The following is a 51,867-nucleotide window of genomic DNA, read 5'->3' as shown; positions in this document are numbered from 1 at the left end:
AGGAGAGCTCGAACTCGTTCTGGAGCTGCTCCAGCAGGTTGATCACCTGGGCCTGGACCGAGACGTCGAGGGCCGAGACCGGTTCGTCGCAGATGATGATCTCGGGCTTGAGGGCCAGGCCGCGGGCGATGCCGATGCGCTGGCGCTGACCGCCGGAGAACTGGTGCGGGTACCGGTTGATGTACTCCGGGTTCAGGCCGACGACGTCGAGCAGGTCCTGGACCGCCTTGCGGCGGTCGCCCTTGGGCGCCACCTCGGGGTGGATCTCGAAGGGCTCGCCGATGATGTCGCCGACCGTCATGCGCGGGTTCAGCGAGGTGTACGGGTCCTGGAACACCATCTGGATGTTCCGGCGGACGGCCTTGAGGCCGGCGCCGGACAGCTTGGAGATGTCCTCGCCCTTGAACAGCACCTGGCCGGAGGTGGCCCGCTCCAGGTTCATCAGCACCTTGGCCAGCGTGGACTTGCCACAGCCGGACTCGCCGACGATACCGAGCGTCTCGCCCTTCGCCAGCTCGAAGGAGACGCCGTCGACGGCCTTGACGGCGCCGACCTGCTTCTTGAACAGGATGCCCTGGGTCAGCGGGTAGTGCTTGACCAGGTCCTTGACCTCCAGGATGGGCTCAGCCATGGAGGGTCTCCTTCCAGAGGTGGCACGCGCTGCGGCGGCCGGTGAGCTCCTTGCCGTCCTTGTCGGTCACCTGGTGCAGCTCGGGGATCTCCGTGCGGCACAGGTCGGTGGCGACGTCACAGCGGGGGTTGAACGCGCAGCCGGCCGGAACCTTGAGCAGGTTCGGGGGCAGGCCCTTGATCGCGTACAGCTCCTGGCCCTTCTGGTCCAGGCGCGGGATCGAGCGGAGCAGGCCCTTGGTGTACGGGTGCGCCGGGTTGGCGTACAGCTCGTGCACCGGGGCGGTCTCGACGATCCGGCCGGCGTACATCACGGCGATCTTGTCCGCGACGTCGGCGACCACGCCGAGGTCGTGGGTGATCAGGATCAGGCCCATGTTGTACTCGGCCTGCAGCTCCGCGAGGAGGTCCATCACCTGGGCCTGGACCGTGACGTCCAGGGCGGTGGTGGGCTCGTCCGCGATGATCAGGTCCGGCTCCATGGAGAGCGCCATGGCGATCATGATGCGCTGGCGCATACCGCCGGAGAACTGGTGCGGGTAGTCGCCGACGCGCTGCCTGGCGGCGGGGATGCGCACCCGCTCCATCAGCTCGATGGCCTTCTCCCGGGCCTCCTTCTTGGAGGCGCCGCGGTGCACCCGGAACATCTCGCCGAGCTGGGCGCCGACGGTCATCACCGGGTTCAGCGAGGACAGCGCGTCCTGGAAGATCATCGCGATCTTCTGGCCGCGGATCTGCCGACGGTCCTCCTCCTTCATCGCGAGCATGTCCTGCCCGCGGAAGAGGATCTGGCCCTGGCTGATCTTGCCCGGCGGCATGTCGAGGATGCCCATGATGGTCTGGGCGGTCACCGACTTGCCGGAGCCCGACTCGCCGAGCACCGCCAGCGTCTCACCGGCGGCCACGGAGTAGTTGACTCCGTTCACGGCCTTGGCGACGCCGTCCCGAGTGTGGAACTCCACGTGGAGGTCCTTGACCTCCAGCAGCGGGGTGCCAACCTCCAGGCGGCCGTTCTTCTGGTTCTTCTCGATCACGGTGGTCATCGGGTCGTCACCTCTTCTCTCAGCGGAGCTTCGGGTCGAGGGCGTCGCGGACCGCGTCGCCGAGCATGATGAAGGCCAGTACGGTGATGCTCAGTACGGCCGACGGGAAGAGCAGGACGTGCGGCGCGTCGAGGAAGCGGTCGGAGGCGCTGCTGATCATCAGGCCCCAGGAGATCTCCGGCGACTGGACGCCGATGCCCAGGTAGGACAGGGCGGCCTCGGCGCCGATGTAGACACCCAGCGAGATCGCCGACACGACGATCACCGGCGCGATGGCGTTCGGCACGATGTGCCGGAAGGTGATCCGGCCGGAGCCGGCGCCGAGGGCGCGGGCGGCCATCACGTAGTCGTTGTTCTTGTTGGCCAGCACCGAGGCGCGCATGATGCGGAAGATCTGCGGCCAGCCGAGCACGGTCATGACGACCGAGACGGTCCAGGCGTTGCCCTTGCCGAGCATCGACATGATCAGCATGCCGCCGAGCAGCAGCGGGATCGAGAAGAAGATCTCGGTGAAGCGGGACAGGATCGAGTCGACGATCCCGCCCTTCCAGCCGGCCAGCAGGCCGAGCAGGGCACCGATCACCGTGACCATCGAGGTGGTCAGCACGCCGACGATGATCGAGTTGCGGGCACCCCACACCGTACGGGTGTAGTTGTCGCAGCCCTGGACGTCGAAGCCGAACCAGTGCTCGGCGCTCGGGCGCTTCAGCGAGTTGGCCAGGTCGCAGGCGTCGTTGTCGAACGGGCTCCCGTCCGTGAACCAGCCCGGCACGATGGCCAGCAGGATCAGGAAGGACACCAGCGCGGCGCCGATGATGAAGATCGGGTTGCGGCGCAGGTCGCGCAGAGCGTCCGACCAGAGGCTGGCGACGCGCTCCGGCTTCTGCTTCTTCTCCGGCGAGGACTTGGGGGTGTTGTCCCCGGAAGGGGCCTCGGCGCCCTTGGTGATCGTCTCACTCATAGCGGATCCTCGGGTCGAGCACGGCGTACAGCATGTCCACGAGCAGGGTGGTGACCAGGTAGATCATCACCAGCAGCGTGACGACGCCGACGATGATGGTGCCCTGCTTCTGGTACACGGCCTGGGCGAGCAGACCGCCGATGCCGTGAATGTTGAAGATCTTCTCGGTGATGACCGCGCCGCCCATCAGACCGCCGAGGTCGGCACCGAGGAAGGTGACGATCGGGATCAGGGCGTTGCGCAGGGCGTGCCGACCGATGACCCGGCGCTTCTTCAGGCCCTTGGCCACCGCGGTGCGGACGTAGTCCGCGCGCATGGTCTCCATCAGGCTGGTGCGGGTCAGTCGGGCCACGTACGCGAGCGAGGTCGAGGCCAGGACGAAGGCCGGCAGCAGATAGCCGCGCAGCCCGTCCTCCTCATTGAACGAGACGGAGAAGATCTCGATGCCGTAGTCGTTCTTCAACTTGACGCCGAGGACGAGCTGGAGCACGAAGCCGGTGACGAAGACCGGGATCGAGATCACGAACAGCGTGCTGATGAGGACCAGCTGGTCCAGGAACTTGCCCTTGCGCAGGGCCGCCATGACGCCCGCCAGCACACCGATGATCGCCTCGATGACAAAAGCCACGAGGGCGAGGTTGACGGTGAACGGGAACGCCTCGCTGATCATCTCGCTGACCTGGCGACCCGTCAGGCTCTCACCCAGGTTCCCCTGGAAGACGCCCGTGATGTAGTTCCAGTACTGGAGCAGGAACGGGTCGTTCAGGTGGTACTTCTGGCGGATCATCTCCGCCACGATCGGGTCGGCCTTCTTCTCGCCGGCCAGCGCCTGCACCGGGTCACCGGGCAGGCTGAAGCACAGCCAGTAGATCAGGAACGTCGCACCGATCAGAACAGGGATCGCCTGTATCAGTCGGCGGATCACATAGCGGCCCATCAGACCTCCACACTTTCGGACAAGGAAGGGAGGCGGGAGGACCCGGACTGTAGTCCGGTCCGCCCGCCCCCGATCGTCTGATTAACCGGATCAGCCGGCGAGCTCGACCTCGTCCAGGTTCATGCGACCCTGGGCGTCGGTGTCGAAGTTCTTGATCTTCTTGCTGTACGCCGCGGACGACATGTAGGTGTAGACCGGGATGTACGGCAGGTCCTCGATGAGGACGTCATCGGCCTGCTGGTACAGCTTCAGACCCTCCTCCGGGCTCTTCGCCTGGTCGGCCTGGTCCAGCAGCGACTCGAACTTCTCGTTGACGTAGCCGCCGTAGTTCGAGCCGTTCTCGATCGCGACCTTCGAGAAGATCGGACGCTCGTAGTTCTCGATCGACGGGTAGTCCATCGACCACGCCATGCGGAAGGCACCGGAGTACTGCTTCTCGCCCAGCGCGTCCAGGATCTTGCCGAACTTCTCGAACGGCTTGGTGGTGACCTCGACGCCCAGGTTCTTCTTCAGCTGGTTGGCGACGGCCTCGATCCACTCCTTGTGGCCACCATCGGCGTTGTAACCCAGCTCGATGGTGTTGTTCGGGACGCCACCGGCGGTGTCCCACAGCGCCTTGGCCTTGGCCGGGTCGTACTTCGCCGCGTCGCCCATGGCGCCCTTGCGGTAGCCCGGGATCAGCGGGTTGACGAAGTCGTCGGCCGGGACGCGGGTGCCCGAGAAGATCGTCTTGGTGATCGCCTCGCGGTCGATCGCCATCGAGATCGCCTTGCGGATCTCCGGCTTGCCGTAGGTGGCCGGGTTGGTGGCGATCGGGAAGCCGATGTAGCCGACGCCGGACTCCGGCTTGTAGATGTAGCGGTCGCCGAACTCGCCCTTGACCGTGCCCATGGCCGAGATCGGGAGCTTGTCGGTCGCCTGGATGTTGTCGGCGCGCAGGTCGTTGTACGCCGTCTCCAGCTTGTCGTAGATCTTGAAGGTGACGCCCTGCAGCTTCGCCTTGCCGTCAGCGGCCGGGAAGTTGTCGTAGCGCTTGACCTTGATCTGCTGGTTGTGCTCCCACTTGCCGTCCATCTGGAACGGGCCGTTGCCGATGGGGGCCTCTTCGAAGGACTTCTTGTCCTGGAAGAAGGCCTTCGGCAGCGGGTAGAACGCGTTGTAGCCCAGCATGGTCTTGAACTGGGAGAACGGGGCGCTCAGCGCGACGGTGAAGGTCTTGTCGTCGACAACCGTCAGGCCCTTGAGCTTGTCGGTGGTCGGCTTCTTGTCCTTGCCCGGAGCCAGGTCCTCGGAGCCGTCGATCTTGGTGAAGAACGGCAGGCCCTCGGCCGCGTTGTCCTGGTTGGCACCCCAGTTCCAGGCGTCCACGAAGGACTGGGCGGTGACCTTCTCGCCGTTGTGGAAGGTGTAGCCGTCCTTCAGCTTGATCGTCCAGATCTTGCTGTCGGGGGACTCGATCGACTCGGCGACGCGCAGCTTCGGCTCGTTGGTCTTGTTGTCGTACTCGACCAGGCCGGCGAACAGCGCGTTCAGGACCTCGGCACCCTCGGACTCCGCGGTGTTCTGCGGGATCAGACCGTGCTGCGGCTCACCGAGCTGGACGGCGATGGTGCCGCCGCCGGAGGCAGCCTTGTCGCTGCTCTTCGAGCTGGTGCTGCAGGCGGTCGCCGCGAGAGCGATCGCGGTCGCTGCCACGAGCCACTTGGTCTGGGTTGCACCACGCATGGGGGGATGCCTCCTGAATTCGACTTTCCAACGAGGAGAGCACCGCGGTCGGTTGTCGCCGGTCCGCTGTGCCGTCCGCGCTCGTGGTTTCGGCGCGCACCCCTGCGCGTTAACCCTTGACCCGAGCCTGACTGCACCCACTATGTGTCACCCACGGACACGAAAGTGACCACTGCCGATCTCAATTAGGTCACATGAACGGTCGGTAAGTTTCGAAAATCGGACATAAGAGACATACTCAGACAGGCATCAAACGGACAGTCGTCATGAATGACGGACTGTCACGTTCGCTCAGCGGACACCTTGGCGTGGTAAGCGCTATTCCGTTTATGCCTGCGCCGACATCATCGAGTTGTTGAAAAGGTTCGCCCCCCTCTCCATCGGAAAGGGGGGCGACGGTTTCCGGCCGAAGCACGGCCGGAGAAGCTCAGAAGGCCGGAATCAGGCCTTCTTGGCGCGCGAAGCGGTACGCCCGCGCTCCTTCTGGTCCAGGACGACCTTACGGATACGCACGGTCTCCGGGGTCACCTCGATGCACTCGTCCTCGCGGCAGAACTCAAGCGACTGCTCCAGCGAGAGCTTGCGCGGCGGCACCAGGTTCTCGGTGGTGTCGGAGGAAGCGGCACGCATGTTGGTGAGCTTCTTCTCCTTGGTGATGTTGATGTCCATGTCGTCCTGGCGCGAGTTCTCGCCGACGATCATGCCCTCGTACACCTCGGTAGTGGGCTCGACGAAGAGCGTGCCGCGCTCCTGGATGCCCATCATCGCGAACGGCGTCACGACGCCCGCGCGGTCCGCCACCAGCGAACCGTTGTTGCGCATCCGCAGCTCGCCGAACCACGGCTCGTGGCCCTCGAAGATGCTGTGCGCGATGCCGGTGCCGCGGGTGTCGGTCAGGAACTGGGTCCGGAAGCCGATCAGGCCGCGCGACGGGACGATGAACTCCATCCGGACCCAGCCGGAGCCGTGGTTCGTCATGGTCTCCATACGGCCCTTGCGGGTCGCCATCAGCTGGGTGATGGCGCCGAGGTACTCCTCGGGGCTGTCGATGGTCATCCGCTCGACCGGCTCGTGGGTCTTGCCGTTGATGACCTTGGTGACGACCTGCGGCTTGCCGACGGTCAGCTCGAAGAGCTCCCGGCGCATGGTCTCGACCAGGATGGCCAGCGCCAGCTCGCCACGGCCCTGGACCTCCCAGGCGTCCGGACGCTCGGTCGGCAGCACGCGGAGCGAGACGTTACCGATCAGCTCGCGGTCCAGGCGGTCCTTCACCATGCGGGCGGTGACCTTGTGGCCCTTGCCGCCCTTGCCGACCAGCGGCGAGGTGTTGGTGCCGATGACCATCGAGATGGCCGGCTCGTCCACCGTGATGAGCGGCAGCGCGACCGGGTTCTCCAGGTCGGCCAGGGTCTCGCCGATCATGATCTCCGGGATGCCCGCGACGGCGCAGATGTCGCCGGGGCCGGCCACCTCGGCCGGCTTGCGGGTGAGCGCCTCGGTCATCAGCAGCTCGGTGATCTTGACCTGCTGGACCGAGCCGTCCCGCTTCATCCACGCGACCTGCTGGCCCTTGCGCAGCTCGCCCTGCTCGACCCGGCAGAGCGCGATACGGCCGAGGAAGTTGTCGGCGTCCAGGTTGGTGACGTGCGCCTGGAGCGGCGCGTCCTCGTCGTAGGTCGGGGCCGGGACGTGCGCCAGGATGGTGGAGAAGAACGGCTCCAGCGAGTCACTGTCGGCCGGCACGGTGCCGTTCTCCGGCTTGGTCATCGAGGCGACGCCGTCACGCGCACAGGCGTAGACAATCGGGAACTCGATCTGGTCCTCGGTGGCGTCGAGGTCCAGGAAGAGGTCGTAGGTCTCGTTGATGACCTCGTCGATCCGGGAGTCCGGGCGGTCGGTCTTGTTGATGCAGAGGATGACCGGCAGCTTGGCCGTCAGCGCCTTGCGGAGCACGAAGCGGGTCTGCGGCAGCGGGCCCTCGGAGGCGTCGACGAGCAGCACGACCGCGTCGACCATCGACAGGCCGCGCTCGACCTCACCACCGAAGTCGGCGTGGCCGGGGGTGTCGATGATGTTGATCGTGATCGGCGCGCCACCCTCCTTGGGGTGGTACTTGACGGCGGTGTTCTTCGCGAGAATGGTGATGCCCTTCTCACGCTCCAGATCGTTGGAGTCCATCATCCGGTCGTCGAGGTGCTGGTGGGCGGCGAAGGCGCCGGCCTGCTTCAGCATGGCGTCGACCAGGGTGGTCTTGCCGTGGTCGACGTGAGCGACGATGGCAACGTTGCGGATGTCATTGCGCGTGGGCATGCTGAGCGGATTCTCCCGGAATCGTGGGTTACGGCGCCCGGCTGCGTGACGCCGACCGGCGATCCCTGTTGATCGCCGCCGCCCGTTCCGCCTGCTACTACCGGTCCACCCGCCGGGCAGGACATGCCACGGCTTCCTCCTATCGTACGGGGAACCGCCCAGCTCGGCCGAAACGGGAGCTGTCCGGGGGAGCAAGATCACAGGGCGGTGGCCCTCCGGCCACCGGGTTCCGGGCCCCGGGTCAGCCCGCCGACCAGCCGATGTCCCGCAGCCGGGGGCGGGTGAAGCCCCAGACCCCGGCGCCGGCGAGACCCTCCCGGGCGGCCACCAGTTCGGGGCGCTGGAACAGCGGTACCGAGTGGCCGAGCTGCCAGATCCGCACATCCGTCTCCTGGAGCAGGGCCCGGCGGGCGGCCGGGTCCGGCTCGGCGGCGGCGCGGTCGAAGAGGCGGTCGATCTCCTCCGTACCGGCCCGGGCGTAGTTGCTGCCGGGCACCGGGGTGCCGTCCGGGCCGGGCCGGGGCTTGGCGTAGACGGGCCGCTGCTCGCCGGCCGGGCCGGGGCCGGCCGGCCAGGAGAACAGGGCGAGGTCGAAGTCCCCGGTGGCCAGGTGGTCACGGAGGAAGGCGTCCGGCGGGGCCTCGGCCACCCGGACGGCCGCCCCGGCCGTGCCGAGGTCGGCCGCCACCGCGTCGGCCGCCCGTCGGAGGGTCGCCGAGCCGGCCGGGACCAGCAGGGTGAGGGCCAGCGGGTGGCCGTCCCTGGCCCGGGTGCCGCCGGCGGCGGGCCGCCGCCAGCCCGCCGCGTCCAGCATCCGCCCGGGGTCGGCGGTGCCCAGCGCGTCGGCGTTGTCCCGGTAGCCGGCCTGGTCGCCGGTCAGCAGGTGGTGGCCGAGGGGTGCGGCGGGCAGGCCGAGCGGGGCGAGCGCGGCCTCGGCGGCGTGCCGCCGGTCGACGGCGCGGGCCAGGGCACGGCGCAGCGCCGGGTCGGTGAGCGGCTCACGGGCGGCGTTGAGGGTCAGCTGGGTGAGACCGGTGCCGGCGGCCCGGTGCAGGGTGGTGCCGGGCAGGGCGCCGGCGCGGCGGACCGCCTCGGCGGGGTCGCCGCCGGCGCGGTCGACGGCGCCGGTCAGCGGGGCGAGGTCCAGCCGGCCCTCGGCCAGCTCGGTGCCACGCCGTTCGGCGGGGGTGGCCAGGAAGTCGATCCGGTCGGCCTTGGCCCGCTCCCCCCACCAGTACGGGTTGCGGACCAGGGTGGCCCGGCCGGCGGCCGGGTCGTAGCCGGACACCAGGAAGGGGCCGGCCGTCGGGTGGGCGCCGCCGCCGGGCAGCGGGCGGCCGAAGGCGGCGGCGGTGGCGGTCTCGGCGGCGGGGTAGAGCGGGCCGAACAGGGCGCGCCACTCGCCGTAGGGCTGCCGGAAGGTGACCTTGACCTCGTGCGGGTCGGCGCCCTGGACGATCGAGTCGATGGCCGCGTACCCGGCGGGCCGGACGGCGCTGTAGGCGGGGTCCAGGCCGGAGAGCGCGGCCCGCTGGGCGATGAAGTCGGCGGCCGAGAGCGGGGTGCCGTCGCTCCAGACGGCCCGCGGGGCGAGGTGGTAGGTGACCACCTGGGGCAGCTGTCCTGGCGGGGTGGCCTCGGCGGCGGTCAGGTAGTCCTCGTCGGGGGTCCACTCGCCGTGCGCGTCCGGCCGGAACAGCGCGGGGTAGAGGGCGTTCGCCAACAGCGCGGAGTCGGCGGTGGCAGCGGGCTGGTAGACGTTCAGGGTTGCCGGTACGGCGTCGACGGCCCAGCGCAGGGCGCCGCCGTCGCGGACGGCGGCCCGGTCGGCCGGGCGGACGTCGCCGGTGACGGCGGCGGGCGCGGGCGGCGCGGGGTCGGGGGTCGGGGCGGTGCGGGCCGGGCCGGGGCCGCCGAGGCAGCCGGAGGTGGCACCGAGGGCGAGCAGCAGTGCGGCGGCTGCGACGGGGAGGCGGGCGCGCATGGCGGCCATGGAACGCCGCCGCCCGGCCCCCGGCGGCGGCGACACGGCGGCCGACCGGGTGCGGCACCCGATCGGCGGTACGGCCGACCGGTGCCGGGGAACCCGCCCCGGTCCCTACAGCCCCAGCTCGAACCAGACGATCTTGCCCTTGGGGGTGCGCCGGCTGCCCCACCGCTCGGCGAGCAGGCTGACCAGCTGCAGGCCGCGCCCGCCCTCGTCGGTCTCGTGGGCGCGCCGCTGCCGTGGCTGGGCGTAGCCGTCGTCCCAGACCTCGCACACCATGGTCCGGTCGCGCAGCAGCCGCAGCCGGATCTCGCCCCGGCCGTGCCGCAGCGCGTTGGTGACCAGTTCGCTGACCAGTAGCTCGGTGGTGTCGACCAGCTCGTCCAGGCCCCGGGCGAGCAGCCAGCTGCACGCGGCCTCGCGGGCCTTGGCGACCGAGGTGGGCTCGGGCGGCAGGAACCACTGGCCGACGGCGTCCGCGGGGAAGGCGTGCACCCTGGCCATCAGCAGGGCGATGTCGTCCTCGCCGTGGTGCGGGTTGAGCTCGCCGAGGACGTGGTCGCAGAGGTCCTCCAGGCCCTTGCCCTCGGCGGAGAGCGCGGTGCGGAAGGCCTTCAGGCCCTCGTCCAGCTGGTGCTTGCGGCTCTCCACCAGGCCGTCGGTGTAGAGGCCGAGCACGGCGCCGTCCGGCAGGGTCAGCTCGACCTCCTCGAAGGGCTCGCCGCCGACGCCGAGCGGCAGGCCCGGCGGCACGTCCAGCATCCGGGCGCTCTCGCCGGGGCTGAGCAGCACCGGCGGGAGGTGGCCGGCGTTGGCGAAGACGCAGCGCCGGGTGACGGCGTCGAAGACCGCGTAGACGCAGGTCGCCAGGTAGACCTCGCGGGCCTCCTCGTCGGCGGTGGAGGTGAGCCGTCCGTACGGGGCGGAACGGGCGGCCGGCGCGGTGTCGTCGCCGAGGTCGCGGGCGATCTCGTCCAGGGCGGTGAGCACCTCGACCGGGTCGAGGTCGAGCATGGCGAGGGTGCGGACGGCGGTGCGCAGCTGGCCCATGGCGACGGCGGCGCGCAGGCCGCGGCCCATCACGTCGCCGATGACCAGGGCGGTGCGGTTGCCGGGCAGCGGGATGACGTCGAACCAGTCGCCGCCGACCTCGGTGTTGTTGTTGCTGGGCAGGTAGCGGCAGGCGATCTCCAGGCCGCTGGCGGCCGGGTTGCCCGGGGGCAGCAGGCTGCGCTGGAGGATCAGCGCGCGCTCGTGCTCGCGGCGGTAGAGCCGGGCGTTGTCGATGCAGACGGCGGCGCGGGCGACGAGCTCCTCGGCGATGGCGACGTCACGGGCGTCGAAGGGTTCGCTGCCGATCGCCCGGGAGAGCTGGACCAGGCCGAGCACCTGGTCGCGGGCGACCAGCGGGACGATCAGGGTGGAGCGCAGCAGCGGGTCGGGGCCGGGCTCGGGGACCACGCTGCGGCCGGTGCGCAGGGCCCGGGCGTGCGGGGAGCGGCGGGGGTAGCAGAGGGTGCCGCCGGCCTCGGCGATGGGCAGGCCGGTGACCGAGCCGAGCACCGAGGAGGCGCCACCGACCACGCTGGAGACGGCGACCCGGCGCAGTTCGCCGCTGCCGTCGGTCAGCACGGTGTCGCCGAGCCGGCCGGCGCTGGGCACGGTCTCGCCGGAGAGCAGCGCGGTGTACAGGTCGACGGTGGCGAGGTCGCAGAACGGCGGGACGACGACGTCCAGCAGTTCCTTGGCGGTGGTCTCCAGGTCGAGGGTGGAGCCGATGTGGGCGCTGGCCTCGTTGAGCAGCGCGAGGTTGCGGCGGACGCCGTCGGCCTCGCGCTCGGCGACGTGCCGGCTGGTGACGTCGGAGACCTGTCCGGCGACACCCATCGGCTGGCCGGCGGCGCCGTTGAGGCGGTAGAGCGAGACGGCCCAGAGCCGGTTGCCCTCGCGGGTCGGGACGGCGGCGTGGAAGCGCAGGTCGAAGACGGGCTCACCGCTGGCGAGGACCTTGCGCAGGGCGGCGGTGAGCCGATCGGCCTCGGCGCCGGGGAAGATGTCGTGCGGGGTGAGGCCCTCCAGGTCGGTGGGCGCCAGGCCCATGCCGGAGGCGAAGGCGTCGTTGACCCGCTGGAGGCGGAGCCGGTCGTCGAAGAGGACGAAGCCGGTCGGAGTCTGGCCGAAAACCGCCTCCGATGCGGCCAGATCCGTCTCGATCCGGCGGAGCCGGCCGAGGTCGACCGCGAGACAGGTGGCGCCGGCGGTGGGCAGCGCGCTGTCCGGCATCAGGTAGAGCTCGGCGAGGCCCTCACCGCCGTCGGCGTGCCGGTACGGGGCGGTGCCGACCCATTCCTCGCCGGCCAGGGTCCGTTCCAGCCGGGTCCGGCCGCGCTGCCAGAGCTCGCGCGGCACGAAGGTGGTCACCGGGTCGGCGCCGACCGCCTCGACGGCGGTGACGCCGAAGAACTCGGCGGCCCGCTCGCTCCACTGGCTGATCCGGCCGTCCGGGCCGATGGCGAAGGTGGCGACCCGGATGTAGTCGTAGATCGAGCCCGGATCCCCGGCGCCCCAGCGCTGCTCCTCGGCGGCCGGCCGGGCGGCACGGACGGGGGCGGGCGACTGGTGGGCGGGGGCCGGCACGTGTTGGGCGCCGGCCTGCCCGGGTACAGCGGCATGACCGCTGCTGCTCGGCGCATTGCGCGCCGGGGTGCTGTTCAACGGACCGACCCCTCCAAACCCGCGACCGTCCGGATGTCGAGAAGACCGAGTATTCATCATCGAGGGGTACGTTCACACGCCCTCAACATCACAACATCAGATCGGGCGAAGGTTTTTGTCCTACCGCCCGCGCAACCACAATGCCACGCTCGCGCCCCCTACCGGGGCGCGCGCTCCCCCGAGGCCTTCCGGTGGCATATGCAGGGAGTTCTACTCCGCGCCGGGAGTGCCCGGCAGCGCCTGCTCGAACCAGACCACCTTGCCCATCCCCTCGGCCCTGGCACCCCAGTGCAGGGCCAGCCGGGCGACGAGCTCCAGCCCGCGACCGCCCTCGTCCGCCTCGGCCGCGTGCCGTTCCCGGGGCGGGTCCGGCAGCGGGTCGGAGATCTCCACCAGGAGCGTCTCGCCGAGCGTCAGCCGCACCCCGATCGGCGCGCTCGCGTACCGGACGGCGTTCGTGACCAGCTCGCTGACCAGCAGCTCGGCAGTGTCGGTGAGCTGCTCGACCCCCCACTCGGCCAGCGTCGCGCGGACCAGCCGACGGGCCCGGGAGACGGCGGTCGGCTCGGCGGGCAGGGTCCAGCCCGCCGTCGGGGTGCCGGCCTGCCCGTGGCCGAGCCGGGCCAGCAGCAGCGCCACGTCGTCCGGCTCCCGGCCCTGCTCCATGGTGCCCAGCACCGCCTCGCAGGCCGCCTGGATCGACGCGTACGGCTCCTGGAGCACGGTGACCAGTCGGCCGAGGCCCACGTCCAGGTCCTTGTCCCGGGACTCCACCAGGCCGTCGGTGCACAGCGCCAGCAGGCTGCCCTCGGGGATCTTCAGCTCGACCGACTCGAACGGGACCCCGCCGACCCCGAGCGGGGCGCCCGAGGGCAGCTCCAGGATCCGGCCGACACCGCCGAGCAGCGGGCCGCCGGTCCGGGTCGGTCCGTCCGACTCCTCCCCCGGGACCACCAGCACCGGCGGGATGTGGCCGGCCTTGGCGACGGTCAGGGTCGCGGTGGCCGGGTCGAACACCGCGTACACGCAGGTGGCGAGCAGGGCCTCGTCCGGCCCCTGGGCGAGGTCGTCGGCCAGCTCGTGGACGTGCCGCAGCAGAACGTCCGGCGGCAGGTCGAGGGCGGCCAGCACCCGGACGGCGGTGCGCAGCCGCCCCATGGTCGCGGCGGCCCGCAGACCGTGCCCCATCACGTCGCCGACCACCAGCGCGGTGCGGTCGCCGGGCAGCGGGATGACGTCGAACCAGTCGCCGCCGACCTCGGTGCCGCTGCTGCCGGGCACGTACCGGTAGGCGACCTCGACGCCGGTGGGCTGCGGCACCTGCTGCGGCAGCAGGGTGCGCTGGAGGGTGAGGGCGGCGGTGCGCTCCCGGGCGTAGAGCCGGGCGTTGTCCAGCGAGGAGCCCGCCCGGTCCGCCAGCTCGACGGTGAACGCCAGGTCGTCCCGGTCGAAGCCCTCGCGGTAGCCGGCCCGGCTGACCAGCAGCAGTCCGATCACGATGCCCCGCGCCCGCAGCGGCACCACCAGCATCGAGTGCACGCCCAGGTCGTACGCCGCCTGCATCTTCGGGTCGCCGGCGTAGGTGATGTCGCTCAGCTGGTCGGCGCCCGAGAGCAGCTCGGGGACGCCGGTGCGCAGCACCCGGCCGCAGGCGGAGTCCTCGGCGAAGGTGATCCGGGCGCCGCGCCGCAGCATCACCTCGACCTCGGGGCCGTCCTGCACGGAGGCCGTGCCGAGCTGGAGCAGCGAGGTGCGGCGGTCGTGGCCGTGCCGGGGCAGGTCGTCACCGTGCGCGACGGCCTGGAGCAGGATCACGGCGGCATGGTCGGTCAGCCTGGGCACCACCGCACTGGCCAGCTCCTGCGCGATCCGGGAGGCGTCCAGCAGGTCACCGACCCGGGAGCCGAACTCGTTGAGCAGCGACAGCCGACGGCGGGCGTGCTCGACCTTGGCCACCGCGCGATAACGCTCGGTCACGTCCATCACGGTGCCGGAGATGCCGAGGACCCGCCCGGAACGGTCGGTCATCCGGCTGTAGGAGATCGAGCGGTACCCGGAGCGGGCGGTGACCGGGGAGGCGAGCGTGACGTCGATGACCGGCTCGCCGGTGGCCAGCACCTGGCGCTGGATCGCGGTGATCTCGTCGGCGGCGCGCTCGGGCAGCGTCTCGCCGGTGGTGCGGCCGACGTGGTCCTCCGGGGCGGCGCCGTTCATCTCGGCGAGGGTCTGGTTGACGGCCGTGTAGCGCAGCTCGGTGTCGAGGATCGCGATGCCCAGCGGGGACTGCTCGAAGAGCGCGTCCCGCACCGCGAGGTCGCGTTCCACCTCCCGGACGGCCGCCGCCTCGGCCAGGTTGACCTGGAGGAACGGGTTGCCGTCGCCGTCGACGAGGAGCGAGATCCGGGCGTCCACCAGCACCGGGACGCCCTCCCGGTCGCGCAGCTCGGCCAGGCCGGACCAGCGGCCGTGCCGCAGGGTGTCCTGGATCGCGGCCCGGATCCGGAGCACCTGGTCCTCGTCGGGGATCAGCTCGTCGATCCGGCGGCCGACCAGCAGCTCGTTGGGCCAGCCGAGCAGTTCCTCGGCGGCCGGGCTCCAGAGCGCCACCCGGCCGGCCGTGTCGAGGATCGCGATGGCCACCTTGACCACGTCGAAGAGGCTGCCGCCGGCCGCCCCGCCGGGGCCGGGGGCGGAGCCGGCCCGGCCCGGGGTCTCCGGGAGGGCGCGCGGCCCGCCGGGGAACGGTCGGCCCGGGCGGCCCCGGGCGCCGGCCGGGGCGGCCGCCTCGGGCGCCGCCGGGGACTGCGCGGACCGGGCCGCGGGCGGGAGCGCACCCCCGGGGTCGGCCCGGGTGGCCGCCGCCGCGCGGTTCGCGCCGCGGCGCAGCCGGGCGCGGGCGGCGGCGCTCCCCCCGGTGCCCGCCCGGCGTGCTCCCCCACCGCCGTTCCCGCTCTTCGACACCGACGCGGCCTCCGGCTCTGCTCGGGATCGGCGTCGCCGGCTGGGGCGGCTCACCGATGGTGACGAATAGTGCCGAAAAGTGACATACCCAGCAGGACCAAGGCTATCCCGCCCGCCGCGTCGGCCTTTCCGATTGCCGGGGCACCGCGCCACGCGTCGCGCCGCGCGGCGGGGTGCACCGGGCTCGGGAAGCGGGGCTCCAGGAGGCGGGGCGACGGGGCGCGACGGCGTTCAGGAGGCGGCGAGGAGGCGGGCGACCTCGGGCAGGACCTCGCGGTCGTGGTCGAGCCAGTCGACCTCGGCCAGCTCGGCGGCGCCGAGCCAGCGCAGCTCGTCGTGCTCCTGGAGCGGGAGCGGCTCGCCGGAGAGCAGTTCGGCCGCCCAGAGCCGCAGCTCGAGACCGGGCCGCACCAGCCACGCACCGGGCAGCCGGGTGAGCGCCCGGGCCCGGACACCCAGTTCCTCCATCAGCTCGCGCTCCAGCGCCTCGGTCTCGGTCTCACCGGGTTCGGCCTTGCCGCCCGGGAACTCCCAGCGCCCCGCCACCTCGGCGGGCGTGCTGCGCCGCGCGGCGAGCACCCGCCCCCGGTGGATCAGCGCGCCGCCGACGACGATCCGGTTCTCCCCCGCGGGGTCCATGGCCTTGTCCATGGGCCCCGACCCTACGGCGTGCGGTTCAGCTGTGCGGCCCCCGCGCCTGGGAGTCCCCGGCGGGCTCGGCCTCGACCCAGTAGAGCTGCTTGTGGCCGCGCGCCTCGAACTCGGCGGCGAGCTGTTCGGCCGCCTCCCGTCCGATCCCCCCGACGACCCGGAAGCGCTGACCGTTGTCGTCCTGCCGCATCACCCGAAAGGTGTCCATGCGCCCAGGCTAGGACGCGCCCGCGCCGGTGTGGAGCGGCCCCGGCCCCGGCCCGCGTGGGGGTCGGGTCGGGGCGGGGCTGCACGGGACACTACGCCCCGTTCGCTACCGGCCGGTACGGGGGCTGTTAACAGCCGGTTAGGCGGTGGCCGGACCGGTGTCGGCTCCGGCTCCGGAAGCCGGGCTCAGGCCCGGATGTCCGCGGCCTGCTCGCCGGTCGACAGCCCCAGCGCGCGCCGGATGTCCAGGGCCAGCCTGCCGCTCTTGACGGACAGCGCGTCCGCCTTGCCGACCTCGCGCTCCAGGGCTGCGGGGTCCATGGTCCTGGCCGCGGTGTCCCAGGCGTTGGCGGCGTCCAGCTTGAGCGCGCCCAGCTCGACCAGCTTGGCCCTGGCGCCCTCCGGCCAGTCGATCCCGTTGACCGACAGCTCGGTGACCTCCTTGCGGCAGGCCGCGGCCATCGTCTTCGCCCACTCGCGGTACTTGGCGGGCGCCGCGTCGACGTCCAGGTCCGGCTCGGCGAACAGCGCCTTGTTGTAGGCGAGCACCGCGTCCAGGTAGGTGCGCTGGGCCTGGGTGAGCTTGGTCCGGTCGGTGCGGACGCTGCCGGCGTGCGGCTGCTGCTCGTCCTGGAAGGTGCAGGTCACCCGGCGGTCGCCGGTCATCCAGCTGCGGATGCTCGGGTAGTAGTAGTACCCGTCCACCCCCTCGGGGACGAGCCAGGAGTCCAGCGCGTACTCGTCCCGCACCGGGCCGCAGAGCTTCTCGGCGCCGTCGCCGATCTCCTTCCGGCTGGGGTACTGGTCGTCCCGGCCGCCGGGGAGGACGACGGTGCCGGCGACCTCGGCGTGGTGCGGCGCGGTGCAGGGCACCACCCGGACCCAGTAGACGCTGGTGGACGCGGGGTCCCCGCTGAGCGGCGGCTGGTCGAAGCAGTCGCCGACCCGCAGGTCGTTGACGGCCACCGAGCCCTTCGGCCCGTGCCGGGAGTCGCCGTACCGCTCCTCGTCGAGGCCGACCGCGGCCAGCCCGATGAACGCGATCAGGGAGACGATCAGCGACAGGACGCCGACGACCAGGCCGGAGACCGCCAGGCCGCGACCCTTCTCGTTGCGCCGGGATATCTGGACCAGCGCGACCACCGCGAAGCCGAGCGCCAGCGGCCACAGGCAGAACAGGGCGGTGACCAGCGAGGCGATCGCGAAGCCGTTGGTGCGGGTGGGGGCGGCCGGGTAGGGGAAGCCGGGCTGGAAGCCGCTCTGGGAGGCGGGGGTGACGGCGGCCCAGCCGGTCGGCGCCGGGGCGGCCTGGGCTGCCGGCGGCGGCACGTCGGCGGGGGCCGCCCAGGGGTCGGCGGCGGGCGGCGGCACCGGGCCAAAGGCGGGAGCGTCGGCCGGCACGGACGGAACCGACGGGACGGGCGTGGCCGGCGGGACGGGCGGAGCCGCCGGGGCGGGGGCCGTCCACGGGGCGGCCGCCGGCTCGAACGCGGCCGCGAGGGCCGGCTCGGGCGTGGGCCCGGAGGCCGGCCCCGGCTCGGGCGTGGGCGCCGGGACGACGGCAGCGTCGGACTCGGGCTTGGACACGTGCGATCTCCCCCGGCCCGCGGACGGCGGGCGGCAACTCGGCAGGACGACCCGAGGTGCCCGCGGACGGAGCCCGGTGGCCCGTCGGGTACGGGAACAGGCGCGCGACTCTACCGGATCCGGTGGAACGCCCTCCCACGTTTTCCCGCCGCACGAACGACCCCCGCACCGCACCGCCCGCGCCGGGTCCGGCCACGGCGTCAGCGCCGGGCCAGCACCTCCCCGTGCAGCATCGCGAACCACCCGTCCCCGGCCGCCGCCCACTCCCGCCACCCGGCCGCGATCCGGGCCAGTTCGGCCTCGTCCGCGAACCCCTCGGCCACCGCCGCCCCGGCGATGCCGGAGTCCGTGATCCGCTCGGCCCACAGCCCGCCCCACCACGCGCGCTGCTCGGGCGTCGCGTACGTCCAGGTGCTCGACGTGGCGGTGACCTCGGTGAATCCGGCCTCCCTGGCCCAGGACAGCAGCCGCCGTCCGGCGTTCGGCTCGCCGCCGTTGTGCCGGGCGATCCGCTCGTACAACTCCAGCCAGCGGTCCAGCTCGGGCACCTCCGGGTACCAGGTCATGCTGGCGTAGTCGACGTCCCGGACGGCGACCGCGCCTCCCTCGGCGGTGACCCGGCGCAGCTCCCGCAGCGCCCCCACCGGGTCGGCCACGTGCTGCAGCACCTGATGGGCGTGCACCACGTCGAACTCCCCGTCCGCGTACGACAGCCGGTGCACATCGGCGACCTCGAACACGACGTTGGACAGGCCGCGCCCGGCGACGTACCGGGCGGCCTCCTCCAGCACCTCGGCCGAGGCGTCCGCGGCCACCACCCGGCCGGTCGGGCCGACCAGTTCGGCCAGGTCGGCGGTGATGGTGCCCGGTCCGCAGCCGATGTCCAGCACGGCCTGCCCGGGCCGCAGGTGGTCGCGCAGATAGGCGGCGGAGTTCTCGACCGTCCGGGAGCGGTGCGAGCGCAGCACCGGCTCCTGGTGGCCATGGGTGTAGACGGCGTTCTTCGGTGCGGTCATGGTGATCTCCCCCTCGGGACCAGCGCTTCCTCGACACCTCCGACGCTACTCCTCGTCCCGCATTTCAAGAAGATTCGTCTCACATTGTGGTCGCACTGCCGGCCGCAGGACGTCCCGGCCCGTACCGTGGACGGCGCACCCGACCGAACCGCCCCACCGTGAAGGGCTCGCCACCATGCCCGGCCCCCGCCCCTTCGTCCTGCTGAGCGCCGCCATGTCCCTGGACGGCTTCCTCGACGACGCCTCGCCCGAGCGGCTGCTGCTCTCCGGCCCGGCCGACTTCGACCGGGTGGACGCCGAGCGGGCCGCCGCCGACGCGGTCCTGGTCGGCGGCAACACCCTGCGCGCGGACAACCCGCGCCTGCTGGTCAACGACCCCGCGCGACGGGCCGCCCGGACCGCGGCCGGCCGGCCCGCGTACCCGCTGAAGGTGACCCTCAGCGCGAGCGGCCGGCTGGACCGTGCGCTGCGGTTCTGGCACACCGGCGGCGAGCGGCTCGCCTACACCACGGACGCCGGCGCCGCCGTGCTGCGCCCCGAGCTGGCCGGACTGGCCGAGGTGGTCGCGCTCGGCCCGGCCGTGGAGCTGGGCGCGGTGCTGGACGACCTCGGTGCGCGCGGGGTGCGGCGGCTGATGGTCGAGGGCGGCAGCGGGGTGCACACCCAGTTCCTGGCCCAGGGGCTGGCGGACGAGCTCCAGCTGGTGGTCGCCCCACTGCTGGTCGGGCAGCCGGGCGCGCCCCGGTTCGTCGGCCCGGCGGACTTCCCCGGTGGCCCGGCCCGGCGGATGCGGCTGCTGGAGGCCCGTACGGTGGGCGATGTCGTCCTGCTCAGGTACGCCCCGAAGGAGCCCGCCCCGTGACCGAGCCGCACCCCGTGACCGACGCCGATCTCGCGTTCCTGCGCCGGGCGGTGGAGCTCTCCCGCCGCTGTCCGCCCTCGCGGACGGCGTTCTCGGTCGGCGCGGTGGTGGTCGCCGCCGACGGCACGGTGCTGGCCGAGGGCTTCAGCCGCGAGGTGGACGGCCACGACCACGCCGAGGAGGCGGCCCTCGCCAAGCTCCCGGCCGGCGACCCCCGGCTGCGCGGCGCGACCGTCTACAGCTCGCTGGAGCCCTGCGGGCAGCGGGCCTCCCGCCCGGTGCCGTGCGCCGAACTGCTGATCGCGGCCGGCGTCCCCCGGGTGGTGGTGGCCTGGCGCGAGCCGTCCACCTTCGTCGCCGAGACCCGCGGCGCCGGACTGCTGGAGACGGCCGGCGTCGAGGTGGTCGAGCTGCCGGAGCTGGCCGAGGAGGCCCGCGCGGTCAACGCGCACCTGCTGGGCTGAGGTCGGCGGCGGCATCCGGGGCGATCTTTTGTATCCTTATTGAACAATAGGCTCGCACTTCGCGCGCCCCCTCATCCCCGGACGGAGCCGCCCCGTGCCCACGACCTTCACCCCCCGCGCCCTGCTGCTGGACATGGACGGCACCCTGGTCGACTCGGACGCCGTGGTCGAACGCTGCTGGAGCCGCTGGGCCCGGGAGCACGGCCTCGACCCGGCCGAGGTGCTGCACACGGCCCACGGCCGCCAGGGCCACGCCACCATGGCCGTCCTGCTGCCCGACCGCCCGGCGGAGCTCAACCTCGCGGACAACGAGCGGATGCTCGCCGCGGAGCGGGCCGACACCGAGGGCGTCGTCCCGGTCCCCGGCGCCCCCGCCTTCCTCGCCGCCCTGGCCGGCCACCCGCACGCCCTGGTGACCTCCGCCGACGCCCCGCTCGCCCGGGTCCGGATGGCCGCCGCCGGTCTCGCGCTGCCGCAGGTCCTGATCACCGCCGAGTCCGTGGGCGCGAGCAAGCCCGACCCCGAGGGCTTCCTCAAGGGCGCCGCCGCGCTCGGCTTCGCCCCCACCGACTGCCTCGCCTTCGAGGACTCCGGGGCCGGCATCGCCGCCGCCCGCGCCGCCGGCGTCCCGGTCGTCGGCATCGGGCCCCGCGCGGTCGGCCACCACCCCTCGGCCCACGCCGCCACCCTGGAGTCCGTCACCGTCACCGCGGGCCCGGACGGCACGCTCACCGTCACCGTCGCCTGACCGCGGGGGGCGGGGCCGCGCCACCCGGCAGCGGCCCCGCCCCCGCCCCGACTCAGCGGCGGGCGCGGTCCGCCAGCCAGCCCGCCATCGCCCGCACCCCGACGCCGATCGCCCGCTCGTCCGGCTCGAAGGTCTCGTAGTGCGGGTAGCTCGTCTCGATCCCGGCCCCCGGGGTGCGCACCCCGAGGAAGGTGTACGTGCCCGGGACCCGCTCCAGGAACAGCGCGTAGTCCTCCCCGTTGAACGGGAACGCGGTGCGGTTCACCGTGACCGCGCCGGCGCCGAACTCGCACCGCAGCCGCCGGGCCAGCGCGTTCGCCGCGTCCGCCGGGCAGAGCAGCGCCGGGAACGGGTCCCGCGGGTAGCCGACCACCGCCCCGGGGAACGTCTGCGCCAGCCGGCGGATCTCCTCCCGCACCTCGGCGTCCCGCTCCGGCGGCCAGCACCGGAACTTCGCCTCGACGACCGGCCGCCCCTCGGCGTCCGGGGCCGGCGCCACCCGCGCGCCGGTCACCAGGAACCGGGCCAGCGGCCCGTCCGGCGTCTGCACGTCCCGGACCATGGCCTCCAGGGCCGCGGGATCCTGCGGCAGCGGCACCGTGCCGAGCGCGGTGATCGCGCCCACCAGCCGGGCCGCCGACGCGGCCGCGTCCGGCCCGCCGAACGCGATGTTCACCCAGTCCTGGCCGGGCAGCCCGCTGCCCGGCGTCACGGCGAACCCGCCGACCGGGTAGGGGCCGGTGTGCAGGGCGTGGATCTCCTCGACCCCGGTCCGCTCCAGCCACCCCTGCGCGATCATCGCCCGGGCACCTACCAGGCCCTCCTCCCCCGGCTGGAAGAAGAAGACCACCGTGCCGCTCAACCGCTGCCGCAGCCGGGCCAGCGTCAGCGCGACACCCACCCCGACCGCGGTGTGGATGTCGTGCCCGCAGGCGTGCGCCGCCGGCCGCCCCTTCTTCGGCGGCATGATCCCGTCGCCCGGCACCGCGTCCATGTCCGCCCGGTAGGCCACCGTCCGGCCCGGCCGCGCACCGCGCAGCACCGCGACCACACCGTTCCCGGGCACCGCCGTCCCGTCCGGCAGGGTGGTCCCGCCGACCCCGGTGGCCACCTCCAGCCCCGCCGCCCGCAGCCGCCGCGCGACCTCCCCGGCGGCGTACGTCTCCGCGCCCGTGGTCTGCGGGTTCGCGTGCAGCGCCCGCCGCAGCGCGACCAGCTCGCCGTCCAGCCGCGCCGCCACGGCGTCCACCGCCGCCTGGTCGACGGGGTTCCGCCGCCCCACCGACTCCGCCGAGGCCCCCGCCCCGGACGCCATCACCACGGCCCCCGCCCCGGCCACCCCACCGAGCACCGCCCGCCGACTCGGCCTGTTGCCCGCCACGTTCCCCATCAGTCCCCCACCCGATCCGATCAATGTGACGCCCAGTCAACCAGTCGACCACATGCACCGGTCAAGCCCCGCCAGCCCCATTGACAACACCGGCCCCACGCGGAACGACGCCGCCCGACCCGCTTGCTCAGCGGGCCGGGCGGCATACGGAGACGGGGCCGGATCGGCCGTCCAGCGATCAGTAGTGGTAGCGGGCAGCCAGGACGACGATCTCCCGGTCAGTGACCAGGTAGACGAGGCGGTGCTCGTCATCGATCCGCCGGGACCCGGCCCCGGGCAGGTGGTACTTCAGCGGCTCGGGCTTGCCGATCCCGGCGAACGGGTCGCGCAGGACGTCCTCGATGAGCTTGTTGATCCGGGCGAGCATCTTGCGGTCGCTCTTGAGCCAGGACGTGTAGTCCTCCCAGCCGCCCTCCTCGAAGACCAGCCTCACTCAGCACCCTGCCCGACATCGGCCGAGTCGGGGTCGATGAGCGCGTGCTCGGAGAGCCCGGCGCCACTCAGGGCGTTCTCGTACGCCTTGAGCAGCCGACGCGCGTTCACCGGCGAGCGCAGGAGGTACGAGCCCTCGCGCAGAGCGGCGTAGTCCTCGGCGGAGAGGAGCACGGCATTCCCGTGCCTGGACACGATCTCGATCGCGTCGTGGTCCTCGTTGACCTTCTTGATCAGCGGAAAGAGATCCCTGCGGGCCTCGCTCGCGGTGATGGACACGGCACGTACCCCCTTCAACGAGTGGTACCGAATACGGTACCACTCGGGGGATCGCCGGACGGGTCGACGGGAAGAGGGCCGGACTCCGCGGAGTCCGGCCCTCTTCGATCCACGCACGTGCCAGATCAGACGTTGAAGCGGAACTCCACCACGTCGCCGTCCTGCATGATGTATTCCTTGCCCTCGATGCGGGCCTTGCCCTTGCTGCGGGCCTCGGCGATGGAGCCGCAGGCGACCAGGTCGTCGAAGGAGATGACCTCCGCCTTGATGAAGCCCTTCTGGAAGTCGGTGTGGATCACACCGGCGGCCTCGGGGGCGGTCGCGCCCTTCTTGATGGTCCAGGCCCTGGTCTCCTTGGGGCCTGCGGTGAGGTAGCTCTGCAGGCCGAGGGTCTCGTAGCCGACCCGGCCGAGGGTGGCCATGCCGGTCTCCTCCTGGCCCATGGACTGGAGGAGCTCCAGCGCCTCGTCCTCGTCCATGCCGATCAGCTCGGACTCGATCTTGGCGTTCAGGAAGATCGCCTCGGCGGGGGCGACCAGGGCGCGCTGGGCCTCCTTGAACTCCTCGTCGACCAGCTCGTCCTCGTCGACGTTGAACACGTAGAGGAACGGCTTGGTGGTGAGCAGGTGCAGCTCGCGCACCGAGGAGGCGTCGAAGCCCGCCTCGAAGAGGGTCTTGCCGGTCTCCAGGATCTTCTGGGCGGCCTCGGCGGCGGCCAGCGTGGCGGCCGACTCCTTCTTCAGGCGGGCCTCCTTCTGGAGCCGCGGCAGCACCTTCTCGATCGACTGGAGGTCGGCGAGGATCAGCTCGGTGTTGATGGTCTCGATGTCGTCCTTCGGCGAGACCTTGCCGTCGACGTGCACCACATCGGGGTCGACGAAGGCCCGGATGACCTGACAGATCGCGTCCGACTCACGGATGTTCGCCAGGAACTTGTTGCCCAGGCCCTCACCGACCGAGGCGCCGCGCACGATGCCGGCGATGTCGACGAAGTCGACGGTGGCCGGGAGGATGCGCTGCGAGCCGAAGATCTCGGCGAGCTTGGCCAGCCGCCCGTCCGGGACGCCGACGACGCCGACGTTGGGCTCGATGGTGGCGAACGGGTAGTTGGCCGCCAGCACGTCGTTCTTGGTCAGGGCGTTGAACAGGGTCGACTTGCCGACGTTCGGCAGGCCGACGATTCCGATCGTGAGCGACATGAAGCGCAGTCCCGGGGGCTTGGAGGAGTTGGGCCGGCCCGCTCGCCGGGCCGATCCCCCAGTCTACGGGCAGCGGGTCAGGCGCCCGCCGCCGCCGGCGAGGGCTCCAGGAACTCCAGGCGGTTGCCGAGCCGGTCGCTGGAGTGGAACCTGCGGTGCCCGGGCAGGTTGTCGTCCCAGACCACCTCGTGGCCGTGGGCGGCCAGCCGCTCGGCGAGGGCGTCCAGGTCGCCGATCTGGAAGCCCGGGTGCCCCTTGCGGGACGGCCGGAACTCCGGCACCACCCCGAGGTGCACCTCCACCCCGCCGCCGCGGAACCAGCAGCCGCCGCGCGCGGCCAGCACCGGGGGCTTCACCAGTTCCGTCATGCCGAGCACGCCGTGCCAGAAGGCGCGGCACTCGTCCTCCGCCCCCACCGGGATGTCGAGCTGGACGTGGTGCAGCCGTTCGAAGGTGAATCCGCTGGTCATCCACTCCCCCAGGTGTGATCGGACGTCGGTCACATCAATACTCCGTCCGAAGACACGGAACAAGCCCCGACGGCCCATTACACAGTGTGGCGATGATCGGACCGTACGTTGGGCGGGTGGAGCAGAGCATCCGTACCCAGCCGCCAGGGCCCAGACGCCGACCGCCGAACGGCGCGGCCGGGGCCGCCGTCCCCGGGCCGGGCCGTGCCCCCGGAACCACGGGCGGACCGGCCGTCCGGCCTGCCGGGAAGGCCACTGCCAAGGCCCCCGGGAGGTCGGGCGGCAAGACCTCCGGACGGACCGCGGGGCGGGGCGCCGAGCCCGGTTCCCGACTACGCCCCGTGTCCGGCCCGCCGGTGCTGCGGGCCCGGGTGGTGGGGCGGCTGTACGGGCGGCGGCGCAGCGGCCGGCCGACCCGGCTGACCGCCGTCGGCGCCGGGGTGGCCGCGCTGGCGGCGACGATCACGGTGGCCGGCCTGGACCGGCTGGTCTTCGGCGGGCTGGGGCCGCTGTTCGGCCTCGGCTATCTGCTGGTCTGCTTCCAGCTGGCGGTCCGGGTCCGGTACGCCGACCTGCTGGCCGCGCCGATCAGCGGGCCGATCGCCTTCGCCGCCGCGCTGCTGCTGTTCGGCCCGGTCACCTCCTCCGGGGTGACGGCCCAGGTGGTGGCGCTGGCGACCAACCTGGCCACCCGGGCCGGCTGGCTGTTCTCCGGCACCGGGCTGGCCGCGGCGATCGTGCTGGCCCGGTTCGTGGCCCAGCGCCGGATCCACCGCGCGCGCTGAGGGGAGGCCGCCGGCCACGGCCCCTCCCCTCAGCACACGGGCTGGCCGGCTCAGTCCGAGGCCCGGGCGGCCGCCATGGCCGCGCCGACGATGCCGGCGTCGTTGCGCAGCTCCGCCGGGACGACCCGGGCACCGCGCTCGCGCAGCAGCGGCAGGAACTTCTCGTGCTTGCGGCTCACCCCGCCGCCGATCACGATCAGCTGCGGCGAGAAGAGCATCTCCACCAGGTCCAGGTACTCGTCCACCCGGCCGGCCCACTGCCCCCAGCTCAGCCCGTGCCGCTCCTTGGCGGCCGAGGAGGCCCGCCGTTCGGCGTCCTTGCCGCGCAGCTCCAGGTGGCCCAGCTCGGTGTTGGGCACCAGCGTGCCGTCCACGAGCAGGGCGCTGCCGATGCCGGTGCCGAAGGTCAGCACCAGCACCACGCCCTCTTGCCCCCGGCCGGCGCCGTGGGCGGTCTCGGCGAGCCCGGCCGCGTCGGCGTCGTTGAGCACCACGGCCGGCAGGTCGAGCGCCTCCCGGAACAGGCCGGCCGCGTCCAGGCCGATCCAGCCCTTGTCGACATTGGCGGCGGTCCTGGTGTGCCCGTCGACGACCACGCCGGGGAAGGTCAGGCCCACCGGCCCCTGGTGGTCGAAGTGGCGGACCACCTCGCGGACGGCGGCGACCACCGCCTCCGGCGCGGAGGGCTGCGGGGTGAGGACCTTGTGCCGCTCCTGCGCGAGCACGCCCCGGGCGAGGTCGACGGGGGCACCCTTGATGCCCGATCCGCCGATGTCCACACCGAATACCGCCGTCATCTCGACCGCCCTCCGCCCGAACGTTGTCCACAGGCTGTGCATGACCGTGCCTGGCTGTCCACAACTTACGAGAGCCCGCCGGGCCCCGCACAGCGGAGGGCCCGGCACCCCGTCGGGGTACCGGGCCCTCCCCCCGGACTCGGGCGCGTTACAGCTTGCCCGCGGCCTCGGCGCGCAGGTCGCGGCGGAGCTCCTTGGGCAGCGAGAAGATCAGGTGCTCCTCGGCGGTCTTGACGGTGGAGACCTCGTCGTAGCCGCGCGCGGCCAGCCACTCCAGCACACCCTCGACCAGGATCTCCGGCACCGAGGCGCCGCTGGTCAGGCCGACCGTGGTGACGCCGGTCAGCCACTCCTCGTGGATCTCCTCGGCGAAGTCCACCAGGTGCGCGGCCTTGGCGCCGTACTCCAGGCCGACCTCGACCAGGCGGACGGAGTTGGAGGAGTTCTTGGAGCCGACCACGATCAGCAGGTCCGTCTCCGGGGCCATCTGCTTGACGGCCACCTGGCGGTTCTGGGTGGCGTAGCAGATGTCGTCGCTGGGCGGGCTGACCAGCAGCGGGAAGCGCTGCTTCAGCTCGCCGACGGTGGCCATGGTCTCGTCCACCGACAGGGTGGTCTGGGAGAGCCAGACGACCTTGGACTCGTCGCGGACCTGCACCTTGGCGACGTCCTCGGCGCCGTCGACCAGGTGGATCCGGTCCGGCGCCTCGCCCATGGTGCCGATGACCTCCTCGTGGCCCTCGTGGCCCACCAGCAGGATGTCGTAGCCCTCGTCGGCGAAGCGCACGGCTTCCTTGTGCACCTTGGTCACCAGCGGGCAGGTGGCGTCGACGGTGGCGAGCTTGCCGGCCCGCGCCTCGTCGTGCACCGACGGCGCGACGCCGTGGGCCGAGAAGACCACGATCGAGCCCTCGGGCACCTCCTCCGTCTCGTCGACGAAGATCGCGCCCTTCTTCTCCAGGGTCTGCACCACGTACTTGTTGTGGACGATCTGCTTGCGGACGTAGATGGGCGCCCCGTACTGCTCCAGGGCCTTCTCAACGGCGATCACGGCGCGGTCGACGCCCGCGCAGTAGCCCCGGGGGGCGGCGAGCAGGACACGGCGCTGCGCGGTGTTGGAGGACATGGCTCCATCGTACGGGCGGAGGGGAGCCGCGCCGACGGGAGTCGCGTTCCGGCCGGAACCGGTCCCGGGTGCTCAAATGTGGAAGCTATGAGCGAGCGAGCCGGGCCGGGCGGGCCCGAGGACGGCGGGCCCCGGGGTGAGCTGCGGCGCAGCCTCGGCGTCCGCGATCTGGTGGTCTACGGGCTGCTGTTCATCGCCCCGATGGCGCCGGTCGGCGTGTTCGGGGTGCTCGACGCCAAGAGCCGCGGCGCGGTCGCGGCGGTCTACCTGGTGGCCACCGTGGCGATGGGCTTCACCGCGGTCTCGTACGCGCAGATGGTGCGGGCGGTGCCGCGGACCGGTTCGGTCTACGCCTACGCGCGGGCCGGGCTCGGCGAGGGGGCGGGCTTCCTGGCCGGGTGGATGGCCCTGCTGGACTACCTCCTGATCCCGGCGGTCGCGTACCTGTTCTCCGGGATCGCGCTGCACTCGCTGGTGCCGGACGTGCCGCGCTGGGTGTGGACGGCGCTGGCGGTGCTGGTGACCACCACGCTGAACCTGGCCGGGGTGCGGACGGCGGCGGTGGTGGGCCTGGCGGTGCTGGTGGCGGAGCTCGCGGTGCTGGCGGTGTTCGTGGTCGCGGCCGTCGTGGTGCTGGTGCGGGACGGCGCGCAGCGCGGCTGGGCGACGCCGTTCACGGCGGTCGGCGGCTTCTCCGCGTCCGCCGTGCTCTCGGCGGTCTCGGTGGCGGTGCTGTCCTACCTGGGCTTCGACGCGATCGCCACCTTCGTCGAGGAGGCGGTCGGCGCCTCGGCGGCGGTGGCGCGGGCGGTGCTGTGGTGCCTGGTGGTGTCCGGTCTGCTGTTCGTGGCGCAGACCTGGCTGGCGGCGCTGCTGGAGCCGCTCTCCCCGGAGCAGCTGGCGGCGGACCCGGCGGCACAGGGGTCGGCGTTCTACGACACGGTGGAGGGCTCGGTCGGGCACTGGCTGCACGTGCTGGTCGCGGCGAGCAAGGCGGTCGGCGCGGCCTTCGCCGCCCTGGCCGGGCAGGCGGCGGCCGGGCGGCTGCTCTTCGCGATGGGCCGGGACGGGCGGCTGCCGCGCTTCCTCGGCGCGGTCGACCCCGGCTCGGCGGTGCCGCGCCGGGCGCTGCTGGTGTCGGCGGCGATCACCCTGGTGGCGGCGGTCTGGGCGGCGGACCGGGACGACGGTCTGGACCGGCTGACCTCGGTGGTGGACATCGGCGCGCTCACCGCCTTCACCCTGCTGCACGCCTCGGTGGTGGGCTGGTACGTGGTGCGGCACGGCTCGCGCGACTGGGCCCGGCACCTGGTGGTGCCGGTGCTGGGCGTGCTGGTGATCGGCGCGGTGGTGGCCGAGGCGGCCGGTTCCGCGCAGGTGGTGGGGCTGGTCTGGCTGGCGGTCGGCCTGCTGGTGGTGGCCGCCCGGAGCGGTTCCGCTGTCGGCGGGCGTCGCTAACCTCGTACGCATGGCCAACCCCAGCTCCCCCGAAGCACCGCTCCCGGTCGGCAAGGTCTCCGCGCTGATCGGCGGCTGGATCGACCGGCTCGGCGCGATCTGGGTGGAGGGACAGATCACCCAGCTCAGCCGGCGGCCGGGGGCGGGCGTGGTGTTCCTGACGCTGCGCGACCCGCAGGCGGACGTCTCGCTGACCGTGACCTGCTTCCGCTCCGTCTTCGACCAGGTCGCGGACGCGGTGCAGGAGGGCTCGCGGGTGATCGTGCACGCGAAGCCGGAGTGGTACGCGGCGCGCGGCCAGCTATCGCTGCGGGCCTCGGAGATCCGGCTGGTCGGTCTGGGCGAGCTGCTGGCCCGGCTGGAGCAGCTGAAGCGGCGGCTGGCCGGCGAGGGCCTGTTCGCGGCGGACCGCAAGAAGCCGCTGCCGTTCCTGCCCCAGTGCGTCGGGCTGGTCACCGGGCGCGGCTCGGCGGCGGAGCGGGACGTCCTGGAGAACGCCCGGCGGCGCTGGCCCGCCGTCCGCTTCGAGATCCGCAACGTCCCGGTGCAGGGCGTCAGCGCGGTGGAGCGGGTGAGCGAGGCCGTCCGGGAGCTGGACGAGCACCCCGAGGTGGACGTGATCGTGGTGGCCCGGGGCGGCGGCAGCGTCGAGGACCTGCTGCCGTTCTCGGACGAGGGCCTGGTCCGGCTGGTCGCGGCCGCGCGGACGCCGGTGGTGAGCGCGATCGGCCACGAGCCGGACCAGCCGCTGCTGGACTTCGTCGCCGACCTGCGCGCCTCCACGCCCACCGATGCCGCCAAACGGGTGGTTCCGGACGTCGGGGAGGAGCTGGCCAAGGTCCGGCAGCTGCGGGACCGGGCGCGGCGGCACGTACTCGCCCGGGTGGAGCGGGAACAGCACGGGCTGGACGGGGTGCGCAGCCGGCCGGTGCTGGCCGCGCCGCAGCGGATGCTGGACGGGCGGGGCCAAGAGGTGGCCGGGCTGCTGGAGCGGTCCCGGCGCACCCTGAACCACCGGCTGGAGCACGCGCAGAGCGATCTCGGGCACACCCTGGCCCGGGTGGTCGCGCTCTCCCCGGCGGCCACCCTGGAGCGCGGGTACGCGGTGCTGCAGCGGCGGGACGGCACGGTGGTGACCGATCCGGCGCAGGTTGCGGCGGGCGAGGGGCTGCACGCCCGGGTGGCGGGCGGCGGCTTCGACGTCACCGCGGACGGCGGCGGCGCGGCGAACGGCGGCGGGACGAACGGCGGCGGGACGGCAGAGGGCCGGTAGCGGCGGCTGGGCACGCTGTCGGTCCGGCCCCCTACGCTGGCTCCCATGGCAGACGAGGAGCAGAGCACGGCGGCAGCCGCCGTGGAGGCGCCGACCGCGGACGACGCGCTGGGGTACGAGCACGCGCGGGACGCGCTGCTGGAGGTGGTCCGGCAGCTGGAGAACGGCGGCACCTCGCTGGAGGAGTCGCTGGCGCTGTGGGAGCGCGGCGAGCAGCTGGCGAAGGTCTGCCAGCGCTGGCTGGACGGTGCGCGGGCCCGGCTGGACGCCGCGCTGGCCGCTGAGGAGGACGCTCCGCCGCAGGGGTGACGCAGGTCACGTGCGGCGCGGGGAACAGTTGAATGTTCACCCATGTTGGGACCGTCTGACCGGCTGCGGCCGGTCACCGCAACAAAGACGACCCCCCAGCTTCTTCCTCCCCCGAGGTGCACTGACATGACCACCGACGCCCTGGTTCTCGACACCGCCGCCCAGGACCTGCTGTTCCGCGAGGCCCGCACGGCCAACACCTTCACCGACGAGCCGGTCTCCGACGAGCAGATCCAGGCCATCTACGAGCTGGTCAAGTTCGGCCCGACGGCGATGAACCAGCAGCCGCTGCGGGTCGTCCTGGTGCGCTCGGCCGAGGGCCGCGAGCGCCTGGTCCAGCACCTCGGCGAGGGCAACAAGGCCAAGACCGCCGCCGCCCCGCTGACCGCGATCCTCGCCGTGGACAACGAGTTCCACGAGGAGCTGCCGACCGTCTTCCCGCACTTCCCGGCCGCCAAGAGCTACTTCACCGAGCGCCCGGTCCGCGAGGCCTCGGCCGCGATGAACGGCGCCCTGCAGGCCGGCTACTTCATCATCGGTGTGCGCGCCGCCGGCCTGGCCGCCGGCCCGATGACCGGCTACGACGCCGAGGGCATCAACAAGGAGTTCTTCACCGACGGCGAGCACTCGGTGCTGGCCGTGGTGAACATCGGCAAGCCGGGCGAGAACGCCTGGTACCCGCGCTCGCCGCGACTGGCCTACGACGAGGTCGTCACCACCGTCTGAGCCACCACCGTCCTGGCCCGGGCCCCCCCGGGGTCCGGGCCAGGACAGCGCGAGGGCCCCGCACGCACCGCGTGCGGGGCCCTTCCGCGTCCCTGCCGGCCGCTGCCGGAGCGGAGATCTCCGCTCCGGGGGCGGGAACCGGACTACTTCAGCGCCCGCGCCAGCTCCGCCAGCTCCTCGTAGGAGGCCGTGCCGGTCAGCACGGTGGTGGCGCCGCCGGTCTGCACCGTGATCGCCCGCGCCTTCGGTCCCTGCACCCGCTCCCAGGCCTGCCCGGCGATGTCCTCGGTGCCGTCCGGCTTGCCGCCGGCCACCGTCGCCTTGAGCACGTCGTCACGCGCGATATCGCTCTGCTCCACGGCCGCGTACTGGCCCGAGGGGGTGACGAAGCCCAGGTGCCAGGCGTTGCCCTTGCCGTTGTTGGTCGCCGCCGCGTTGTACGTCACCGAGGTGGCCCGCCACTTCGCCGACAGGCCGTCCGGGACGAGCAGCGGGTACGGCGCGGCGCGCTTGGCGGTGGCCGCGGCCACCCTGTAGTCGACCGGGCGCACCCCGTCGCCGTCCGCGTCGTGCGGCAGGAACAGGTACCCGACCCAGACCACGACGCCGACGGCCAGCATCGACAGGACCATGTCCCGTACGGTCTGCCGGCCCCTCATGCCCTTGCTCTCTCCAGCCACCCCCACATGGTGACTCATGCTGACGCGGTCGCCCGCACCCGGGGTGCCGCGTCGGGGTGCCACGTCGGGGCGCCGAGAGCAAAAGCCGCCCCCGTCGGGCCGTGGAGGGACCCGCGCCACAGACAGTCATGTCGTGGGCAGATACGATCGCAACACCCTCACCACGGCGTTCGACCAGGCAGTAGTCGGGCGCTCACTGGCCGTCGCGTACAGAGAGGTAACGACGATGACCACGCAGTACCCGCACCATCTCCCCAGCTCCCTCGAGGTCGCGCCCGAGGCTCCCGACCGGAACCTCGCGCTCGAACTCGTCCGGGTCACCGAGGCCGCGGCGCTCGCCGCCGGCCGCTGGGTCGGCCGTGGCGACAAGAACGGCGCCGACGGCGCCGCAGTCCGCGCCATGCGCACCCTCGTCTCCACCGTCTCGATGAACGGCGTCGTCGTCATCGGCGAGGGGGAGAAGGACGAAGCTCCGATGCTCTACAACGGCGAACGGGTCGGCGACGGCACCGGCGCCGAGTGCGATGTCGCGGTGGACCCCGTCGACGGCACCACCCTCACGGCCAAGGGCATGAACAACGCGGTCGCCGTCCTGGCCGTCGCCGACCGCGGCACCATGTTCGACCCGAGCGCCGTGTTCTACATGGACAAGCTGGTCACCGGGCCGGAGGCCGCCGACTTCGTCGACATCACCGCCCCGCCGGCCGTCAACATCCGCCGGGTCGCCAAGGCCAAGGGCATCGCCGTCGAGGACGTCACCGTCGTCGTCCTGGACCGCCCGCGCCACGAGGGCCTGATCCGGGACATCCGCGAGGCCGGCGCCCGGATCAAGTACATCTCCGACGGCGATGTCGCCGGCGCCATCATGGCCGCCCGCGAGGGCACCGGCGTCGACCTGCTCATGGGCATCGGCGGCACCCCCGAGGGCATCATCGCCGCCTGCGCGATGAAGTGCATGGGCGGCGTGATCCAGGGCCGGCTCTGGCCCAAGGACGACGCCGAGCGGCAGAAGGCCATCGACGCCGGGCACGACCTCGACCGGGTGCTCAGCACCGACGACCTGGTCAGCGGCGAGAACGTGTTCTTCGTCGCCACCGGCATCACCGACGGCGAGCTGCTGCGCGGTGTGCACTACCGCCAGGAGACCGCCACCACCAGCTCGCTGGTCATGCGCTCCAAGAGCGGCACCATCCGCGAGGTCCACGCCACCCACCGGCTGTCCAAGCTGCGGGCCTACAGCGCGATCGACTTCGACCGCGCCAACTGAACGACCCCGCGTCCGGGCCGCCCACCGGCGGCCCGGACCGCGGCAGAGCCACGACGAACCCGCGGCCTCGGCGAAATCCCCCTTCGCCGAGGCCGCGGGCATGTGCGGACGCCCGCCGGGTGTGTGCCGGGGCCCGCCGGGCGGGTGCCGACGCCCCCGGCCCGGCGCCGGGGATCACCCCGCGATCCGGCCCCTCGCCCCCGGCACCCGGACCGGCTCGCACAGCTCGACGTCCCGCCGGCGGCGCCGCGCCAGCACCACCCGGCGCTCGGCCGCCGTCAGCCCGCCCCAGACCCCGTAGGGCTCCGGCTGCGCCAGCGCGTGCTCCCGGCAGGCCAGCAGCACCGGGCAGCGGGCACACACCTGCTTCGCCTGCTCCTCGCGCGACAGCCGGGCCGCGGTCGGCTCCTTGGACGGTGCGAAGAACAGGCCCACCTCGTCCCGCCGGCAGGCCGCGGCGGTGTGCCACGGACTGTCCTCGCCCGCCGGCTGCGCCGGGGGCCGCTCCAGGAGCTGCGCCGCGACCACCGGCGAGGCTGCGGCGGACGGCCGCGCGACCGGCGACGGGGCGGCCGGCGACGGGGCGGCGGACGAGGTGGTGCGGGACTCGATCGGATGCAGCACGGCCGTACTCCTGACGAGGCTCTCGGACACGGGGAAGCTCGCTCCCCTGCCCGGCTGCGGGGTCCCCGTTCACACCCGGGCCGGCCTCAGGCCGCCTCCGGTACGCAGCCGTACAAGAAGCGATGTGCCAGAGGAACTACCCCACGGCGCCGGGATTCATGCACACTGCACGCAACCGACTACAGCGTGCACCCGACACAACGACGAGTGCCCGGCCGGGAGTTGTCCCCGACCGGGCACCGGACCTGCCGCCGAGCGGCGGAGTCCGTCGTTCCGAATCTGTCGCGGCGGCCCGCCGGACCGTTCCGTCCGACCACCGGGCCCGCGGGCTCAGTCGGCGCCGAGCTGCTTGCGCACCCACTCCTTGAGCTTCTTGCCCCGGCGCGGCTTGGCCTCGCAACCGCCGAACACCGCGGTGCCCTTGACCCGCACCACCGGCGCGTACGGGTCCGCCGCGGTCTGCTCCTTGACGTCGAAACCGCCGAAGATGCCGACGCCGCCGCCGTGCAGGCTGACGTTCTCCGGCACCTTGATCTCCACCCCGCCGAAGATCGCCACCACGTCGATCACCACCTCGGGCGACTCGAACACGGCGTCCGTCAGGTCGATCTCGACCCCGCCGAAGATCGCCACCGCCCGCAGGTTGGACCCCACCCGCCACCGGCCCTTGCGGGACGAGCCGCCGAAGACGGCCAGCATGGTCGGCGCCTCGTTGCGGGCCGGCAGCCGCACCGGGCCGTCCGGACGCGGGGCCGCCGCCGGATCACCCAACGGCGACTTCTCGAAGGAGATCCCTCGGTGCACCGGAAGGTCCCGGGTCAGCGGCACGAGGTCGCCCAGGGTCTTGGCCGCGTACGCCGCCTCGATCCGCTCGGCATGCTCCTCGACGTCCAACCGCCCCTCGGCGTAGGCGTCGCGCAGCAGCTCCGCCACCCGTTCGCGGTCGGCGTCCGAGGCCCGGATCTCGGCTTCCGCCACCGGGGCGTGCGCGGGTCGGGCGGGCGGCGTCGCCCCGGGCTTGGTCATCGGTACGGCCCCCCGGCCCTGATCGTCCATCCGCTGCTCCAGCGGCTCCTGCGGGTCCTTCGACGGCGAGTTCTCCACGGGCCCAGCCTAGTCAACCGGGCAAGCCCCTTCCCCACCGGCGGGTGACCCCGGTCACGCAGGCTGACCTTCCCGCGTACGCGATTCCCGCGCGTCCTACCCTTGAGGGTGCTTTCGCCCTCCAGGGTGCTTCGCCGACGCAGCCGGAACACTGGCAACACTGGACATCTAAGGACCGCCCCCATGGCTCCCACGCCGGACTTCGAGTACAGCGACCTTCTCCCCCTGGGCGCTGACCCGACCCCCTACCGCAAGCTCACCTCCGAGGGTGTCTCCACCTTCGAGGCCGGCGGCCGGACCTTCCTCCAGGTCGAGCCCGAGGCCCTGCGGCTGCTCACCGCCGAGGCGATGCACGACATCTCGCACTACCTGCGCCCGGCCCACCTCGCCCAGCTGCGCCGCATCCTGGACGACCCCGAGGCCAGCCCCAACGACCGCTTCGTCGCGCTGGACCTGCTGAAGAACGTCAACATCTCGGCCGGCGGCATCCTGCCGATGTGCCAGGACACCGGCACCGCGATCGTCATGGGCAAGCGCGGCCAGAACGTACTGACGGCCGGCGGCGACGAGGCCGCCGTCGCCCGCGGCGTCTACGACGCGTACACCGAGCTCAACCTGCGCTACTCCCAGATGGCCCCGGTGACCATGTGGGACGAGAAGAACACCGGCAACAACCTGCCGGCCCAGATCGAGCTGTACGCCACCGACGGCGACGCCTACAAGTTCCTCTTCATGGCCAAGGGCGGCGGCTCGGCCAACAAGTCGTACCTGTACCAGGAGACCAAGGCCATCCTGAACGAGGCCAGCATGCTCTCGTTCCTGGAGCAGAAGATCCGCTCGCTGGGCACCGCCGCCTGCCCGCCGTACCACCTGGCCATCGTGATCGGCGGCACCAGCGCCGAGTTCGCGCTGAAGACCGCCAAGTACGCGTCCGCGCACTACCTGGACCAGCTGCCGACCTCCGGCGACGCGAAGACCGGCCACGGCTTCCGGGACCTGGAGCTGGAGGCCAAGGTCACCGAGCTGACCCAGAAGATCGGCATCGGCGCCCAGTTCGGCGGCAAGTACTTCTGCCACGACGTGCGCGTGGTCCGCCTGCCCCGCCACGGCGCCTCGCTGCCCGTCGCGATGGCCGTCTCCTGCTCCGCCGACCGCCAGGCCCTGGGCAAGATCACCGCCGAGGGCGTCTTCCTGGAGCAGCTGGAGACCGACCCGGCGAAGTACCTGCCGGACACCACCGACGAGCACCTCGACGACGACGTGGTGCGGATCGACCTCGACCAGCCGATGTCCGCGATCCGCGCCGAGCTCTCCAAGTACCCGGTGAAGACCCGGCTCTCGCTCACCGGCACCCTGGTCGTCGCGCGCGACATCGCGCACGCCAAGATCAAGGAGCGCCTGGACGCGGGCGAGGGCATGCCCAAGTACCTCCAGGACCACCCGGTCTACTACGCCGGCCCGGCCAAGACCCCCGAGGGCTTCGCCTCCGGCTCCTTCGGCCCCACCACGGCCGGCCGGATGGACTCCTACGTCGACCAGTTCCAGGCCGCCGGCGGCTCCATGGTCATGCTCGCCAAGGGCAACCGCTCCAAGCAGGTCACCGACGCCTGCGCCGCGCACGGCGGCTTCTACCTCGGCTCCATCGGCGGCCCGGCGGCCCGCCTCGCCCAGGACTGCATCAAGAAGGTCGAGGTCCTGGAGTACGCCGAGCTGGGCATGGAGGCCGTCTGGCGCATCGAGGTCGAGGACTTCCCGGCCTTCATCGTGGTGGACGACAAGGGCAACGACTTCTTCCGCGAGACCACCGAGGGGCCGCTGATCACCAGCCTGCGGGTCCGCTCCAAGGAGTAGCGCCCACCGCTCGCAACCCGCCGCCCCGACCGCCGCCCGCGTCCGGGGCGGTGGCGCGTCCGCAGCTGGAACCGCGTCAGGCATCAGGCGTCAGGCCTCAGGCGTCAGGCGTCGAAGTCGTACTCCAGGACGTAGGAGGCCGCGTCCAGGATCATCTCGTTCAGCTCGACGACCTGGCCCTCGTCGGCGAAGGCGGTCCGGCAGATGAGGATCACCGGGGTGCCGGCCGAGAGTTCCAGCCGGACGGTCTCCTCGGCGGCCGGCATCCGGGAGCGGACCTCCTCGCGGAAGTGCACCGGCTTGGCGCCTATCTCGGCCAGCCGCGCGTAGGTGCCGCCCGGGCCGGTGTCCTCACGGGTGATGGCGGTACCGGCCACGAGTCCGGCCGGCAGGTAGGAGGTCGACAGCAGCACCGGCTTGCCGTCCAGGACGAAGCGCCGGTGCCGCACGCACATCGGCTCGCCCGGGTCGACGCCGAGCACCCTGGCCACGTGCTCCGGCGCGCCCTGCTCGGTGACCGACACCTGGTCGACGACCAGGGTGCGGTTGTCGATGTCGGCCGACCATATCGACCGGCCCGAGCCCCACTGGCCCTGGGCGAGCCGCTGGATCCCGCGCCGGCGCAGCGGCCGGAAGTCCCGGACGAAGACGCCCGCACCGCGGCGGGCCTCGGCGATGCCCTCGCTCTGCAGCACGCCGAGTGCCTGACGGGCGGTCATCCTGGCCACGCCGTAGACGTCCATGAGGTCGTTCTCGCCGGGCAGCCGGTCGCCCGCCCGGTACTCGCCGGCGTCGATGGCCGCCCTCAGCGTGTCGGCGATCCGTTGGTACTTGGGCTGCTTCTCGCCGCTGCTGCTGCCGACCATCGCCTTCTCCCTCGTCCCTCTCGGAAATCGTAGGCGCGCCCGCGGCCGCCGGTAAGCCGATAGGACCGGCTGGACCGTTGACATCTCTAGAGATATTAGCTTCTCTAGAGATGCTGGGTAGTCGCCGAGCAGAGCCGAACCAAAAAGCCAAGCCACGACAGCGACCAGGGCCGGCCACCACCGTCGCCGCGCCCGCACCGGAGCAGCAAGGAGCAGCGCGGTGAGCATCCGAAAGCGCGCCGCCGCGGCCTACCGGCCGCGCGTGGGGGAATCCGTCCTCGACACCAGGACCGGGCGGACCGGCATCTACATGGACACCATCGGCGGGGAGCACTACCTCCGCCCGCCCGAGGGCGGTTGCGAGTGGACCGCCCGCCCCGAACACGTCACCCCGGCCGGGCCGGCCGACGGCGGGAGCACCGGCGCCGCCGACGCCGACCCGGCCGACCCCACCAGACCCGCCGGCCGCGCCGACCCGGCACCGACCGCCCCCGCCCACGCGGCCTGACCCCTCACCCGGCGGGGCAACCCCGACAGCGAATTCCGGCCACCGGGTACGCGCGCGGGCCGCTCGCCGCCACGGCGGCCGGCCCGTGGGGAGGATCGCGGGAGGATCACGCGGACATGTGCCGGAGGCAATTGCCGACATTCTCGGCAAAGGCTCCGGCGACCGCGACCGTACAACTCGTGAACGCGACAACAGTGAGATCAACTCGTATACACATGGGCGATTTCCGCCGATATCAGTGCCGAATTGGCGCCGCGAATCCCACCCGCGAAGTGAAGGGCCGCCGGCGGCCCGACGCGCGAACGCCCCGCACCGCCGGTGGCGGGATGCGGGGCGCTCGGGTGGCGTGTGGGACTACGGGTGACCGGCAATGATTCCGGCAGAGGCGCCGGTGGCGGTCACGAGGTAGCCGGTGGTCACCACGATCGTCGAGACGGCGACGACCGCGAGGCGACGGAAGTGCTTCACGGATGTTCCCCCCGGAACTGCTGATCGACGCGCTTACGGGTGCGCGGCGATGATGCCCTGCGGCTCGCGCTTCTGGCCGGGCTCGGCACCGTCGGCCTTCTCGGACTCCACGATGTACTGGCCTTCGTCGCCGAACTCGTCGTCCAGCAGGTCGGCCTTGTGGTCGGCGGTGGGCTCGGCGTACTCGGCCGGGTTCGAGGTCGCCGCGATCGCGCCCTCGACGGCCTGGCCGGCGACGGCCTCGGCGGCCGGCTCGGTCGACACGGGGGTCGCGCTCTCGTTGTTGGCCATGGGCGGGCCGCCTTTCGGTCATCAAATGTCGTGTGCCCCACCGGCTCGGCGCGGGCACGGAGTCAGTATCGTAGGGTTGATTAAATGTCCGATAAACATCGTGCGGCTGACCGTGCCGTCCGGCAGAGTCGGCCCCCCGCCTAAGCTGAAGCCACCACAACGGCGGAACCGCCGAGCGCCCTACCGGGAAATCGACACCAGGCCATCGGGGGACTACATGGAGTTTCGGGAGACGCCGCCTGCTCCGGCGCTGCGCTTCCAGGTACTCGGTCCGGTCCAGGCCTGGCTCGACGGCAGGCAACTCGCCCTCGGCTCCCCGCAGCAGCAGGCCGTCCTGACCATGCTCCTGCTCCACGCCGGACGCCCGGTCACCACCCAGGACCTCGTCGACGGACTCTGGGGCGACCGGCCGCCCACCCAGGCCGTCGCGGCACTGCGCACCTATGTCTCCCGGCTGCGCACGGTCATCGAGCCCCGCCGCGAGGTGCGCCGACCCGCCGAGTTCCTGGTCTCGGTCGCCGACGGCTACGCCCTGCACATCCCGGCCGAAGCCCTCGACGTCATCGTCTTCGAGAACCTCGCCGTCGAGGCCGCGACCGCCCGCGGCGCCGGGGACCTGGACAACGCCCACCACCTGCTGGTCCGCTCGCTGGCACTGTTCGCCGGCCGACCGCTCACCGGCATCCCCGGGCCGTACGCGGACTCCCAGCGACAGCGGCTCGCCGAGCGCCAGGTGTCGGTGGCCGAGGAACGCTGCGCGGTCGCGCTCGACATCGGCCTGCACGCCGAGGTGGTCGGCGAGCTGAACGCGCTCACCGCCGAACACCCGCTGCGCGAGCGGCTGCGCGAACTGCTGATGCTCGCGCTGTACCGCTGCGGCCGGCAGGCGGAGGCGCTCGGCGTCTACACCGACACCCGGAAGCTGCTGATCGACGAACTGGGCGTCGAGCCGGGCACCGGCCTCTCCGCGATGCACTCCCGGATCCTCGCCGCGGACCCGGCGCTGGTGCTCCCGGCAGTCCCCGCGCCGACGCTCACCGCCCGGGAGGAGAACCCGGCGCCCCCGCCGGCCCCGGCCCAACTTCCGGCCGACGTGTCCGACTTCAGCGGCCGGGCGGAGATGGTGGCAGACCTCTCGGCCGTCCTGATGAGCGCCACCGGCCAGGCCGTGGTGGTCACTTCGCTGGCCGGCATCGGCGGCGTCGGCAAGACGACCCTCGCCGTGCACGTCGCCCATCGGGTCCGTACTGAGTTCCCGGACGGGCAGCTCTACGTCGACCTCCGCGGCGCGGGCGCCTCACCGGCCGATCCCGCCATGGTGCTCGGCGACTTCCTGCACGCGCTCGGCGTCACCGAGAACCCCGACTCGCTGGAGCAGCGCGCCGCCCTCTACCGGTCGCTGCTCGCCAGCCGACGGATGCTGATCCTGCTCGACAACGCCCAGGACGCCGAGCAGATCCGCCCGCTGATCCCCGGGGTCTCCAGCTGCGCGGTGCTCGCCACCAGCCGCTCCCGGCTGGCCGGCATCCCCGGCGCGCACCTGGTGGACGTCGAGGAGCTGACCTCGGAGGAGGCACTGGCGCTCTTCTCCACGATCGTCGGCGAGCAGCGGGTCGCCGCCGAGCCCGAAGCCGCCATGGCCGTGGTGACCGCCTGCGGCTTCCTGCCGCTGGCGGTCCGCATCGCCGCCGCCCGGCTCGCCAGCCGCCCCCGGTGGAGCGTCTCGGACCTGGCCCGTCGGTTAGCCGATCAACGGCGGCGCCTGGACGAGCTCCAGCTCGGCAATCTCGCCGTGGAGACCACCATCGGGCTCGGGTACGGACAGCTGTCCCCCACCGAGGCCCGGGCCTTTCGCCTGCTCGCGCTGATCGACTCGCCCGACTTCCCACTGGCCGCGGCCGCCGCGCTGCTGGGCACCGACGAGCGGACGGCCGAGGATGTCGCCGAGGCGCTCGTCGAGGCGAACATGCTGGAGTGCTTCACTCCGGGTCGCTACCGGTACCACGACCTGCTGCGGCTCTACGCCCAGCGCCAGAACGAACGGGTCGGCGACACGGAGCAGCAGCACTCCGCGGTGCGGCGACTGCTGAACCTGCTGCTGCCCACCATGTACAACGCCGCCCGGGCGATCGAACCCGACGACCAACTGCCCGAGCCGCTGAGTCCGCCGGACGGCCCCGGAATGCCCCTGCCGACGAGCGACGCAGCCCGGGAGTGGCTCCGGTCCGAGAACGCCGTCCTGCTCAGCTCGGTGGAGACCGCAGTCTGCGGTCCGAGCGAGCTGCGACGGCCCGCAGTGGACCTGTTGATCCTGCTGTACAGCCTCGGCGCCGACCCCACCCAGGGCCCCCGGGTCCGCTCGATCCTGGAAGTGGCGGACCGCAATGCCCAGGTGACCGACGACACCGCCGGACTCGCGCGGGTGCATTTCGCGATCGGTACCCTGCAGTCCGTCACCAACGACTTCCAGGGCGCCGAGCGCTCCCTCCGACGGAGCCTGGAGTTCCAGACGAGCGGCGACATGACGGTCCTTCGCTCCGCCGCCACCAACACCCTCGGCATCATCCTCAGCATCGGCAACCGCCCCGCCGAGGCCCTCCCGTTCTTCGAACAGGCACTCGCGATCAGCCGGGTGGTCGGCGCGCCGATCGGCGAGGCCAGGCTCATCAGCAACATCGCCCGCGTCCAGCAACGACTGGGGATGACCGAGGTCGCCGTCAGCTCCGCCAGTGAGGCGGTGGCGGCCGCGCGGGCGTCCAAGAACGGGCCGTGCCTGGCCGACACGCTCTACCAGCTCGGCGTCGTCCTCGCTTCCGGCGAGGCGGTCGACCATCTGCGGGAAGCACACAAGCTGTACCAGGCCCAGCAGAACCCGCTCTGGGAGGGCTACACCCTCGCCCGGCTCTCCTCCTCGCTGCTCGCCGCCGGCCAGCAGGCCGAGGCGGCGGAGACGGCCGAGGAGTCACTGGCGATCGGTCTGGAGATGGACTCCGCCTACTGCCAGGGCCTGGCGAACGCCGCACTGGGCGAGGCGTTGCTCGGCCTCGCCCAGCCGGCACGCGGACTGGCGTGCCTGCGCGAGGCGCACGCCGTCTTCACGCGGCTCGGTGTGCCCGAGGCCTCCCCCGTGGCGGACCTCATCTCCCAGCAGCACACCGAGCCCTTCCCTCCCCCCGCGCCGTAGGACCCCGTTCCCCCGTACTTCCCCCCTGGGGTCCTCCCCCGTGAGCGTTCGGTGCTCCCGCAGCCCCCCGGCTGCGGGAGCACCTTCAACGCTTCCCCGGCGCTGGACTCCACTGTGCACCGCGCCGATTGACGTTCGATAAACGTCGGACCGTCAGCCTGCGGATCGACAGAACCGCAGGTCAGCGGGGTCGAAGCCGCTCGCCGTACGGCGTGCGCGCCCCGGACGCACCCCCTCCGCCCACGCCCCGTGCTTCCGGGGAGGGGGGTGCCGTCGGCCAACCGCCACGAGTTGGCCGAAAACGGACCCCATGGCGGAGTGATCACGCATATTCTCGGATTCCAGTACACACACAAGTGCACTTCTCCGGTGGAGCATCCGGCAAAAGGCAGCGCGGCGGCGCTCCCGCAGTGCAGAGTGTCCCTGTGCAAAGAGTCTGTGCAAAGTGTCAGAGTGCAGTCAGCGTGGCAATGCAGTCAGTGTGACGCGGGGAGCGTGACGTACCGCCACCGGCAGCGGGCCGGCGGGGCAGCGCGAGCGCCGGGAGGAGACGGCGGTCCTGCCTCGCGCCTCGCCCAGCCGACCGGAGGCCCGGCCGAAAGGTGCCTCTCAATCGTGACGACCGGACAGATATCGGATCCGTTCCCCATCGACGAGGACGCGGGCGGCGGTCCCGACGTCCTGAGCCGCCGGGCCGCGCGCGCCCTTCAGGCGGTCGCCTTCGACACGATCGGCACCGGATACGCGGAGGCGTTCCCCTCCAAACACGGCCAGCTGGCCTGCGGGCGCCGGCTGCTGGCCCGGCTGGAGCCGGGCGCCGCGGTCCTGGACGTCGGCTGCGGCAGCGGCGAACCCACCGTCCGCCAGCTGGTCGCGGCCGGGATGCGGGTCACCGCCGTCGACCTGTCGGACGTCATGCTGACCCTGGCCCGGGAGGCCCACCACCCCGGCCCGCACCCGCCGGCCCTGCACCGCATCGACATGTACGACCTCGCGACCGAACGCGCCGACTCGGCCTGGAACCTGCCGGAGCTCGGGCCCGCCGGGCGGGGCACCTTCGACGCCGTCACCGCCTTCTTCTCGCTGATCCTCCTCCCCCAGGACGAGATCCCGACCGTGCTGGCCCGGCTGCGCGCCCTGCTGCGGCCCGGCGGACTGCTGGCGCTGGGTATGGTCGAGGCGGACCTGGACCACGTTCCGCTGCCCTTCCTCGGGCGGGAGCTGCGGATCAGCGGGTACCTGCGGGAGGATCTCGAACGGGTCCTGCTGGACGCCGGGTTCGTGATCGAGGAGCAGGAGGGGCGTCCGTACGCGCCGGCCAGCACCACGCTTCCGCCGGAGGAGCAGCTCTTCCTCCGCTGTCGGCGGGTCGGCTGACGGCCGGTCGACACCCGCCGGACCCCGGCGGCGCCGGCGGACCGGAGCACGACCGCACACCCCAGAGCAGCAACAGGCCCCCGACCGTACCGATCCCAGGACAGGCACCCGTGCGCGACCAGCTCAAACCCGAGGCCGGACAGCCGCCTGCCCTGCCCATCCCGCGCCGACCGCCGTCACCCCCGCCACCGCCGGACCCGGCCGGGTCCCAGCAGCCGCCGGAGCAGCAGGCCCAGCAGCCCCGGCCGCCGGACCGGGTCGCCGAGCGCCTCGCCTACCTCGACTCCGCGACCCGGCGGATCAACAGCGCGCTCGACCTGGCCGCCACCCTGCGCAACGTCGGCCGGGTACTGGTCCCCGCCCTGGCCGACGCCGCCGTCGTCCATCTGCGCGACCCGCTGCCCAACGTCGAACGCGAGCCCGGCTTCCCCGAGCAACTGCGGATCCACCACAGCCAGGGCACCCGGCTGGGCCGGCGCGGCCGCCCGGCCGGCGACGACCAGCGCGACCGCTACGGGGACCGCTACGGCAGCCGGTACGGCGCGCGTTCCACCGCCGACCCCGGCCCGGCCACCCCGGTCACCCGCGGCGGCGCGCTCGCCCACACCCTGCTCAGCCGGCGCCCCGCCGAACCGGTCGTGCTCGGCTCCGCCGAGGACAGCGGCAGCGCCCGCACCACCGAGCTGCTGCGCGAGCTGTACGGCCCCCGGGGCCTGGCCAGGCTCAGCCCGGGCACCTCGGTGCTCGCCCTGCCGCTGCGCGGCCGCAAGGCCGTGCTCGGACTGCTGGTGCTGATCCGGCGCCCGGAGGAGAAGAGCGGCCGGCCCGGCTTCGACGCCACCGACACCGCGACCGCCACCCACCTCGCCACCCAGGCCGGGCTGGCCGTAGACACCGCACTGCGGTACGCCCGCGAGTGGGAGATAGCCAACGAGCTCCAGCGCAGCATGCTGCCGCTGCGCCTGCCCCAGCCGCACGGCGTCCGGCTCGCCCAGCGCTACCTGCCCGGGGAGCGCGGCGCCCAGGTCGGCGGCGACTGGTACGACGCGGTGCCGCTGCCCGGCAACCGGGTGGCGCTGATCGTCGGCGACGTGATGGGCCACTCGCTCACCTCGGCCGCCATCATGGGCCAGCTGCGCACCAGCGCGCAGACCCTGGCCGCCCTCGACCTGCCACCGCACGAGGTGCTCTACCACCTGGACGAGCAGGCCCAGCGGCTGGGCCGCGAACAGCACCTGGCGACCTGCGTCTACGCCGTCTACGACCCGATCGCCAACCGGGTGGTGCTCGCCAACGCCGGGCACGTGCCGCCGGTGCTCGTCCAACCGGACGGCACGGCCGAGCTGCTCGACCTGGAGGCGGGGGCGCCGATCGGCGTCGGCGGGGTGGACTTCTCCTCCGTCGAACTGCCCGCGCCGCCGGGATCGGCCCTGCTGCTGTTCACCGACGGTCTGGTGGAGACCCGCAGCCGGCCGCTCAGCGACGGTCTCGAACTGCTCCGCGCCCGGCTCTCGGGCACCCTGCGGCACGCGCCCGAGCACCTCTGCCAGGAGGCGCTGCGGATCCTGCCGCCGGGGGACCGGGGTGACGACATCGCCCTGCTGGCCGCCTGCTTCGACGGCATCCCGGCCGGGGACGTCGCGCACTGGTACCTCCAGCCGCGCAACGAGACACCGGGGCGGGCCCGTCGGCTGGCCGCGCACACCCTGCGCCGCTGGGGGCTGGAGGAACTCACCGAGGCGACCGAGCTGATGGTCAGCGAGCTGGTCACCAACGCCGTCCAGCACGCCACCCGCCCGGTGACGCTGAGCCTGGTCCGCACCACCCGGCTGCGCTGCGAGGTCGGGGACGACAGCCCGCTGCTGCCCCGGCCGCGCCGGACCGGGCCGGAGGACGAGCGCGGACGGGGCCTGCAGATCGTGGCCCGGTGCGCCGAACGCTGGGGCGCGACCCGGCTGGGCACCGGCAAGGTGGTCTGGTTCGAGCAGCGGCTGCCGTAGTACGCGCGGCCGAGCAGAGGGGCTGCCCCCGGCGCGGTGTGCCGGGGGCAGCCCCTCTGCTCTGCTCGGGTCGGGCCCGGCTCAGACCCGCTCGGGCAGCTTGGCCCCCGGCTCGGCGGCGGCCGCGCCGGGCGCCGGCTCCAGCCGGGCCATCAGCTGCTCGCCCTCCATGTCCACCCGCGGCACCACCTTGTCCAGGCTCTTCGGGAACCACCAGGCCGCCCGCCCGAACAGCGCCATCGCGGCCGGCACCAGCGCCATCCGCACCACGAAGGCGTCCACCAGCACGCCCACCGCGAGCGCGAAGCCGATCGGCTGGACGATCGGGTCGTGGCCGAAGACGAACGAGCCGAACACCGCAACCATGATCAGCGCGGCCGCCGTGACCACCCGGGCACCGTTCTTCACCCCGGCCACCACCGCCTCGCGCGGCTCCATGCCGTGCACGTGGTGCTCCTTCATCCCCGAGACCAGGAACAGCTCGTAGTCCATCGCGAGCCCGAACAGCACGCCGATCAGCAGGATCGGCACAAAGCTGACCACCGGGCCGACCTTGGGCACGTCGATCAGGCCGTCCAGCCAGCCCCACTGGTAGACCGCGACGACGGCGCCGAGCGAGGCCGTGATGGAGAGCAGGAAGCCGGCCACCGCCTTCAGCGGCACCAGGATCGAGCGGAAGGCCAGCGCCAGCAGCACCAGCGCGATGCCCACGATCACCGCGACGAACGGCGGCAGCGCGTCGCTCAGCTTGGCGGAGACGTCGATGTTGGCGGCCGTGGTGCCGGTGACGTCGATCCGCGCGCCGGTCTCCGCCCGGAGGGCGTCGCGCTGGTCGCGGATGTCGGTGACCAGCTGCCGGGTGTCCGCGTGGTCCGGGCCGGTCTTCGGGATGACCGGGACCAGCGCGGTGCGGCTCGGCCCGTCCAACTGCGGCGGGAGCAGCGTCTGGACGCCCGGCAGCGCGCCGAGCCGCCCGGCCACGCCCTGGACCGCCTGCTCCGGCTGCGCCGCCCCGGCGGCGTCGACCACCACGACCAGCGGCGCGTTGAAACCGGGGCCGAAGCTGTGGTCGACGAGGTCGTACGCGGTGCGGGCGTCGGTGCCCTTGGCCTGCGAACCGCCGCCCGGCAGGCCGAGGGTGAGGCTCGCGGCCGGCACGGCGAGCGCGACCAGGGCGGTGAGGCCCACCAGCAGCACGGCGAGCGGACGGCGTACCACGAAGCCCGCCCAGCGCTCGCCGAGCGTCGTGCGCCCGGTGGTCCGGCGCCGCCGGACCGGCAGCCGGTCGATGCCCCGGCCGGCGAAGCCGAGCACGGCGGGCAGCAGGGTGATCGCCACCAGTACCGCGACCACCACGGCCGCGGAGGCGGCCAGGCCCATCACGGTCAGGAACGGCACCCCGGCAACGGCCAGCCCGGCCAGGGCGGCGACGACGGTGAGGCCGGCGAACACCACCGCGCTGCCGGCGGTCGCGTTGGCGCGGGCGGCGGCCTCCTCCGGCTCCAGGCCCTCGGCGAGGTGGCGCCGGTGCCGGGAGACGATGAACAGGGCGTAGTCGATGCCGACCGCCAGGCCGACCATCAGCGCCAGCACGGGCGCGGTCGAGATGACCTCGAAGGAGCCGGCCACGGTGAACACCCCGGCCATCGCGATCCCGACCCCGACCAGCGCGGTGAGCAGCGGGAGCCCGGCCGCGACCAGCGACCCCAGGGTGACCACCAGGACCAGCCCGGCCACGATCAGACCGATCACCTCGCCGCCGTCGACCTGGGCCATCTTGTTGTAGGCGTCGCCGCCGAAGGCCACCGTGACGCCGGCCGCGCGGGCCGGGTCGGCCGCCGCCCTGACCGCGTCGCGCTGCTGGTCGGTGATGTCGCCGAGCTTGCTGTCGAAGGAGACCAGGCCGAGCGCGACCGTGCCGTCCGGGGAGAGAGCGCCGGTGGCGTAAGGGTCGGGGATGCCCGCGACACCGGGGACGGCGGCGATCCGGGCGACCGCCTCTCCGACGGCCCGGGCGTTCCCGGGGGCCGCGATGCCGCCGGCCGCGTCGCTGCGGAAGACCACCTGGGCGGAGCCGTGGCCCTGCGCCGGGAAGGTGTCCTTGATCCGGTCCAGGGTGGCCTGGGCCTCGGTCCCGGGGACCTTGAACTCCTCGGTGGTCTTGCCGCCGAAGGCCGCGGCCCCGCCGCCGATCGCGATCAGCAGGGCGAGCCAGACGGCGAGGACGGTTCTCCTCCGACGGAAGCAGAGGCGGCCCAGGCGGTACAGGTACGTGGCCATGCGTGCACCTTCGATCGGGTCGTTCGGGCAGGCGGGAGTGCGGTGATCGGTCGTCCTCCTCACCGTACGCGCAACTTTGTCGCATGACAAAGTCGAGTGACGCGAACGTTCGACGAGATCATTCGATCCGGTTGTCCGAACATGGCGATACCCTGGCCCAATGGCTCATGTCCCGGCCGCCGAGCGGCGCCCCCAACTGATCCAGGCCGCGATCGACCTGATGGCCCGCGAGGGGATCGCCGCGGGCAGCACCCGCGCGATCGCGGCGGAGCTGGGCGTGGCACAGGCGACGGTGCACTACACCTTCGGCACCAAGAAGGACCTCTACCGGGCCGTCGTCGAACAGCTGACCGCCGAGTTCATCGGCCAGGTCCGGGCCTCGGCCCCCGCCGAGGGCCCGTTCGGCGAGCAGGTCCGGACGATGGTCCACGCCCTCTGGGACAGCGCCGTCGGCGAGGACGGCAAATGCGCGCTGATCACCGAGTTCTCCGCGATGGCGCTGCGCGACCCGGACCTGCAGGAGACCATGCGGGCGCTCCAGCACGAGATCGAGGACACCGCCGCCGCGCTGCTCACCGGGCTCGCCGCCGCGCACGGACTGACGCTGCCGCTGCCCGCCCGGGAGGTCGCGGTGTACTTCCTGGCCGGCTTCAACGGCCTGAGCGACCGCTACCTGGTCCTCAAGGCCGCCGGCGAGGACCCCGAGGCGGAGTCCCGCCGGGCGCTCGACCTGCTCGTCGCCACCACCGTCGGCCTCTGCCTCGGCACGCCCGCGCGGACCTGAACGGCGCCGCGTCCGCACGGTCCTGACTGCTCGCCGAGGACGGGCGGCCCCGATGCGCCCCCGGCCCCGTCAGGACTGGACGATCCGGACCGGCAGCTCGGCCAGCACCTCCCGCAGCGAGGCCGCGAAACGGTCGTACTCGCCGCTGCGGGCCGAGCCCGGCCGGGCGGCGAGCCCGATCCGGCGGCCCGGCGCGGGCGCGGCGAAGCGGACGGCGGCCAGCCGGTCGGCACGCCCCGCCTCGACGTCCAGCGCGGTGGCGGGCAGCAGGGTCACCCCGAGACCGCCGGCCACCAGTTGCACCAGGGTGGACAGGCCGGCCGCCCTGGTGGTCGAGCCGCCGGGGTCGGCGCCGACCTCGCGGCAGATGTCGAGGGCCTGGTCGCGCAGGCAGTGGCCCTCCTCCAACAGCAGCACGTCCAGGTCGAGCAGCACGTCGCGGGCCACGTCCACCTGCCCGGCCAGCTCGTGCTCGGGCGGGGTGACCAGGACGAAGTCCTCGTCGAACAGCGGGATGTCCCGGGTCGGCGAGGCGCCGCCGGCCGGCAGCGCGAGCAGCAGGACGTCCAGCCGCCCGGCGGCCAGGCCCTCCAGCAGCGAGGGCGTCCGCTCCTCGTGGACGTGCAGCTCCAGCTCCGGGTAGCGGTCGCGGACCAGCCGCAGCACGGTCGGCAGCAGGTACGGGGCGACGGTCGGGATGACGCCCAGGTGCAGCGGCCCGGTGAAGGGCCGGCGGGCGGCGTCCACCTCCTCGGTGAGCGCCTGCACGGAGGCGAGCACCCGGCGCGCGTGCTCCAGCACACGCTCACCCAGTGGAGTGATCATGACCCGTCGCGTCGTACGCTCGACCAGCTGCGCGCCCAGCGACTCCTCCAGCGCCGCGACCGCCCCGGAGAGGGCCGGCTGGCTCGTACCGGTGGCCGCCGCGGCCTCCCGGAAGTGCCGGTGCTCGGCCACCGCGACGAAAGCCCTGAGCTGGGCGACCGTCGGCGTCCGGGGGCTGCGCGAGGTGGCGTTCCCCACAGTGGCATCGGGTTTACGGGCGATGGCCCTGCGACGGACGGGGCGGGAGGGGGGTGTGGGGCTGTTGATAACTCTCTCCGATCAATCACATCGAGTGTAGCTATTTCCCTGATCAGTCCACGATGTGGAATGGTGGAGACCGTTCCGCAAAACGGACAAACTCCCCTCAGTCTCAACTTCAGGAGAAGCGAACGTGCTCACGATCGGTGACAAGTTCCCCGAGTTCGAACTCAACGCCTGCGTCGACCTGGACGCCGCGAACGCCTTCGCCGAGATCAACCACAAGTCCTACGAGGGCAAGTGGAAGATCGTCTTCTTCTGGCCGATGGACTTCACCTTCGTCTGCCCGACCGAGATCGCCGCGTTCGGCAAGCTGAACGACGAGTTCGCCGACCGCGACGCCCAGATCCTCGGCGTCTCCGGCGACTCCGAGTTCGTGCACCACGCCTGGCGCAAGGACCACAAGGACCTCCGCGACCTGCCGTTCCCGATGCTGGCCGACGTCAAGCACGACCTGATGCGCGCCTGCGGCGTCGAGGCCGCGGACGGCACCGCCCAGCGCGCCGTCTTCATCGTCGACCCGAACAACGAGATCCAGTTCGTCATGGTGACCGCCGGCTCCGTCGGCCGTAACCCGAAGGAGGTCCTGCGGGTGCTGGACGCCCTGCAGACCGACGAGCTGTGCCCCTGCAACTGGACCAAGGGCGAGGACACCCTCGACGCCCAGGCCCTGCTGGCCGGCTGACCCATGGCCCTCGACGACCTGAAGTCCGCCCTCCCGGACTACGCCAAGGACCTCAAGCTCAACCTGGGCTCGGTCATCGGCAACTCCGACCTCCCCGCCCAGCAGCTGTGGGGCACCGTGCTCTCCTGCGCGATGGCCACCCGCAGCCCCGCCGTGCTGCGCGAGCTGGAGCCCGAGGCCAAGGCCAACCTCTCCCCGGAGGCGTACAACGCCGCCAAGGGCGCGGCCGCGGTCATGGGGATGAACAACGTCTACTACCGGACGCTGCACCTGCTCTCCGACAAGGAGTACAGCAGCATGCGGGCCGGTCTGCGGATGAACATCATCGGCACTCCCGGCGTCGAGAAGGTCGACTTCGAGCTCTGGTGCTTCGCGGTCTCCGCGATCAACGGCTGCGGCCAGTGCCTCGACTCGCACGAGGCCGTCCTCCGCAAGGCCGGCGTCGACCGCGAGGTCGTCCAGGCCTCGATGAAGATCGCCGCCGTCCTCCAGGCCGTGGCCGGAGTCCTCGACTCCGAGGCCGCCCTGGCCGGCATCAACGCCTGACCCGGCACCATCACGAAAGGGCCCCTCGCCCCGGACTCCGGTCCGTGGGCGAGGGGCCCTTTCGTGGTTGGTCAGGGGGTGGGGGAATGGGGGCGGGTGGCGGCCTCGCGGGCTGCTTCGAGGGCGGTGAAGACGGCCTGGCCGGCCTCGTTGCGGCGGCGGAGGTGGGTGACCACGGTGTTGGTGACCGCGATCAGGGGGACGGCGACGATGGCGCCGCCGATGCCGCCGATGATCGATCCCGCGGCCACGCCGAGGACGACGCCGAGCGGGTGGACCCGGACGGCGCGGCCGAGGATCAGCGGCTGGAGGACATGGCCCTCGATCTGCTGGACGGCGATCAGGACCACCAGCACCATCAACGCCGTCCACGGTGTCGTGGTGACGAGCGCGATCAGGACCGCGACGGTGCCGGTGACCAGCGCGCCGACCAGCGGGACGAAGGCGCCGAGGAAGATGATCACGGCGAGCGGCAGCGCCATCGGCACGCCGAGCAGCTGGATCCCGACGCCGATGCAGACCGCGTCGATGAACGCCACGCAGACGGTGCCGCGGACGTAGGCGGTGAGCGTGGCCCAGGCCTTGGGGCCCGCGCCGGCCATCGCGTACCGGGAGTGCCTGGGCAGGCCGCGCAGCGCCCAGTTCCAGATCCGCTCGCCGTCGTAGAGCAGGAAGAAGGTGGTGAAGAACGCCAGCAGCACGGCGGTCAGCACCTCGACCGCGATCTGCGCGCCGGTGATGCTGGCGGAGGTGATCTGCTCGCTGTTGGTGCTGATCGCCTTGGTGATCTGGTTGGCGAAGTCGGTGATCTGCTGCTCGGTCAGGTGCAGCGGCCCGGTGATCAGCCAGTCCCGCAGCTGGTCGACACCGGCCTTGACCTTGCTGGTGACGGTCTCCAGGTTGGTGGTCACCTGCCAGACCACGAACCAGCCGACCAGCCCGATGCCCGCCAGGCCGCTCATGAACACTCCGCCGGCGGCCAGTGAGCGCGGGACCCCGTGCCGGCGCAGCCAGGAGACGGTGGGCTCCAGCAGCGCGGAGATCAGCAGCGAGGCGAGCACCGCGAAGGCGACCAGCCGCAGCATGTCGACGATGTAGAAGACGACGTAGAGCGCGGCGCCGAGCAGCAGCAGCCGCCAGGTGGACTCGGCGGCGACCCGCAGGCCCCACGGCACCGCCTCGGCGGGGGTGGCGGGCCGGCCGAAGTGGCCGTGCGGGGGC

At 72.7% G+C, this 51,867-nt stretch carries 43 protein-coding genes and 1 pseudogene; 16 read left to right on the top strand and 28 right to left on the bottom strand.

Features of this window, described 5'->3' with window-relative positions:
• The 13 genes from ADK60_RS26945 to ADK60_RS26885 all read right to left on the bottom strand — a co-directional run.
• A partial coding sequence (locus ADK60_RS26945) for an ATP-binding cassette domain-containing protein (RefSeq protein ID WP_159400595.1) occupies nucleotides 1–631 on the bottom strand: 631 nt, incomplete at its 3' end.
• Nucleotides 624–1,673 (bottom strand): ABC transporter ATP-binding protein, encoded by a 1,050-nt coding sequence (locus ADK60_RS26940; protein WP_053649391.1) that lies wholly within the window; start codon nucleotides 1,671–1,673, stop codon nucleotides 624–626. The genes ADK60_RS26945 and ADK60_RS26940, both read right to left, overlap by 8 nt.
• A gap of 19 nt (nucleotides 1,674–1,692) precedes the next feature.
• Nucleotides 1,693–2,634, bottom strand: a complete 942-nt coding sequence (locus tag ADK60_RS26935) for an ABC transporter permease (RefSeq protein ID WP_045940738.1) — start codon at nucleotides 2,632–2,634, stop codon at nucleotides 1,693–1,695.
• Nucleotides 2,627–3,571 carry an ABC transporter permease gene (locus ADK60_RS26930; RefSeq protein WP_045940739.1) on the bottom strand — a complete coding sequence of 315 codons (945 nt, stop codon included), beginning with the start codon at nucleotides 3,569–3,571 and terminating at the stop codon, nucleotides 2,627–2,629. The genes ADK60_RS26935 and ADK60_RS26930 overlap by 8 nt, the downstream gene beginning before the upstream one ends.
• A gap of 90 nt (nucleotides 3,572–3,661) precedes the next feature.
• On the bottom strand, nucleotides 3,662–5,296 hold the full coding sequence (locus ADK60_RS26925; RefSeq protein ID WP_053649390.1) for a peptide ABC transporter substrate-binding protein: 1,635 nt from the start codon (nucleotides 5,294–5,296) through the stop codon (nucleotides 3,662–3,664).
• A gap of 441 nt (nucleotides 5,297–5,737) precedes the next feature.
• Complete coding sequence (typA, locus tag ADK60_RS26920) at nucleotides 5,738–7,606, bottom strand: translational GTPase TypA (protein WP_045940743.1); 1,869 nt, start codon at nucleotides 7,604–7,606, stop codon at nucleotides 5,738–5,740.
• Between the two features lie 241 nt (nucleotides 7,607–7,847).
• Complete coding sequence (locus ADK60_RS26915) at nucleotides 7,848–9,590, bottom strand: ABC transporter family substrate-binding protein (RefSeq protein WP_286185308.1); 1,743 nt, start codon at nucleotides 9,588–9,590, stop codon at nucleotides 7,848–7,850.
• 114 nt (nucleotides 9,591–9,704) lie between these two features.
• Nucleotides 9,705–12,308, bottom strand: a complete 2,604-nt coding sequence (locus ADK60_RS26910) for a SpoIIE family protein phosphatase (protein ID WP_502687461.1) — start codon at nucleotides 12,306–12,308, stop codon at nucleotides 9,705–9,707.
• A gap of 210 nt (nucleotides 12,309–12,518) precedes the next feature.
• Nucleotides 12,519–15,269, bottom strand: a complete 2,751-nt coding sequence (locus tag ADK60_RS26905; RefSeq protein ID WP_079008703.1) for a SpoIIE family protein phosphatase — start codon at nucleotides 15,267–15,269, stop codon at nucleotides 12,519–12,521.
• A gap of 231 nt (nucleotides 15,270–15,500) precedes the next feature.
• Nucleotides 15,501–15,920: a (deoxy)nucleoside triphosphate pyrophosphohydrolase gene (locus ADK60_RS26900; protein WP_234371258.1), complete on the bottom strand. Its 420-nt coding sequence runs from the start codon at nucleotides 15,918–15,920 to the stop codon at nucleotides 15,501–15,503.
• Nucleotides 15,921–15,945: 25 nt separating this feature from the next.
• Nucleotides 15,946–16,128: a hypothetical protein gene (locus ADK60_RS26895; protein ID WP_045940747.1), complete on the bottom strand. Its 183-nt coding sequence runs from the start codon at nucleotides 16,126–16,128 to the stop codon at nucleotides 15,946–15,948.
• A 185-nt stretch (nucleotides 16,129–16,313) separates the two neighbouring features.
• Nucleotides 16,314–17,714, bottom strand: a complete 1,401-nt coding sequence (locus ADK60_RS26890) for a DUF4190 domain-containing protein (RefSeq protein ID WP_053649386.1) — start codon at nucleotides 17,712–17,714, stop codon at nucleotides 16,314–16,316.
• A 200-nt stretch (nucleotides 17,715–17,914) separates the two neighbouring features.
• Nucleotides 17,915–18,730: a methyltransferase domain-containing protein gene (locus tag ADK60_RS26885; RefSeq protein WP_053649384.1), complete on the bottom strand. Its 816-nt coding sequence runs from the start codon at nucleotides 18,728–18,730 to the stop codon at nucleotides 17,915–17,917.
• A 175-nt stretch (nucleotides 18,731–18,905) separates the two neighbouring features.
• Here ADK60_RS26885 and ADK60_RS46980 point away from each other — a divergent pair.
• Both ADK60_RS46980 and ADK60_RS26870 read left to right on the top strand, forming a co-directional pair.
• Nucleotides 18,906–20,056: pseudogene (locus tag ADK60_RS46980) on the top strand (dihydrofolate reductase family protein).
• 94 nt (nucleotides 20,057–20,150) lie between these two features.
• Nucleotides 20,151–20,804, top strand: coding sequence for an HAD-IA family hydrolase (locus ADK60_RS26870; RefSeq protein ID WP_079008702.1), 654 nt, complete (start codon nucleotides 20,151–20,153; stop codon nucleotides 20,802–20,804).
• A gap of 52 nt (nucleotides 20,805–20,856) precedes the next feature.
• On the opposite strand, the gene ADK60_RS26865 is transcribed toward ADK60_RS26870, so the two are convergent.
• From ADK60_RS26865 to ADK60_RS26845, 5 genes are all read right to left on the bottom strand, one after another.
• On the bottom strand, nucleotides 20,857–22,185 hold the full coding sequence (locus ADK60_RS26865) for a M20 metallopeptidase family protein (RefSeq protein ID WP_353651778.1): 1,329 nt from the start codon (nucleotides 22,183–22,185) through the stop codon (nucleotides 20,857–20,859).
• 187 nt (nucleotides 22,186–22,372) lie between these two features.
• Nucleotides 22,373–22,627: a Txe/YoeB family addiction module toxin gene (locus ADK60_RS26860; protein WP_053649378.1), complete on the bottom strand. Its 255-nt coding sequence runs from the start codon at nucleotides 22,625–22,627 to the stop codon at nucleotides 22,373–22,375.
• Nucleotides 22,624–22,905 (bottom strand): type II toxin-antitoxin system Phd/YefM family antitoxin, encoded by a 282-nt coding sequence (locus ADK60_RS26855; RefSeq protein ID WP_053649376.1) that lies wholly within the window; start codon nucleotides 22,903–22,905, stop codon nucleotides 22,624–22,626. Before ADK60_RS26855 ends, ADK60_RS26860 begins: the two co-directional genes overlap by 4 nt.
• A 125-nt stretch (nucleotides 22,906–23,030) precedes the next feature.
• Entirely contained in the window at nucleotides 23,031–24,104 is a 1,074-nt protein-coding gene (ychF, locus tag ADK60_RS26850) for a redox-regulated ATPase YchF (RefSeq protein WP_045940754.1), read from the bottom strand.
• 77 nt (nucleotides 24,105–24,181) lie between these two features.
• Nucleotides 24,182–24,574, bottom strand: a complete 393-nt coding sequence (locus ADK60_RS26845; RefSeq protein WP_053649395.1) for a VOC family protein — start codon at nucleotides 24,572–24,574, stop codon at nucleotides 24,182–24,184.
• Nucleotides 24,575–24,915: 341 nt separating this feature from the next.
• Here ADK60_RS26845 and ADK60_RS26840 point away from each other — a divergent pair, with 341 nt between their 5' ends.
• The gene (locus ADK60_RS26840) at nucleotides 24,916–25,359 is read left to right on the top strand and encodes a DUF6542 domain-containing protein (RefSeq protein WP_052709174.1); all 444 of its coding nucleotides are present in this window, start codon (nucleotides 24,916–24,918) and stop codon (nucleotides 25,357–25,359) included.
• Nucleotides 25,360–25,409: 50 nt separating this feature from the next.
• On the opposite strand, the gene ppgK is transcribed toward ADK60_RS26840, so the two are convergent.
• Nucleotides 25,410–26,156, bottom strand: coding sequence for a polyphosphate--glucose phosphotransferase (gene ppgK, locus ADK60_RS26835; RefSeq protein ID WP_053649374.1), 747 nt, complete (start codon nucleotides 26,154–26,156; stop codon nucleotides 25,410–25,412).
• 148 nt (nucleotides 26,157–26,304) lie between these two features.
• Nucleotides 26,305–27,282, bottom strand: coding sequence for a 4-hydroxy-3-methylbut-2-enyl diphosphate reductase (locus ADK60_RS26830; RefSeq protein WP_045940760.1), 978 nt, complete (start codon nucleotides 27,280–27,282; stop codon nucleotides 26,305–26,307).
• 87 nt (nucleotides 27,283–27,369) lie between these two features.
• Here ADK60_RS26830 and ADK60_RS26825 point away from each other — a divergent pair, with 87 nt between their 5' ends.
• From ADK60_RS26825 to ADK60_RS26810, 4 genes are all read left to right on the top strand, one after another.
• A complete protein-coding gene (locus ADK60_RS26825) occupies nucleotides 27,370–28,740 on the top strand; it encodes an APC family permease (RefSeq protein ID WP_053649373.1) in 1,371 nt (456 codons plus the stop codon).
• A 10-nt stretch (nucleotides 28,741–28,750) separates the two neighbouring features.
• Complete coding sequence (gene xseA / locus ADK60_RS26820; RefSeq protein WP_053649370.1) at nucleotides 28,751–30,013, top strand: exodeoxyribonuclease VII large subunit; 1,263 nt, start codon at nucleotides 28,751–28,753, stop codon at nucleotides 30,011–30,013.
• Between the two features lie 45 nt (nucleotides 30,014–30,058).
• Nucleotides 30,059–30,322 carry an exodeoxyribonuclease VII small subunit gene (locus tag ADK60_RS26815; RefSeq protein WP_078896619.1) on the top strand — a complete coding sequence of 88 codons (264 nt, stop codon included), beginning with the start codon at nucleotides 30,059–30,061 and terminating at the stop codon, nucleotides 30,320–30,322.
• 126 nt (nucleotides 30,323–30,448) lie between these two features.
• On the top strand, nucleotides 30,449–31,048 hold the full coding sequence (locus ADK60_RS26810; RefSeq protein ID WP_045940764.1) for a malonic semialdehyde reductase: 600 nt from the start codon (nucleotides 30,449–30,451) through the stop codon (nucleotides 31,046–31,048).
• 143 nt (nucleotides 31,049–31,191) lie between these two features.
• Here the strand turns inward: ADK60_RS26810 and ADK60_RS26805 are convergent, their stop codons facing one another.
• Nucleotides 31,192–31,728, bottom strand: a complete 537-nt coding sequence (locus ADK60_RS26805; protein ID WP_234371257.1) for a DUF4245 domain-containing protein — start codon at nucleotides 31,726–31,728, stop codon at nucleotides 31,192–31,194.
• A 226-nt stretch (nucleotides 31,729–31,954) separates the two neighbouring features.
• On the opposite strand from ADK60_RS26805, the gene glpX reads away from it, so the two are divergent.
• Entirely contained in the window at nucleotides 31,955–32,995 is a 1,041-nt protein-coding gene (gene glpX, locus ADK60_RS26800; protein ID WP_030397094.1) for a class II fructose-bisphosphatase, read from the top strand.
• 174 nt (nucleotides 32,996–33,169) lie between these two features.
• Here glpX and ADK60_RS26795 read toward each other — a convergent pair whose 3' ends face one another.
• Nucleotides 33,170–33,523 (bottom strand): WhiB family transcriptional regulator, encoded by a 354-nt coding sequence (locus ADK60_RS26795; RefSeq protein WP_079008706.1) that lies wholly within the window; start codon nucleotides 33,521–33,523, stop codon nucleotides 33,170–33,172.
• Nucleotides 33,524–33,949: 426 nt separating this feature from the next.
• Nucleotides 33,950–34,645 (bottom strand): DUF1707 SHOCT-like domain-containing protein, encoded by a 696-nt coding sequence (locus ADK60_RS26790; protein WP_107084206.1) that lies wholly within the window; start codon nucleotides 34,643–34,645, stop codon nucleotides 33,950–33,952.
• Between the two features lie 261 nt (nucleotides 34,646–34,906).
• Here ADK60_RS26790 and ADK60_RS26785 point away from each other — a divergent pair, with 261 nt between their 5' ends.
• Nucleotides 34,907–36,574 (top strand): fumarate hydratase, encoded by a 1,668-nt coding sequence (locus tag ADK60_RS26785; RefSeq protein ID WP_053649367.1) that lies wholly within the window; start codon nucleotides 34,907–34,909, stop codon nucleotides 36,572–36,574.
• A 104-nt stretch (nucleotides 36,575–36,678) separates the two neighbouring features.
• Here the strand turns inward: ADK60_RS26785 and ADK60_RS26780 are convergent, their stop codons facing one another.
• Nucleotides 36,679–37,440, bottom strand: coding sequence for a GntR family transcriptional regulator (locus tag ADK60_RS26780; protein ID WP_045940767.1), 762 nt, complete (start codon nucleotides 37,438–37,440; stop codon nucleotides 36,679–36,681).
• 220 nt (nucleotides 37,441–37,660) lie between these two features.
• Between ADK60_RS26780 and ADK60_RS26775 the strand changes: the two genes are divergently transcribed.
• Nucleotides 37,661–37,948, top strand: coding sequence for a hypothetical protein (locus ADK60_RS26775; protein WP_053649365.1), 288 nt, complete (start codon nucleotides 37,661–37,663; stop codon nucleotides 37,946–37,948).
• A gap of 501 nt (nucleotides 37,949–38,449) precedes the next feature.
• Here ADK60_RS26775 and ADK60_RS43850 read toward each other — a convergent pair.
• Complete coding sequence (locus tag ADK60_RS43850; RefSeq protein ID WP_053649364.1) at nucleotides 38,450–38,707, bottom strand: hypothetical protein; 258 nt, start codon at nucleotides 38,705–38,707, stop codon at nucleotides 38,450–38,452.
• 217 nt (nucleotides 38,708–38,924) lie between these two features.
• On the opposite strand from ADK60_RS43850, the gene ADK60_RS26765 reads away from it, so the two are divergent.
• The 3 genes from ADK60_RS26765 (at nucleotide 38,925) to ADK60_RS26755 (ending at nucleotide 45,268) form a co-directional block, all read left to right on the top strand.
• Nucleotides 38,925–41,891, top strand: a complete 2,967-nt coding sequence (locus ADK60_RS26765) for an AfsR/SARP family transcriptional regulator (RefSeq protein WP_053649361.1) — start codon at nucleotides 38,925–38,927, stop codon at nucleotides 41,889–41,891.
• Between the two features lie 648 nt (nucleotides 41,892–42,539).
• Nucleotides 42,540–43,268, top strand: a complete 729-nt coding sequence (locus ADK60_RS26760; protein WP_045940777.1) for a class I SAM-dependent methyltransferase — start codon at nucleotides 42,540–42,542, stop codon at nucleotides 43,266–43,268.
• Nucleotides 43,269–43,378: 110 nt separating this feature from the next.
• Nucleotides 43,379–45,268 (top strand): SpoIIE family protein phosphatase, encoded by a 1,890-nt coding sequence (locus ADK60_RS26755; protein WP_078896620.1) that lies wholly within the window; start codon nucleotides 43,379–43,381, stop codon nucleotides 45,266–45,268.
• A gap of 81 nt (nucleotides 45,269–45,349) precedes the next feature.
• Here ADK60_RS26755 and ADK60_RS26750 read toward each other — a convergent pair whose 3' ends face one another.
• Nucleotides 45,350–47,548, bottom strand: coding sequence for an MMPL family transporter (locus tag ADK60_RS26750; protein ID WP_053649360.1), 2,199 nt, complete (start codon nucleotides 47,546–47,548; stop codon nucleotides 45,350–45,352).
• A 160-nt stretch (nucleotides 47,549–47,708) separates the two neighbouring features.
• Between ADK60_RS26750 and ADK60_RS26745 the strand changes: the two genes are divergently transcribed.
• On the top strand, nucleotides 47,709–48,332 hold the full coding sequence (locus ADK60_RS26745) for a TetR/AcrR family transcriptional regulator (RefSeq protein WP_053649358.1): 624 nt from the start codon (nucleotides 47,709–47,711) through the stop codon (nucleotides 48,330–48,332).
• A 69-nt stretch (nucleotides 48,333–48,401) separates the two neighbouring features.
• Here the strand turns inward: ADK60_RS26745 and ADK60_RS26740 are convergent, their stop codons facing one another.
• Nucleotides 48,402–49,355, bottom strand: coding sequence for a LysR substrate-binding domain-containing protein (locus tag ADK60_RS26740; protein WP_107084205.1), 954 nt, complete (start codon nucleotides 49,353–49,355; stop codon nucleotides 48,402–48,404).
• A 193-nt stretch (nucleotides 49,356–49,548) separates the two neighbouring features.
• On the opposite strand from ADK60_RS26740, the gene ADK60_RS26735 reads away from it, so the two are divergent.
• Complete coding sequence (locus ADK60_RS26735; RefSeq protein ID WP_030397082.1) at nucleotides 49,549–50,100, top strand: peroxiredoxin; 552 nt, start codon at nucleotides 49,549–49,551, stop codon at nucleotides 50,098–50,100.
• 3 nt (nucleotides 50,101–50,103) lie between these two features.
• The gene (locus ADK60_RS26730; protein WP_045940772.1) at nucleotides 50,104–50,646 is read left to right on the top strand and encodes an alkyl hydroperoxide reductase; all 543 of its coding nucleotides are present in this window, start codon (nucleotides 50,104–50,106) and stop codon (nucleotides 50,644–50,646) included.
• Between the two features lie 71 nt (nucleotides 50,647–50,717).
• Here ADK60_RS26730 and ADK60_RS26725 read toward each other — a convergent pair.
• Nucleotides 50,718–51,867, bottom strand: a 1,150-nt coding sequence (locus tag ADK60_RS26725) for an AI-2E family transporter (protein WP_053649355.1), incomplete at its 5' end; no start/stop codon positions are given.

The sequence above is a fragment of the Streptomyces sp. XY431 genome (assembly GCF_001279805.1).
Taxonomy (GTDB): Bacteria; Actinomycetota; Actinomycetes; order Streptomycetales; family Streptomycetaceae; genus Kitasatospora; species Kitasatospora purpeofusca.
This window is presented reverse-complemented; position numbering and strand designations above follow the sequence as displayed.

What these genes read in the sequence shown, in the direction of transcription:
- ADK60_RS43850 (WP_053649364.1), bottom strand. Translation starts at nt 38,707, where the DNA reads ATGGCCAACAACGAGAGCGCGACCCCCGTGTCGACCGAGCCGGCCGCC.
- ADK60_RS26940 (WP_053649391.1), bottom strand. Translation starts at nt 1,673, where the DNA reads ATGACCACCGTGATCGAGAAGAACCAGAAGAACGGCCGCCTGGAGGTT.
- ADK60_RS26825 (WP_053649373.1), top strand. Translation starts at nt 27,370, where the DNA reads ATGAGCGAGCGAGCCGGGCCGGGCGGGCCCGAGGACGGCGGGCCCCGG.
- typA (WP_045940743.1), bottom strand. Translation starts at nt 7,606, where the DNA reads ATGCCCACGCGCAATGACATCCGCAACGTTGCCATCGTCGCTCACGTC.
- ychF (WP_045940754.1), bottom strand. Translation starts at nt 24,104, where the DNA reads ATGTCGCTCACGATCGGAATCGTCGGCCTGCCGAACGTCGGCAAGTCG.
- ADK60_RS26900 (WP_234371258.1), bottom strand. Translation starts at nt 15,920, where the DNA reads ATGGACAAGGCCATGGACCCCGCGGGGGAGAACCGGATCGTCGTCGGC.
- ADK60_RS26780 (WP_045940767.1), bottom strand. Translation starts at nt 37,440, where the DNA reads ATGGTCGGCAGCAGCAGCGGCGAGAAGCAGCCCAAGTACCAACGGATC.
- ADK60_RS26885 (WP_053649384.1), bottom strand. Translation starts at nt 18,730, where the DNA reads ATGACCGCACCGAAGAACGCCGTCTACACCCATGGCCACCAGGAGCCG.
- ADK60_RS26895 (WP_045940747.1), bottom strand. Translation starts at nt 16,128, where the DNA reads ATGGACACCTTTCGGGTGATGCGGCAGGACGACAACGGTCAGCGCTTC.
- glpX (WP_030397094.1), top strand. Translation starts at nt 31,955, where the DNA reads ATGACCACGCAGTACCCGCACCATCTCCCCAGCTCCCTCGAGGTCGCG.
- ADK60_RS26815 (WP_078896619.1), top strand. Translation starts at nt 30,059, where the DNA reads ATGGCAGACGAGGAGCAGAGCACGGCGGCAGCCGCCGTGGAGGCGCCG.
- ADK60_RS26765 (WP_053649361.1), top strand. Translation starts at nt 38,925, where the DNA reads ATGGAGTTTCGGGAGACGCCGCCTGCTCCGGCGCTGCGCTTCCAGGTA.
- ADK60_RS26785 (WP_053649367.1), top strand. Translation starts at nt 34,907, where the DNA reads ATGGCTCCCACGCCGGACTTCGAGTACAGCGACCTTCTCCCCCTGGGC.
- ppgK (WP_053649374.1), bottom strand. Translation starts at nt 26,156, where the DNA reads ATGACGGCGGTATTCGGTGTGGACATCGGCGGATCGGGCATCAAGGGT.
- ADK60_RS26810 (WP_045940764.1), top strand. Translation starts at nt 30,449, where the DNA reads ATGACCACCGACGCCCTGGTTCTCGACACCGCCGCCCAGGACCTGCTG.
- ADK60_RS26745 (WP_053649358.1), top strand. Translation starts at nt 47,709, where the DNA reads ATGGCTCATGTCCCGGCCGCCGAGCGGCGCCCCCAACTGATCCAGGCC.
- ADK60_RS26930 (WP_045940739.1), bottom strand. Translation starts at nt 3,571, where the DNA reads ATGGGCCGCTATGTGATCCGCCGACTGATACAGGCGATCCCTGTTCTG.
- ADK60_RS26790 (WP_107084206.1), bottom strand. Translation starts at nt 34,645, where the DNA reads ATGACCAAGCCCGGGGCGACGCCGCCCGCCCGACCCGCGCACGCCCCG.
- ADK60_RS26925 (WP_053649390.1), bottom strand. Translation starts at nt 5,296, where the DNA reads ATGCGTGGTGCAACCCAGACCAAGTGGCTCGTGGCAGCGACCGCGATC.
- ADK60_RS26845 (WP_053649395.1), bottom strand. Translation starts at nt 24,574, where the DNA reads ATGACCAGCGGATTCACCTTCGAACGGCTGCACCACGTCCAGCTCGAC.
- ADK60_RS26915 (WP_286185308.1), bottom strand. Translation starts at nt 9,590, where the DNA reads ATGCGCGCCCGCCTCCCCGTCGCAGCCGCCGCACTGCTGCTCGCCCTC.
- ADK60_RS26730 (WP_045940772.1), top strand. Translation starts at nt 50,104, where the DNA reads ATGGCCCTCGACGACCTGAAGTCCGCCCTCCCGGACTACGCCAAGGAC.
- xseA (WP_053649370.1), top strand. Translation starts at nt 28,751, where the DNA reads ATGGCCAACCCCAGCTCCCCCGAAGCACCGCTCCCGGTCGGCAAGGTC.
- ADK60_RS26750 (WP_053649360.1), bottom strand. Translation starts at nt 47,548, where the DNA reads ATGGCCACGTACCTGTACCGCCTGGGCCGCCTCTGCTTCCGTCGGAGG.
- ADK60_RS26935 (WP_045940738.1), bottom strand. Translation starts at nt 2,634, where the DNA reads ATGAGTGAGACGATCACCAAGGGCGCCGAGGCCCCTTCCGGGGACAAC.
- ADK60_RS26830 (WP_045940760.1), bottom strand. Translation starts at nt 27,282, where the DNA reads ATGTCCTCCAACACCGCGCAGCGCCGTGTCCTGCTCGCCGCCCCCCGG.